Origin of the sequence: Allosediminivita pacifica (assembly GCF_003054175.1) — a bacterium.
GTDB classification, from domain to species: Bacteria; Pseudomonadota; Alphaproteobacteria; order Rhodobacterales; family Rhodobacteraceae; genus Allosediminivita; species Allosediminivita pacifica.
In genome coordinates, this window is the sequence record NZ_QBKN01000017.1 from 1 (window position 1) to 57671 (window position 57671).

48 protein-coding genes, 1 tRNA gene and 1 pseudogene (1 of these 50 running past the window's edge) are annotated in these 57671 nt (G+C 66.7%); 24 read left to right on the forward strand and 26 right to left on the reverse strand.

Going from position 1 to position 57671, the window contains the following annotated elements:
• Positions 1–95 precede the first annotated feature (95 nt).
• The 3 genes and pseudogenes from C8N44_RS13615 to C8N44_RS13625 all read right to left on the reverse strand — a co-directional run.
• Positions 96–530 (reverse strand): annotated as a pseudogene (locus C8N44_RS13615) (N-acetyltransferase family protein); the annotation flags it as partial.
• 207 nt (positions 531–737) lie between these two features.
• Positions 738–1106, reverse strand: coding sequence for a histidine triad nucleotide-binding protein (locus C8N44_RS13620; RefSeq protein WP_107977324.1), 369 nt, complete (start codon positions 1104–1106; stop codon positions 738–740).
• Positions 1107–1204: 98 nt separating this feature from the next.
• On the reverse strand, positions 1205–1798 hold the full coding sequence (locus C8N44_RS13625) for a DUF1285 domain-containing protein (RefSeq protein ID WP_107977325.1): 594 nt from the start codon (positions 1796–1798) through the stop codon (positions 1205–1207).
• Between the two features lie 69 nt (positions 1799–1867).
• Between C8N44_RS13625 and C8N44_RS13630 the strand changes: the two genes are divergently transcribed.
• From C8N44_RS13630 to C8N44_RS13645, 4 genes are read left to right on the forward strand one after another with little or no spacing between them, the layout of a single operon-like run.
• Positions 1868–2869: an AAA family ATPase gene (locus C8N44_RS13630; protein WP_107977326.1), complete on the forward strand. Its 1002-nt coding sequence runs from the start codon at positions 1868–1870 to the stop codon at positions 2867–2869.
• Positions 2866–3741, forward strand: a complete 876-nt coding sequence (locus C8N44_RS13635; protein WP_107977327.1) for a DUF58 domain-containing protein — start codon at positions 2866–2868, stop codon at positions 3739–3741. The genes C8N44_RS13630 and C8N44_RS13635 overlap by 4 nt, the downstream gene beginning before the upstream one ends.
• A complete protein-coding gene (locus C8N44_RS13640; protein ID WP_107977328.1) occupies positions 3741–6515 on the forward strand; it encodes a DUF4159 domain-containing protein in 2775 nt (924 codons plus the stop codon). The genes C8N44_RS13635 and C8N44_RS13640 overlap by 1 nt, the downstream gene beginning before the upstream one ends.
• Positions 6512–8548: a DUF7408 domain-containing protein gene (locus C8N44_RS13645; protein WP_107977329.1), complete on the forward strand. Its 2037-nt coding sequence runs from the start codon at positions 6512–6514 to the stop codon at positions 8546–8548. Before C8N44_RS13640 ends, C8N44_RS13645 begins: the two co-directional genes overlap by 4 nt.
• 133 nt (positions 8549–8681) lie before the next feature.
• On the opposite strand, the gene C8N44_RS13650 is transcribed toward C8N44_RS13645, so the two are convergent.
• Entirely contained in the window at positions 8682–9425 is a 744-nt protein-coding gene (locus C8N44_RS13650; RefSeq protein WP_107977330.1) for a DUF599 domain-containing protein, read from the reverse strand.
• A gap of 4 nt (positions 9426–9429) precedes the next feature.
• Positions 9430–9843, reverse strand: coding sequence for a CopD family protein (locus C8N44_RS13655; RefSeq protein WP_107977412.1), 414 nt, complete (start codon positions 9841–9843; stop codon positions 9430–9432).
• A 117-nt stretch (positions 9844–9960) separates the two neighbouring features.
• Between C8N44_RS13655 and C8N44_RS13660 the strand changes: the two genes are divergently transcribed.
• From C8N44_RS13660 to C8N44_RS13675, 4 genes are all read left to right on the forward strand, one after another.
• A complete protein-coding gene (locus tag C8N44_RS13660) occupies positions 9961–11409 on the forward strand; it encodes an FAD-linked oxidase C-terminal domain-containing protein (RefSeq protein WP_107977331.1) in 1449 nt (482 codons plus the stop codon).
• Positions 11410–11417: 8 nt separating this feature from the next.
• Complete coding sequence (glcE, locus tag C8N44_RS13665) at positions 11418–12548, forward strand: glycolate oxidase subunit GlcE (RefSeq protein ID WP_107977332.1); 1131 nt, start codon at positions 11418–11420, stop codon at positions 12546–12548.
• 18 nt (positions 12549–12566) lie between these two features.
• A complete protein-coding gene (gene glcF / locus C8N44_RS13670; RefSeq protein ID WP_107977333.1) occupies positions 12567–13892 on the forward strand; it encodes a glycolate oxidase subunit GlcF in 1326 nt (441 codons plus the stop codon).
• 199 nt (positions 13893–14091) lie between these two features.
• Complete coding sequence (locus C8N44_RS13675) at positions 14092–14565, forward strand: Hsp20 family protein (protein WP_107977334.1); 474 nt, start codon at positions 14092–14094, stop codon at positions 14563–14565.
• A 69-nt stretch (positions 14566–14634) separates the two neighbouring features.
• Here the strand turns inward: C8N44_RS13675 and C8N44_RS13680 are convergent, their stop codons facing one another.
• From C8N44_RS13680 to C8N44_RS13690, 3 genes are all read right to left on the reverse strand, one after another.
• Positions 14635–15189 (reverse strand): hypothetical protein, encoded by a 555-nt coding sequence (locus C8N44_RS13680; RefSeq protein WP_107977335.1) that lies wholly within the window; start codon positions 15187–15189, stop codon positions 14635–14637.
• 203 nt (positions 15190–15392) lie between these two features.
• Entirely contained in the window at positions 15393–17555 is a 2163-nt protein-coding gene (locus C8N44_RS13685) for an esterase-like activity of phytase family protein (protein ID WP_107977336.1), read from the reverse strand.
• Between the two features lie 94 nt (positions 17556–17649).
• Entirely contained in the window at positions 17650–18441 is a 792-nt protein-coding gene (locus C8N44_RS13690) for an alpha/beta hydrolase (RefSeq protein ID WP_107977337.1), read from the reverse strand.
• Positions 18442–18516: 75 nt separating this feature from the next.
• Here C8N44_RS13690 and C8N44_RS13695 point away from each other — a divergent pair, with 75 nt between their 5' ends.
• The 7 genes from C8N44_RS13695 (at position 18517) to epsE (ending at position 26170) form a co-directional block, all read left to right on the forward strand.
• Positions 18517–19992 (forward strand): NAD-dependent succinate-semialdehyde dehydrogenase, encoded by a 1476-nt coding sequence (locus C8N44_RS13695; RefSeq protein WP_107977338.1) that lies wholly within the window; start codon positions 18517–18519, stop codon positions 19990–19992.
• Between the two features lie 97 nt (positions 19993–20089).
• Positions 20090–21202, forward strand: a complete 1113-nt coding sequence (locus tag C8N44_RS13700; protein WP_107977339.1) for a 5-methyltetrahydropteroyltriglutamate--homocysteine S-methyltransferase — start codon at positions 20090–20092, stop codon at positions 21200–21202.
• 152 nt (positions 21203–21354) lie between these two features.
• Positions 21355–22560: an aminopeptidase P family protein gene (locus C8N44_RS13705; protein WP_107977340.1), complete on the forward strand. Its 1206-nt coding sequence runs from the start codon at positions 21355–21357 to the stop codon at positions 22558–22560.
• Positions 22561–22612: 52 nt separating this feature from the next.
• Complete coding sequence (locus C8N44_RS13710) at positions 22613–22942, forward strand: hypothetical protein (protein WP_107977341.1); 330 nt, start codon at positions 22613–22615, stop codon at positions 22940–22942.
• A gap of 85 nt (positions 22943–23027) precedes the next feature.
• Positions 23028–23996 (forward strand): zinc-binding metallopeptidase family protein, encoded by a 969-nt coding sequence (locus C8N44_RS13715; RefSeq protein ID WP_107977342.1) that lies wholly within the window; start codon positions 23028–23030, stop codon positions 23994–23996.
• A 126-nt stretch (positions 23997–24122) separates the two neighbouring features.
• The gene (locus C8N44_RS13720) at positions 24123–24692 is read left to right on the forward strand and encodes a DUF1523 family protein (RefSeq protein WP_107977343.1); all 570 of its coding nucleotides are present in this window, start codon (positions 24123–24125) and stop codon (positions 24690–24692) included.
• Between the two features lie 257 nt (positions 24693–24949).
• Positions 24950–26170, forward strand: a complete 1221-nt coding sequence (epsE, locus tag C8N44_RS13725) for an exopolysaccharide biosynthesis GT4 family glycosyltransferase EpsE (protein ID WP_107977413.1) — start codon at positions 24950–24952, stop codon at positions 26168–26170.
• Here epsE and C8N44_RS13730 read toward each other — a convergent pair.
• Complete coding sequence (locus C8N44_RS13730) at positions 26143–28122, reverse strand: hypothetical protein (RefSeq protein WP_107977344.1); 1980 nt, start codon at positions 28120–28122, stop codon at positions 26143–26145. The genes epsE and C8N44_RS13730 overlap by 28 nt on opposite strands.
• A gap of 438 nt (positions 28123–28560) precedes the next feature.
• On the opposite strand from C8N44_RS13730, the gene C8N44_RS13735 reads away from it, so the two are divergent.
• Positions 28561–30132, forward strand: coding sequence for a 2-isopropylmalate synthase (locus C8N44_RS13735; protein ID WP_107977345.1), 1572 nt, complete (start codon positions 28561–28563; stop codon positions 30130–30132).
• 42 nt (positions 30133–30174) lie between these two features.
• Here the strand turns inward: C8N44_RS13735 and C8N44_RS13740 are convergent, their stop codons facing one another.
• Positions 30175–31161, reverse strand: a complete 987-nt coding sequence (locus tag C8N44_RS13740) for a 2-hydroxyacid dehydrogenase (protein ID WP_107977346.1) — start codon at positions 31159–31161, stop codon at positions 30175–30177.
• 110 nt (positions 31162–31271) lie between these two features.
• Here C8N44_RS13740 and C8N44_RS13745 point away from each other — a divergent pair, with 110 nt between their 5' ends.
• Positions 31272–31769, forward strand: coding sequence for an SH3 domain-containing protein (locus C8N44_RS13745; RefSeq protein WP_107977347.1), 498 nt, complete (start codon positions 31272–31274; stop codon positions 31767–31769).
• A gap of 135 nt (positions 31770–31904) precedes the next feature.
• On the opposite strand, the gene C8N44_RS13750 is transcribed toward C8N44_RS13745, so the two are convergent.
• Positions 31905–33038: an alanine racemase gene (locus C8N44_RS13750; RefSeq protein WP_107977348.1), complete on the reverse strand. Its 1134-nt coding sequence runs from the start codon at positions 33036–33038 to the stop codon at positions 31905–31907.
• Positions 33039–33444: 406 nt separating this feature from the next.
• Between C8N44_RS13750 and C8N44_RS13755 the strand changes: the two genes are divergently transcribed.
• Positions 33445–34377: an N-carbamoyl-D-amino-acid hydrolase gene (locus tag C8N44_RS13755; protein WP_170121088.1), complete on the forward strand. Its 933-nt coding sequence runs from the start codon at positions 33445–33447 to the stop codon at positions 34375–34377.
• 33 nt (positions 34378–34410) lie between these two features.
• On the opposite strand, the gene C8N44_RS13760 is transcribed toward C8N44_RS13755, so the two are convergent.
• The 7 genes from C8N44_RS13760 to C8N44_RS13790 are packed head-to-tail and all read right to left on the reverse strand — an operon-like array spanning position 34411 to position 40357.
• Positions 34411–34908, reverse strand: coding sequence for an ureidoglycolate lyase (locus C8N44_RS13760; protein ID WP_107977350.1), 498 nt, complete (start codon positions 34906–34908; stop codon positions 34411–34413).
• Positions 34905–35804 (reverse strand): allantoinase PuuE, encoded by a 900-nt coding sequence (locus C8N44_RS13765; RefSeq protein ID WP_107977351.1) that lies wholly within the window; start codon positions 35802–35804, stop codon positions 34905–34907. Before C8N44_RS13765 ends, C8N44_RS13760 begins: the two co-directional genes overlap by 4 nt.
• On the reverse strand, positions 35801–36760 hold the full coding sequence (locus tag C8N44_RS13770) for an NAD-dependent epimerase/dehydratase family protein (RefSeq protein ID WP_158274053.1): 960 nt from the start codon (positions 36758–36760) through the stop codon (positions 35801–35803). The genes C8N44_RS13765 and C8N44_RS13770 overlap by 4 nt, the downstream gene beginning before the upstream one ends.
• Positions 36757–37404, reverse strand: coding sequence for a flavin reductase family protein (locus C8N44_RS13775; RefSeq protein ID WP_107977353.1), 648 nt, complete (start codon positions 37402–37404; stop codon positions 36757–36759). Before C8N44_RS13775 ends, C8N44_RS13770 begins: the two co-directional genes overlap by 4 nt.
• Positions 37404–38696: a TRAP transporter large permease gene (locus C8N44_RS13780; RefSeq protein ID WP_107977354.1), complete on the reverse strand. Its 1293-nt coding sequence runs from the start codon at positions 38694–38696 to the stop codon at positions 37404–37406. The genes C8N44_RS13775 and C8N44_RS13780 overlap by 1 nt, the downstream gene beginning before the upstream one ends.
• Positions 38696–39280, reverse strand: coding sequence for a TRAP transporter small permease subunit (locus C8N44_RS13785; protein WP_107977355.1), 585 nt, complete (start codon positions 39278–39280; stop codon positions 38696–38698). Before C8N44_RS13785 ends, C8N44_RS13780 begins: the two co-directional genes overlap by 1 nt.
• Before the next feature lie 24 nt (positions 39281–39304).
• Positions 39305–40357, reverse strand: coding sequence for a TRAP transporter substrate-binding protein (locus C8N44_RS13790; protein ID WP_107977356.1), 1053 nt, complete (start codon positions 40355–40357; stop codon positions 39305–39307).
• Positions 40358–40663: 306 nt separating this feature from the next.
• Between C8N44_RS13790 and C8N44_RS13795 the strand changes: the two genes are divergently transcribed.
• Positions 40664–41551 (forward strand): LysR family transcriptional regulator, encoded by an 888-nt coding sequence (locus tag C8N44_RS13795; protein WP_158274054.1) that lies wholly within the window; start codon positions 40664–40666, stop codon positions 41549–41551.
• A gap of 91 nt (positions 41552–41642) precedes the next feature.
• Positions 41643–42377: an SDR family NAD(P)-dependent oxidoreductase gene (locus C8N44_RS13800; protein WP_107977358.1), complete on the forward strand. Its 735-nt coding sequence runs from the start codon at positions 41643–41645 to the stop codon at positions 42375–42377.
• 86 nt (positions 42378–42463) lie between these two features.
• On the opposite strand, the gene mgrA is transcribed toward C8N44_RS13800, so the two are convergent.
• From mgrA to C8N44_RS13820, 4 genes are all read right to left on the reverse strand, one after another.
• Complete coding sequence (gene mgrA, locus C8N44_RS13805; RefSeq protein WP_107977359.1) at positions 42464–43492, reverse strand: L-glyceraldehyde 3-phosphate reductase; 1029 nt, start codon at positions 43490–43492, stop codon at positions 42464–42466.
• A 64-nt stretch (positions 43493–43556) separates the two neighbouring features.
• On the reverse strand, positions 43557–44933 hold the full coding sequence (locus C8N44_RS13810; RefSeq protein ID WP_107977360.1) for an NAD(P)/FAD-dependent oxidoreductase: 1377 nt from the start codon (positions 44931–44933) through the stop codon (positions 43557–43559).
• 276 nt (positions 44934–45209) lie between these two features.
• Positions 45210–46847: a hydantoinase B/oxoprolinase family protein gene (locus tag C8N44_RS13815; RefSeq protein ID WP_107977361.1), complete on the reverse strand. Its 1638-nt coding sequence runs from the start codon at positions 46845–46847 to the stop codon at positions 45210–45212.
• Complete coding sequence (locus C8N44_RS13820; RefSeq protein WP_107977362.1) at positions 46844–48898, reverse strand: hydantoinase/oxoprolinase family protein; 2055 nt, start codon at positions 48896–48898, stop codon at positions 46844–46846. The genes C8N44_RS13815 and C8N44_RS13820 overlap by 4 nt, the downstream gene beginning before the upstream one ends.
• Before the next feature lie 631 nt (positions 48899–49529).
• On the opposite strand from C8N44_RS13820, the gene C8N44_RS13825 reads away from it, so the two are divergent.
• From C8N44_RS13825 to C8N44_RS13840, 4 genes are all read left to right on the forward strand, one after another.
• Positions 49530–50546 (forward strand): TRAP transporter substrate-binding protein, encoded by a 1017-nt coding sequence (locus C8N44_RS13825; protein WP_107977363.1) that lies wholly within the window; start codon positions 49530–49532, stop codon positions 50544–50546.
• Positions 50547–50617: 71 nt separating this feature from the next.
• A complete protein-coding gene (locus tag C8N44_RS13830; protein ID WP_107977364.1) occupies positions 50618–51202 on the forward strand; it encodes a TRAP transporter small permease in 585 nt (194 codons plus the stop codon).
• 16 nt (positions 51203–51218) lie between these two features.
• Positions 51219–52523: a TRAP transporter large permease gene (locus C8N44_RS13835; RefSeq protein WP_107977365.1), complete on the forward strand. Its 1305-nt coding sequence runs from the start codon at positions 51219–51221 to the stop codon at positions 52521–52523.
• Between the two features lie 61 nt (positions 52524–52584).
• Positions 52585–53448, forward strand: a complete 864-nt coding sequence (locus C8N44_RS13840) for a DeoR/GlpR family DNA-binding transcription regulator (protein WP_244641088.1) — start codon at positions 52585–52587, stop codon at positions 53446–53448.
• A gap of 109 nt (positions 53449–53557) precedes the next feature.
• On the opposite strand, the gene C8N44_RS13845 is transcribed toward C8N44_RS13840, so the two are convergent.
• The 4 genes from C8N44_RS13845 to C8N44_RS13860 all read right to left on the reverse strand — a co-directional run.
• Positions 53558–53633, reverse strand: a tRNA-Thr gene (locus tag C8N44_RS13845).
• A 44-nt stretch (positions 53634–53677) separates the two neighbouring features.
• On the reverse strand, positions 53678–55252 hold the full coding sequence (locus C8N44_RS13850; RefSeq protein ID WP_107977367.1) for a heme biosynthesis protein HemY: 1575 nt from the start codon (positions 55250–55252) through the stop codon (positions 53678–53680).
• A 13-nt stretch (positions 55253–55265) separates the two neighbouring features.
• Positions 55266–56930 carry a mitofilin family membrane protein gene (locus C8N44_RS13855; RefSeq protein ID WP_107977368.1) on the reverse strand — a complete coding sequence of 555 codons (1665 nt, stop codon included), beginning with the start codon at positions 56928–56930 and terminating at the stop codon, positions 55266–55268.
• A 56-nt stretch (positions 56931–56986) separates the two neighbouring features.
• Positions 56987–57671, reverse strand: the 3' portion of a protein-coding gene (locus tag C8N44_RS13860; RefSeq protein ID WP_107977369.1) for a uroporphyrinogen-III synthase. It continues 53 nt past the right edge of the window; 685 of the gene's 738 nt are visible here — the last part of the coding sequence; its start codon lies beyond the right edge, outside the window; its stop codon occupies positions 56987–56989.

The window sequence follows — 57671 nt, forward strand, 5'->3', positions numbered from 1 at the left end:
TGGTAATCTTTGACATGACCGCCTCCCATTAAGGATTGTTGCGATCCCACCTTGGCACAGCGATGCCGTCGGGGGGCGGTTACAGCATCAAAGCCCTGGTACTTGATAAAGGGCGTCAGCACCCCGATCCGGTCATAGAGCTTGCGGGCCTGCGTGTTGAAATCCTGCGTCATCCAGTAGACCGAGGGCGTGCCCCGGGCGTCGGCCTCGGCATAGACCGCCTCGATCAGCGCGCGGCCCGCGCCGGTACCGCGCACCTCCGGATCGACATAAAGATCCTGCAGGTAGCAGATATCCTCGAGCTTCCAGTTGTGCGCATGCCAGACCACATGCACCAGCCCGACCAGCCGGCCAGCATCCTCGGCGACGAGTCCGGCCTGCTGGACCCGCGCCGGATCCAGCAGCCGCGCGAAGGTCGTGGCATAGACCTCTTCGGAGACCGCGCTCTCGTAGAAGGCGAGGTACCCGGCCCAGAGCCGGCGCCATTCCGCCTCGTCTTCCGCCCGCAGCGGGCGCACCATGACCGTCATCGTCGTCCTCCGTTCACCGCGCGATCCCGCGCTTCTTCTCGCACCAAATACCTCGGGGGAGGCCCGAAGGGACGGGGGCAGAGCCCCCTCTTTTCGGGAACCTCCCGCGGGACATTCCTAAAGAATGGTTAATCCAAAACCCTAAGCCATTGTTTTTCCTGCCCCACCAGGGTGTCCCGGCCCGGGACACCCCCGGCGACACCCGGATCAGGCCGGGTCCAGCATCCGCCCGAGGCTGCGTCCGGCAAGGATATGGACGTGCAGGTGGGGCACCTCCTGAAGGCCGTGCTCGCCCGCGTTGGCGATCATCCGAAAGCCCTTCTCCTCGACCCCCTCCATGCGGCAGACCTCGCCCACGGCGCGGACGTAATCCAGCACCTCGGCATCGCTGGCCTCCTGCGCGAAATGATCGAAGCAGACGTAGGCCCCCTTGGGGATCACCAGCACATGCACCGGCGCCTGCGCCCGGATATCCCGGAAGGCCAGCGAATACTCGGTCTCGAGAACGGTGTCGTTCGGGATCTCCCCCCGCAGGATCTTGGCGAAGATATTCTGATCGTCGTAGCTGTAGCTCATGGGCACCCTCCGTCGGCAAGCAGGGGATCGCAGAGCGCGACCCTGCCCAAGGTCTCGGGGATCGCGGCAGGTTCCGCAAGGCCCCCGATCCCCCGCGCTCAGTCCTCGGGCAGCTCCGCTGCGGGGATGATCGGGAAGAAGCGCCCCGAAGAGCGCACCCCGAACCACTCGGTCCCGTCCACCGCCTCGGTCTCGCCAAGCTCCACCAGCCGGTAAAAGCTCTTGCGGTCGATCAGCGCCTCCAGCTCGGCCCGGATCAGGATGTAGGGCGAAGGCTCGCCCGTTTCAGGGTCGCGGTCCACCCGGATCGGATGCTCCGGCCCCGCCACCGCCATGTCGCCCACGTGGGTGGTGAAGGTCAGGATCTGCCCCTCGCCTTCCCCCTCCACCTCGAAGTCGGTGGCCACGAAAGGCGCGTCATCGACGGTGATGCCGACCTTCTCCACGGGCGTGACAAGGAAATACTGATCCCCTTCCTTCTTCAGGATCGAAGAAAAGAGCTTCACCAGCCCCGGCCGCCCGATGGGCGTCCCGAGATAGAACCATGTCCCGTCCCGCGCGATCCGCATGTCGAGAGCGCCGCAGAAGGGCGGGTTCCACTTGTGAACGGGCGGCGGACCCTTCTGCGAAGCGGCGCGAACGGAGGCAGCCAGGCTGTCCGCCGAGGGCGTCACGGAATTTTGTGTGCTCATTGCTTTTGCCAATCCTCCGTCGCGGGATACAGTCGGTAGTAAGCAGGCATATTTCAAGGGAGAGCCGCCATGGCCGAAGATCTGGTCGCCGAGATCGAGGCGCTCGAGGACAAGCTGGCGCAAGCCAAGGCCTCCATCACGAGCCGCTTCATCGGACAGGAGCGGGTCGTCGACCTCACGCTCTCGGCCCTGCTCTGCGGCGGGCACGCCCTGCTGATCGGCCTGCCGGGCCTCGGCAAGACCCGCCTGGTCGAAACATTGTCCACAGTCATGGGCCTCGATGGCAGCCGTGTGCAGTTCACGCCGGACCTGATGCCTTCCGACATCCTCGGCTCCGAGGTTCTGGAAACCGGTGCCGACGGCTCGCGGGCGTTCAAGTTCATCGAGGGCCCCATTTTCTGCCAGCTTCTGATGGCGGACGAGATCAACCGCGCCAGCCCGCGCACCCAGTCCGCGCTGCTGCAGGCGATGCAGGAAAAGGTCGTCACCGTCGGCGGGGCAACCCGCAGGCTCGAGGCCCCATTCCACGTTCTGGCCACGCAGAACCCCATCGAGCAGGAGGGCACCTACCCCCTGCCCGAGGCGCAGCTCGACCGCTTCCTCGTCCAGATCGACGTCGCGTACCCGGACCGCGACACCGAAAAGGACATCCTTCTGGCCACCACCGGCACGGAAGAGGCCGAGGCGCACCAAGTCTTCGACGGCGCCTCGCTGATCGCGGCGCAAAGGCTCCTGCGGCGGATGCCCGTGGGCGACGCGGTGGTCGAGATGATTCTCGACCTCGTGCGTGCCTTCCGACCCGACGATCCGTCCGCCAGCGACCGTGTCCGTGACACCGTGGCCTGGGGCCCCGGGCCGCGCGCGGCGCAGGCGCTGATGATGACCGTGCGGGCCCGAGCGCTTCTGCAGGGCCGGCTGGCCCCCTCGCCCGAGGACGTGATCGACATGGCCAAGCCCGTGCTCGTCCACCGGATGGCGCTGACCTTCTCCGCACGTGCCCGGGGCGAGGATCTGGGTCGGATCATCGACGAAAACACCGGAGCGCTGCTGCGCACCGAGGCCGCGGCTTGACGCCCGATATCGCCCGCCTTCGCCAGCACGCGCAGGAAGAGGCGAGCCGATTTCCCGCGCTTCTCGCACGGGCCGACCAGCTTGCGGGCACCGTCCTGCTGGGCGACCATGGTCGGCGCCGCGCCGGGCTGGGCGACGACTTCTGGCAATACCGCGGCATGCGCCCCGGTGACAGCTACCGCAGCATCGACTGGCGGCGCTCGGCCCGGGGCGACGAACAGTTCGTGCGGGAACGCGAATGGCAGATTGCCCAAAGCGTCATGCTCTGGGTCGACGGGGGCGCCTCGATGCGCTTCAGCTCCTCGGACAAATTTCCCGAGAAATCCGATCGCGCGCGTCTCGTCGCGCTCGCCAGCGCGATTCTGCTTGTCCGGGGCGGCGAACGCGTCGGCCTGACTGGCTGGTCGCTGCCGCCACGGCGCGGAGATGTTCAGATCGCGCGGCTGGCCGAGGCCTTCACGCGCGAGGACGACGCCGACTATGCCCCGCCCGAAGCACGGGGCATGCTGCCCTTCGCCAAGGCGATCTTCGTGTCCGATTTCCTTGGCGATATCGCCCCGGTGGAGGCCGCCCTGACCAAGGCCGCCGACCGCGGTGTCAGGGGCGCGCTGCTGCAGATCCTCGACCCCGCGGAAGAGGCCTTTCCCTACCAGGGCCGGACCATCTTTCAGAGCATGGGCGGCACCATGGCCCACGAAACGCTCAAGGCGAGTGATCTCAAGGAAAGCTACCTCCGCCGCCTTGCGGAGCGGAAGGCTCACTTGGAACAACTCTGCCGCCTGACCGGCTGGCAATTCCACACGCACCACACGAACGACAGCGCGCAGGCCGCGCTGCTCTGGCTCTACCGCGCGATGGATGGAGGTCACTGATGACGCTCTTCGGTGCGCTTGGCTTCACGGCCCCCTGGCTTCTTTTGGGCCTTCTGGCCCTGCCGATTCTCTGGATCATCCTGCGTGCCATTCCACCGGCCCCGGTCCGCAGACGGTTTCCCGGTGTCGCCCTGCTTCTCGGCCTCAAGGATGAGGAGCAGGTCAGCGACAGGACCCCCTGGTGGCTCATGCTTCTCCGGGTGCTGGCCGTCGCCGCCGTAATCATCGGCCTCGCGGGCCCCATCCTGAACCCCGAAGATGACGGCGAGGTCGCGGGCAGCGGTCCGCTTTTGGTCGTGATGGATGCAAGCTGGGCAAGCGCCGCAGACTGGCGGTCGCGGGAAGCTGCTCTCGACGGCCTGATGAACCGCGCGGACAGGGAATCGCGCCCGGTGGCCATTCTGCGCCTGACGGCTCCCGAGCAATTCCAGTTTCAATCAGCCGACGTGGTTCGGACCCGTCTCAGCGCCGGTCTGCCCGAAGCATGGGAACCCGACGCGGCCCAAACCGACCGCGCCATCGACCTTCTCCCGGAAGGAGACTTCGACACCTACTGGCTCTCCGACGGGATCGCGCGCGATGCTCGCGAAGGCCTTCTCTCGGCCCTCGAACAGCATGGCGATGTGACCGTCTTCGAATCGCCAGCCCCGCTTTACGCCATCGCACCGGCCGCCTTCGTGGACGGCAACGTCGCGCTGTCACTGCAAAGGCTTCGCCCCGGGCCCGAAGCCGAGGTGACCGTCGCCGCCCACGGCCGCGATCCCGCCGGCAATCCGGCGGTCCTGATGCGGCAAGCGGTAACATTCGCCGCGGATGCGACCACCGCCGAGAGTGAGCTGTCCCTGCCCGCCGAGCTTCGGTCCCGCATCGAGCGCTTCGAGATCGAGGGCAACGAGAGCGCCGGAGCCGTCTCGCTGCCCGACGACAGCCTGCGTCGGCGCGAGGTGGCGCTGATCGCCGGACGAGAGGACCGAGAAGGGCTCGAGCTTCTCGACCCGCTTCACTACCTGCAACGCGCGCTCGAGCCGACGGCAGAGATCCTGAACGGCGCCCTGACGGATGTTCTCCCGGCGAATCCCGACGTGATCGCGCTTACCGATATCGCGACCCTGTCCGGCGCCGAGGAAGAGGCCCTTTCCGCGTGGATCGAAGAAGGCGGCCTCCTGCTGCGTTTCGCCGGTCCGCGCCTGGCCGCCTCGGATGTCAGCCGCGACGCCGAAGACCCCCTGATGCCGGTCCGCCTGCGGGCCGGCGGCCGGACCGTCGGTGGCGCGATGAGCTGGGGCGAGCCCAAGTCGCTGGCCCCGTTCCCCGAGGACAGCCCCTTCTACGGCCTTCAGATTCCGGACGATGTGACCGTCAACAGCCAGGTCATGGCACAGCCCGACCCGACGCTTGCGGACCGCGTGATCGCGCAGCTGAGCGATGGCACACCGCTGGTCACGCACAAGGAGCTCGGGCAGGGCCAGGTCGTCCTGTTCCACGTCACCGCCAATGCCGAGTGGTCCTCGCTGCCCCTTTCCGGCCTCTTCGTGCAGATGCTCGAACGCCTCGCGGTTTCGACCACGTCTTCCGCCCTCGATGCAGGCGAACTCGAAGGCACGATCTGGCAGCCTGTCTCTGTCCTCGACGCATTCGGACGTCTCGAAGACGCCGGGACATTGCCCGGCGTCGAGGGTCCTGCGCTGCTTGACGACCCGCTGGGCCCCGATCTGCGCCCGGGTCTCTATGAAGGCGAGGACCGAAGCCTCGCGCGCAATGTCGTCACGGAGGATCGCAGGATTTCCCCGACGGTCTGGCCCGACCGGATCACGGTCGAAGGCTTCTCGCAGCCCCGCGAAACACCGCTTGCGGGCTGGCTTCTGGCGCTCGCCATCGCGCTGCTTGCAGCCGACGTGATCGCCTCGCTTGCCCTTTCCGGCAGATTGCGCGGCGCGCGGGCCACCGCGGCGGTGCTGGCCGCCTTGGCCCTCCTTCCGGCCGAGGGTCGCAGCCAGGAAGCCGACCCGCTTGCGAACGAAGAATTCGCCCTGGCGGCCACGTCCGAAGTCGTCCTGGCCCATGTCCTGACGGGAAACGACCGCGTGGACGAGATTGCCCATGCAGGGCTTCGCGGGCTGAGTGACACCCTCTTCTTCCGAACCTCGGTCGAGCCTGCCGATCCGATGGGCGTCGACCTCGAAACCGACGAACTCGCCTTTTTCCCCCTGCTCTACTGGCCCGTCACCCCGGAACAGGAGATCCCCTCTCCCGAGGCCTACGTGAAGCTGAACGAATACCTGCGCTCCGGCGGCATGATCCTTTTCGACACGCGCGACGCGGATATCGCCAGTTTCGGCGCGGGCTCGCCCAACGGTCGCAAGCTGCAGGAACTCGCGCGGCCATTGGATGTCCCGGCCCTCGAACCCATTCCGCAGGACCACGTCCTGACGCGGACGTTCTACCTGCTTCAGGATTTCCCCGGTCGCTACAGCAGCCGCGACGTCTGGGTCGAGGCCGCGCCCGCGGACGCCCGGCTGATCGAGGGCATGCCCTTCCGCGATCTCAACGACAACGTGACGCCGGTGGTCATCGGCGGCAACGACTGGGCCTCGGCCTGGGCAAGCGACGAGCAGGGCAACCCGCTTGTGCCGATCGGCTCGGGATTTGCGGGCGAACGTCAGCGTGAGATCGCCTACCGCTTCGGCGTGAACCTCGTGATGCACGTGCTCACCGGCAACTACAAATCCGATCAGGTCCATGTGCCTGCGCTTCTCGACAGGCTGGGGCAATGATGGGACAGGTCATTTTCGATCCGCTGCTGCCCTGGGTTCTGATCGCGATCCTCGCGGCCATCGCCGCGACGGGGACAGCGCTCGCGCTCTGGCGCGGCCTTTCGGGATGGGCGCTGAGGGGCCTTGCCGCGCTGCTGCTTCTGGCAGCGCTGGCCCAGCCCTCCTACCAGGTCGAGGACCGCGCCCCGCTGTCCGACATCGTGCTGATGCTGGTGGACGAATCCGCATCCCAGCAGCTCGCCGATCGGGCCAATGTCACGGCAGAGGCCGCCTCCACGCTCGAGGCCGAGCTGGAAGCCCGCCCCAATACCGAGATCCGCAGGATCCCTGTCGGTGACGGCGACGGGGACACCGGCACCCAGCTCATGACCGCCCTTTCCGGCGCACTGGCCGAAGAGCCGCGCGGGCGTATCGCGGGGATCTTCCTGCTGTCGGACGGACGGCTACACGACCTCGAACGCGCGCCCGACCTGCCTGCCCCCATGCACCTCCTGCTCACCGGCAAGGAAGACGATTGGGATCGGCGCCTCGTTGTCGAAAACGCGCCCGCCTTCGCAATCCTCGGCGAACCGGTGGAGCTTACCCTGCGCGTCGAAGACGACGGCGCCGCGCCGGATGATGCCAATACCGAGCTGCTGATCTCGGTCGACGAGGAAGAGCCGCAGAGCTTCACCGTGCCCATCGGCCAAGACATGACCCTGCCCGTCACGCTTCCGCATGGCGGCCTGAACGTCATCCAGTTCACCGTCCCCGAGGCAGAAGGCGAGCTGACCGACCGCAACAACACCGCGCTGATCCAGATCAACGGCGTCCGCGACAGGCTTCGGGTGCTGCTGGTCTCTGGTGAACCCCACGCCGGTGGCCGGACATGGCGCAACCTGCTGAAGTCAGACAGCTCCGTCGATCTGGTGCATTTCACCATCCTGCGGCCGCCGGAAAAGCAGGACGGTGTGCCGGTGACGGAACTGTCGCTCATTGCCTTCCCGACCCGCGAGCTTTTCCTCGAGAAGATCGACGACTTCGACCTGATCATCTTCGATCGCTACAAGCGGCGCGGCATCCTGCCTTCGATCTACCTCGACAACGTCCGGAACTACGTCGAACAGGGCGGCGCGGTGCTCGTCGCGGCCGGGCCCGACTTTGCCAGCGCCGACTCCATCTACCGCTCGCCGCTTGCCGAGATATTGCCGGCCGAGCCCACGGCGCGTGTGGTGGAAGAGGCCTTTCGCCCCAAGATCACCGATCTGGGCGACAAGCACCCGGTGACGGCCGGGTTGCAGGGCGAAGACTCCTGGGGGCGCTGGCTGCGCCAGATCGAGGTAACTCCGACCGCCGGTGACGTGGTCATGACCGGCACCGAGGACCGGCCCCTGCTCGTGCTGGACCGCGTCGGTGAGGGCCGCGTTGCCCTGCTCGGCTCCGACCAGGCCTGGCTCTGGTCCCGCGGCTTCGACGGCGGCGGCCCGCAACTTGAACTGCTCCGCCGTCTGGCACACTGGATGATGAAGGAGCCGGAGCTCGAGGAAGAGGCGCTCTGGGCCGAACCGGACGGGCAGACCATGCGGATCATCCGCCGCACCCTGGACGACGAGGTCGGCGCCGTGACCGTGACGCGCCCTGACGGCGAGACCGAGGAAATCGAACTTCGCGAGGTCGATCCGGGACGGTTCGAGGCGATCTACGAAGGACCGACGATCGGCCTCTATCACCTGGAGGAAGGCGATCAGACCGCCGTTGTCGGCCTCGGACCCGCCGCCCCGCGCGAGTTCGAACAGACGATCGCCAGCGCAGAGCCTCTCAGCGATGTCATCAATGCCGTGCGCGGTGGTGTTCCGCGGCTGGAAGATGGCATGCCCTCCCTGCGCGACGTGCGCCCGGGGCGCCCGGCTGCCGGACGCGGCTGGGTCGGCCTCACGCCGCGTGACGCCTACGAGACGCTGAACGTCACCCAGACGCCGCTCCTGCCCGCGTGGCTGGTGCTCCTGCTTGCCTCGCTGCTCATCGTCGGCGGATGGGTGCGGGAAGGCCGCTGACCGCGGGGGACACGCCACCGGGGAAAGACCAGATCGGCATTCTGCGGCGGATGGTTGACCTCTGAAGGGACAGGGCGCCCAAGAGGCCGATTGCCGCCAGATCGGCACACCGGGCGCTCTGAGAAAGCGTAACCTAGACGCTGAGGGAGCGCCCTCCGCCCCGCCCCGGAGGCGGCGGTTCGTCCGTGTCTGCCAGAAGCACTGCGCGGGATTGCGAATAGAATTCCCGGCGCAGGACCACGGCGAGCGTGAAGAGCACCGCGATGGCAAGGGGGACCGCCCCGACAAGCCAGGCGGCAGAGGAAATCCCGAAATAGACCGACCGGAGGCCACGGTTGTAGCCGCGCGCCGCCGTCACGTTGATTTCGCCCGCTTTCTCGGCGCGCGGCAGCGCGATGGGGCTTGTCTCATCGTTCGGGACCGCCGCCATAATGACAGAGCAATAGCCGAAAAGCCGGTGCGACCAGACGAACTTGAGGAAGGCGTTCGTCGCGAAGAGCAGCAGGAGCAGCAGCTTGATCTCCCACACGATCACCGGATCGGAGGGAAGGGCGAGGTCCTCGGCGACGTTCTGCAGCCGCTCGGTGTTGCCAAGCAGGGCAAAGCCGCCCCCGATCGCGATCATGCTTGCCGAGGCGAAAAAGGCCGTCCCCTGCCGCAGGTTCGCGACGATCTGGGAATCGAAGATCCGGGGCTGCCGCGTGACGAACTCGTGCATCCAGGCCCGGCGGTAGCCGGCCATCAGGGTCGAGGTGGAGGGGCGGAATCTCGGTGGATGTTCGATCAGGTAGGTCGAGCCGAGCCACGCGATGAGCAGCAGCGCAATCGCCGCGTAGTCGAGAAGTCCGAACGATGTGATGATCCCGGTCCAGGTCATGCGCTCAGAACGGCTTGGCCACGACGGCCCAGAGAACCGCGATCACGACCAGCACGCTGATCTCGTTGAAGATCCGCAAGTAGGTGTCGGACCGACCGAACTGCCCCCGCCGCGCCCGGATGACGAGCATCCCGGTCCAGACGTAGTGGGCCAGCAGCAGCATCACGAGGGCGAGCTTGAAAAGCACCCAGGGCGCGAAATCCCAGATGCGCCAGCCCATCCAGAGCCCGGTGACAAGCGCGATCACGCCCAGCCCCGCCGAGAACCGGTAGAGCCGGATCGTCAGGTCGCCCAACGGCCCGAACTCGCCCAGCCGGTCCCACTCGCGCCGCCAGTAGATGAGGGCGCGCGGCACCGCGAAGATGGAGGTCATCCAGCCCATGACGCAGAGAATGTGTATGATCTTTACCCAAGCCATGGCCAAGCCGTGCCCCGACGCGACGAGGGGCGCAAGATGCCGCAGCAACCGCTGCGCTTTCGGACTCGGAAAACGCGCATTTTGGTTATATAACTTGACCAATTCAGGGAGGAGCCGATGGAAATGCCTGCCCCCGATCCCGCGATCCTGGCCCGCAAGGCCCAGATCGTGGATCGCCTGCGACACGTCCTTCCGCCCGATGCGGTAATCTCGGACGAAACCGAAACGCGCGCCTACGAATGCGACGCGCTGACCGCCTACCGCTGCCCGCCGCTCGCCGCGGTCCTTCCGGCCTCAACCGCCGAAGTCTCGGCCGTGCTTCGGGTCTGCCACGAGGAAGGCGTGCCCGTCGTGCCCCGCGGCTCCGGGACCTCGCTTGCCGGTGGGGCACTGCCCACCGCGGACAGCGTGATCCTCGGCGTGGCCCGCATGGCCGAGGTGCTTGAGACCGACTACCAGAACCGCTTCATCCGGGTGCAGACCGGCCGGACCAACCTCAGCGTGACCGGCGCCGTCGAGGAGGAGGATTTCTTCTACGCGCCCGACCCGTCAAGCCAGCTTGCCTGCGCCATTGCCGGCAACATCGCGATGAATTCCGGCGGGGCGCATTGCCTCAAGTACGGGGTGACGACCAACAACCTGCTCGGGGTCACCATGGTGACGATGGACGGCACGGTGGTCGAACTTGGCGGCGCCCACCTCGATGCCCCGGGCTACGACCTGCTGGGGATCATCTGCGGGTCCGAGGGGCAGCTTGGCATCGTCACCGAGGCCACGCTGCGCATCCTGCGCAAACCCGAAGGCGCCCGGCCCGTGCTCATGGCCTATGACAGTCTCGAAGTCGCCGGACAGGTGGTGTCGGACATCATCAAGGCGGGCCTGCTACCCGTCGCGATCGAATTCATGGACCGCCCCTGCATCCGCGCCTGCGAAGCCTTCGCCAAGGCGGGCTACCCCGATTGCGAGGCGCTCCTGATCGTCGAGGTCGAGGGATCGGAGGGAGAGATCGCGGAACAGCTCGACCTGATCCTGAATATCGCGCGCAGCCATGAGCCGGTGGAGCTTCGGGAGGCACAGGACGCAGACGAGGCCGGCCGCATCTGGCTGGGTCGCAAATCGGCATTCGGTGCGATGGGCCAGCTCAACGACTACATGTGCCTCGACGGGACGATCCCCGTCTCGGCCCTGCCCGAGGTGTTAGGCCGCATCGCCGAGATGAGCCGCGAGTTCGGGCTCGAGGTGGCAAACGTCTTTCACGCCGGCGACGGCAACATGCACCCGCTCATTCTCTTCAACGCGAACGAAGCCGGGCAGCTGGAACTATGCGAGGCCTTCGGAGCCGAGATCCTCAAGCTCTGCGTCGAGGTCGGCGGTTGCCTGACCGGCGAGCATGGCGTCGGGATCGAGAAACGGGATCTAATGACGCATCAGTATGCGCCGGCGGATCTCGACGCGCAAATGGCGGTGAAGGATGTCTTCGATCCGCAGTGGCTGCTGAACCCGGCCAAGGTCTTCCCGCTGGCCGCCTCGCAGCAGCGGCGCACGCCACTGGCGGCCGCGGAATGACCCTTTCGATGACCGAAGAGACACGCTTGCAACCCACCTCGGAAGCAGAGCTGGCCGATGCCGTCGCGGCGGACCCCGGGCCCCTGCGGATCAAGGGCGGCGGCACGCGCGCCATCGGCCGCGCCGCCGCTGGCAACACGCTCGACACATCCGGGATAAGCGGCGTCACGCTCTACGACCCGGGCGCGCTCACCCTTGTGGTCAAGGCCGGCACGCCCCTGGCGGAGGTCGAAACCCTGCTGGCCGAGAACCGGCAGCGGCTTGCCTTCGAGCCCATGGACCACCGCCCGCTTCTGCGAACCGAGGGCAGCCCCACCATCGGCGGCATGGTCGCGACAAACGCGAGCGGCCCGCGGCGCATCCAGGCCGGCGCCTGCCGGGATTGCCTTCTGGGCGTCCGCTTCGTCGACGGGACGGGCCGCGTGATCAAGAACGGCGGCCGGGTCATGAAGAACGTGACGGGATACGACCTCGTCAAGCTTCTGGCCGGCAGCCATGGCACCCTCGGCATCCTGACCGAGCTCAGCCTGAAGGTCCTTCCCGCCCCGCAGGCCAGTGCCACGCTCATCTTTGAGGGGCGTGGCATTCGCGATGCCGTGGCGCTGCTGTCGCAGGCGCTCACCTCGCCCTACGAGATCACGGGCGCCGCATACGACCCCCAAAGGCAAAAGGCGTTCCTGCGGATCGAGGGCTTCGCGGGCTCGGTCACCTACAGGGCCGGCAAGCTGATGGAGCTTTTCGGGTCCTTCGCGCCGGTTCTCGAGGAAGATCCCGAACGCATCGGTGCAATCTGGCGCGGGATACGCGATGTCGAGGCGCTTCACGATGACGACGGGGACATCTGGCGCATCTCGTGCAAGCCCGGCGATGCCCCGGCGATCGCGGACCGCATCGATGACGCGACGCTGCTCATGGACTGGGGCGGCGGGTTGATCTGGGCGAGGCTTCCCACAGGCACCGACGCGCGGCAGGCGCTGCAAGGACTGGGCGGGCACGCGACACTCATCCGGACGGCCGATCCCGCCAACACGACCCTGCCCGTCTTCCATCCCGAACCCGCCCCGGTGGCAAGAATCTCAGCAGGGCTGCGCTCCCGCTTCGATCCGCGCGGCATTCTCAATCCCGGGCTGATGGCCTGATACCCCGAGCGAGGCACGATGCAGACGAACTTCACGGAAACACAACTGAGGGATCCCGGCACCGCACGCGCGAACGAGATCCTGCGCGCCTGCGTCCATTGTGGCTTCTGCACGGCCACCTGCCCCACCTACCAGGTGCTGGGTGACGAACTCGACAGCCCCAGGGGTCGCATCTACCTGATCAAGGACATGCTCGAAAACGAGCGGACGCCCGACGAGAAAACGGTCAAGCATATCGACCGGTGCCTGTCCTGCCTTGCCTGCATGACCACCTGCCCCTCCGGCGTGCACTACATGCACCTCGTTGATCACGCGCGCGACTACATCGAACAGCACTACGACCGCCCCTGGCACGACAGGGCACTTCGCTGGACGCTCGCCCGCATCCTGCCCCACCCCCGCCGGTTCCGGCTTGCGCTGCTGGCTGCCAAGGCGGGCCGACCCTTCCGCGGCCTGATCCCGGACGCGCGTCTGCGGGCAATGCTCGACATGGCGCCGCGCAGGATCCCGGCGGTCAGCCGCAACGATGACCCGCAGAGCTTTGCCGCGAAGGGCGGACGCCGGATGCGCGTCGCCCTGATGACCGGCTGTGCGCAGCGCGCCCTCAACACCGACATCAACGACGCCACCATCCGCCTGCTCACACGGCTTGGCTGCGAGGTCGTCGTCGCGCAGGGCGCGGGCTGCTGCGGGGCGCTGACCCATCACATGGGCAAGACCGACGAAAGCCATGCCAGCGCTGCCGCCAACATCCGCGCCTGGACGCGCGAGATCGAGGGCGAGGGGCTTGATGCCATCGTCATCAACACCAGCGGCTGCGGCACCACCGTCAAGGACTACGGCCACATGTTCCGGCAAGACCCGCTTGCCGAAGATGCCGCCCGCGTGGCGGAGCGCGCCATGGATGTCAGTGAAGTGCTCATGCAGCTCGACATGCCCGAACAGGAAAGCCGCAACCTGCGCGTCGCCTATCACGCGGCCTGTTCGCTACAGCATGGCCAGAAGATCAAGACGCATCCGAAGACCCTGCTCAAGAGGGCCGGTTTCGAGGTGGTCGAACCCGCCGACCCGCATCTCTGCTGCGGCAGCGCAGGGACGTACAACCTGATGCAGCCCGAGATTTCCGCCAAGCTGAAGGACCGCAAGGTGCGCACGCTGGCGGCGAAATCCCCCGATATCGTGGCCGCCGGGAACATCGGCTGCATGATGCAGATCGGCTCGGCGGCGGGTGCGCCTATCGTGCACACGGTCGAGCTTCTGGACTGGGCGACGGGCGGCCCCCGGCCGCGCGCGCTCGACGAGGACGGAGAACTCCCCGTTCCCCGGCTTTCAACGCCGGCCTGAGCGAGGGCAAGCAGGCCGGCACCAGCGGTTCGGACTTCGGTCGTCACCGCTTGGCTCAAGCGTCGAAAAGGTCTTGAAACCGACCGCGGCCGTCCCATTTTTTTCCGTGTCGGACGCCTCTTCTGGGTCCGGCACGGAAAGACGCCCGTTCCCACGTGGGAGGGTGCCGCCAACTAGGTTTCGCTCAACGGAGGATTCCATGCGACACTACGATTTTGCCCCGCTCTACCGTGCGACCGTGGGCTTTGATCAGGTGGCTGACCTGATGGACCGCGTTCTGGCCGGTGAATCCAGCCAGCCCGGTTATCCGCCCTACAATATCGAAAAGACCGCCGAAGATGCCTATCGCATCTCAATCGCCGTCGCCGGATTTGCCGAGAACGACCTCACGGTCGAAGTGAAGGACCAGGCGCTCGTCGTGTCGGCCCGCAAGGCCGAAGAGGACCAGACCCGAACCTACCTGCACCGCGGTATCGCCACGCGCGCCTTCGAGCGCCGCTTCCACTTGGCCGACCATGTCCGCGTGAAGGGCGCCCTTCACGAGAACGGCATGCTGCACATCGACCTTGAGCGGGAAGTGCCCGAAGCGCTGAAACCGCGCCGGATCGCCATCGCCAAGTCGGACGGCAGCCCGGTCCGCCGCGATGTGCTGGACGCCGAAACCGTGAACTGAGGTCACGGCTTTTCCAGCCCTTAAGACGTCGCAAGGCCCCGGCATGTCCGGGGCCTTATTCGTTGAGGGTCAATGCTCCGGCGGATCCTGATAAGAGTTGACCCAGCCCGAGCGCGCCAGAAGCCGCTCTCGTGTCAGGGGAAACCCGGCCTCCAGGTGCAGCAGCGACAGCGCCATGTGATCGGCCCGCCACAGGGCCAGCACCAGCAGCCCGGCGCCCAGGGTCATCGACAGGGCAAAGCCCGCCGGCATGCCGTGCGCCACACCGGCCGCCGTGGCGGCGATCAGCGCCGCCCAGTGGCCCTGCACCTCGGCCCGCATGCGCGTGGCAAGAAGTGCCGGGCAGTCCCCGGCAGGATCACGGCCGGGGCGGCGCGAAAGGACATACCACGCCATCCGTTGCCGCCGTCGCGCCGTGTTCACGTAGCTCGCGGGCATGCGATCCCGGTCCAGAAGATCCTGCGAGATATTGTCCTCGAGCCAGCCGATACGGAGCAGGAGAAGCAGCCCGATCAGGGCGACAGCCGCTGGAGGCAGGCTTACCGCCACATGCGCGGCAGCGAAGACAATCAGCATCGAGGCCAGGAAGCAGGTCAGGATGGCTCTGCGTGGCAGGTCTTCCACGGGCAACACTCCTTCGGGAAACGCGCAGGCGTTCGTCGCATCGACCCTATCCGGAAGGAGGTTGAGGTTTCCTGTATCCGCAGCACCGAATGCTGACGCTCAACGCAACCCATGCGTGCACGTTCCCCGAGAGGTGACGCGACACAGGAAACGCCCCGCGGCACGGGCCACGGGGCGTCCAGCTTTCAATCAAAGTCTGCCGATCACTCGGCCGTGCCAATGCTCCAGAAGAAGGTCTCGCCCGAGCTGTCGTCCACGCCGTCATTGTCGGTCGAGACGTAGATCGTGCCGTCCTGCGTGATGGCCAGACCCTCGATCTTGTCGACCACGTAGCCGTTCCACTGCTTCAGATCGGGGATCAGGTCGCGCACTTCTTCCTTGCTGACCACGGGCAACTCGCCGCCCAGCGCAGCAGGCTGCATCTCAGCGGCGGGAATGCGGTAGACCTTCTTGGTCACGGCATCGGCGCCGATCTGGTTGTCGCGTTCGATCACGTAGACCCAGTCGCCATGGGCGGTGATCTCCGAAAGCCCGACCCAGCCGGTCTCGGGTTCGGCCTTCGGGTAGTGGACCGCGCCCCATTCGCCGGTTTCGGTGTTGTAGGAGACCAGCTTCACGTGGTTGGCGGGATCGTCGCCCCATTCGCGCTGGACGGCCATCCAGAGCGTATCGCCGATCATCGTGATGCCTTCGAAGCCGAACCGCTTTTCGACCGCCATCAGTTCGGCGGGCAGGCCCACTTCCTCGTCGATCTCGCCATCGGCGGTGACGTGGTAGATCGCGTGCGGGATGACCCGGTCGGTGCGCCCTTCGGAGGCAAGCCAGAAGCCGCCGTCGCCATCGGTCGTGATGCCCTCGAGATCAAGCTTCTGGGCGATGCGCCCGGCGCGCGTGATGTCGGTGGCCGACACGATGCGGGCCGGCGTCTCGCTCGCGTCGATCTTGGAGATGCGCGGCTGGAACCCGTAGAAGCTGTCGTTCACGGCGTAGACGTAGCCATCCTCACCCGCGACCATGCCCGAGATCGCCCCCCAGCCGATCAGCTCGTCGGCACCTTCGCTTGTCAGCGTCGGATAGGCGGGCTCGCCTTCGGCGTATTCGTAGATCATGACATGCGCGCGCACGCCGCCGTCTTCGATCAGGTCGGTTTCGTTCGCGGTGGCGAGCAGGTTGCGCGAGGGGATTGCCACGGCGCCTTCCGGCGAGATGCCCGAGGGCAGCAGCTGGACAAGCTCAGGCGCCGCCGGGTCGGACATGTCGTAGACGCCCACGACCGAGCCGCGCTCGGACAGCAGGAACATCATCGGCGTGCCGTCGAAGGTGGCGATTTCCATGCCCTCGGGCTCCACGCCCTTGGCGTCCGAGCGCTTGTCCGGATAGTGGCCGATCTGCGCCACGGCGTGTTCAAAGCTCGGGCCGCTCTCGTAGACCTCGGTGCCGTCCTTGTTGAAGACGGTAAAGCCGCGCGATCCGCCGTCCATGTCGCCCTCATTGGCGATCACGATGTGGTCGTCGTCGATCCACTGCACGGCATCGGGCTCGCGTTTGCGATCCTGCTGGCTCCCGTCGAAGGTGATGGCGCCGCGTTCGTCCTGCGTGTCGATGTTCTCGAGATCCACGGCACCCGCCGGGAAATCGGAAAGGACCGACCCGTCAGAGGCCAGGATCACGATGTGGTTGTTTTCCTGCAGCGTGACCGCGACCTCGCCCAGGCTGTTGATGTCGGTGAACTCGGGCTCGGGATCCTCAGACGCGATCTCGGCAAGCCCGGTCACATCGGCCTTGCGCAGCGTGTCGCAGTCGAACGTCCCATCGGCCACGTCCACCATGGCAACAAAGCCCGCGGGCAGCTGCGGCACGCGACCGTCGCCCAGATCCTCGTCACGTTCGTTTTCGATCGCGACGGCGACAAAGCTGCCATCCTTGGCCGCGGCGGTGCTGTCGGGCTGACCGCCAAGGTCACACTGGCCCAGCATCTCGCCCGTCGCGACGTCAATGGCGCCAAGGTAGCCGGACGGCTGCGTGTAGCTTTCCGAGGTGTTCACGCCGACATAGGCGGTCGAACCGATCACCGAGACGGCCGTGGGCTCGCCGCCAAGCTCGATGTTGCCCAGCGGCTGCGGGTTGGCGGGATCGGTGATGTCGATGCGGCCAAGAACGCTGAGCGGGCTGTCGGTATAGACCAGCGTCATGCCGTCTTCGGTGACCGAGATGATCTCGGCCGAGGTCTCGCGCGCCGTGTCCTCGCCCTCGGCCATATTCAGGGGCGTGGCGAAACTGGCGATGCGGTTGAAGACCATGTCGGCCGAGGCGGTCCCGGCGATGATCGCGAGGACCGACGTCAGGCAAAGCGTGCGGATGGGCATTATTTCCCCCTGTTGAGTTTGCCCGTGTCCACTGCGCCGCCTTCGTCACGCGCGCGTGACGAACGTGTAACGCCCAGATGACAAAAGCGCCCGCTCAGAGGGACAGAAGCGCCTTCGTCATGCGGCTGTCGGGGTCTGCCAGCCCTTCGACCACGTCGAAATGATGCCGATCGGGCTCCACGACGTGACCCGCGCCCCAAGCCTCGGCCAACCAGCGCGCCTGATCCAGAAAGGCGGGCCGTTCTTCCGCGCCAACCCAGACGGTCGTCTTGCAGGAGGGGGCAGGCTGCAGGACCGGGCTCTCGCTCTCGGCCATGGCTTCGTCCAGCCCGAGCTGCTGGTTCATGCTGGTCTTCAGAAGCGGCCGCAGGTCGGCCACCGGCGAAATCGGCATGACATGCCCCAGGCGGCTCGCGACATCCTCGGGCAGGACACCCGCCGCGCACATCCGAGCCACCTGCTGGCCGCCGGCAGAATGGCCGGTCAGGTGAATGGGGCCTTCCACCTCGCGCGCCGCCACCGAAATCGCCTGCGCCACCTGCCGCGTGATGTCCGGAATCGTCACGCGGGGGCACAGGTCGTAGGACGGCAGCGCCACCGCCCAACCGTGCAGGCGCGCGCCCTCGGCCAGATGGGACCAATCGGAACGGTCGAAGCGCATCCAGTATCCGCCATGCACGAAGACGACGAGCCCCTGTACCAGCCCGTCGGGCAGGAACAGGTCCAGCGCCTGCCGCGTTCCGTGCCCGTACATCAGCCCCAGCCTGGCCTTGCCGGATACCGCGAGACGCGTGCGATAGGCGTCAGCCTCCGTCTGCCACCGGGGCGGATAGTCCGCAGCTCCTGGGATGTAGGGTGCATTGGCGTAGGCGTCGTCCAGCTCCATCGCTTTCCTCTTTGTCAGACCGCGGCTATCCCTTCAGACAAGGACATATGCGCCCGGGGCGCAAGGAGGTGACACATGCTCGACCAGACCACGAACCTGCCAGCGTTGCTCAAGGATGCGACCCTGCTGGAATCCCGCGCCTACGTGAACGGCAGCTTCATCGAGTCGGCCAAGACCTTCGAGGTCACGAACCCGGCCCGCGGCGACGTGATCGCCAATGTGACCGACCTGTCGCGCGCGGATGTCGGCAAGGCCATCGACGCCGCGTTCGAGGCCCAGAAGGACTGGGCAAGCTGGACCGGCAAGGAACGCGCGAACGTCATGCGCAAGTGGTTCGACCTGATCATGGAGAACCAAGACGATCTCGGCACGATCATGACCGCCGAACAGGGCAAGCCGCTGGCCGAGGCCAAGGGCGAGGTCGCCTATGGCGCAAGCTTCATCGAGTTCAACGCCGAAGAGGCCAAGCGCGTCTACGGCGAAACCATCCCCGGCCATGCCCGCGACAAGCGCATCATGGTGCTGAAACAGCCCGTGGGCGTCGCGGCCTCGATCACGCCGTGGAACTTCCCCATCGCGATGATCACCCGCAAGGCCGCGCCCGCGCTGGCCGCCGGCTGCACCTTCGTCGCCCGCCCCGCCGCCGAAACGCCGCTGTCGGCGCTGGCGCTCGCGGTGCTTGCCGAACGCGCGGGCATCCCGGCAGGCGTCTTCAACGTGACGCCTTCCTCCAGCGCCTCCGAGGTCGGCAAGGAGTTCTGCGAGAACGAGAAGGTCCGCAAGATCACCTTCACCGGCAGCACCGAGGTCGGCCGCATCCTGCTGCGGCAGGCCGCCGACCAGGTCAAGAAATGCTCGATGGAGCTCGGTGGCAACGCGCCCTTCATCGTCTTCGACGACGCCGACATCGACGAGGCGGTCGAAGGTTGCATCGCGTCCAAGTTCCGCAACAATGGCCAGACCTGCGTCTGCGCCAACCGCATCTACGTGCAGTCCGCCGTCTACGACGAGTTCGCCGAGAAACTGAAGGCGCGCGTCAAGGACATGAAGGTCGGTGACGGCCTGTCGGACGAAGCACCCGACATGGGACCGCTCATCAGTTCCGATGCGCTGGAAAAGGTTCAAGCCCATATCCGGGACGCCCAGTCCAAGGGCGCCAAGGTCATCTGGGGGTCCCAGAATGACGAGATGGAAGGCAATTTCTTCGGCCCAACCATCGTGACAGGCGCCACGCAGGACATGGCCTTCGCAACCGAGGAAACCTTCGGGCCGCTCGCGCCGCTCTTCTCGTTCGAGAACGAGGACGACGTCATCGCCATGGCGAACGATACGATCTTCGGCCTCGCCTCCTACTTCTACGCCAAGGACATGAGCCGAGTGTGGAAAGTGGCCGAGGCGCTGGAATACGGAATCGTCGGCGTGAATACCGGCCTCATTTCCACCGAGGTCGCCCCCTTCGGCGGCGTGAAGCAATCGGGCCTCGGCCGCGAGGGCAGCCACCACGGCATCGAGGAATTCCTCGAGATGAAATACGTCTGCCTCTCGCTCTGAGCCGAGCCTCCCCCTCGTAGCTGGTAGTTGCGCGGGAGACATGCCATCCTCCGCGCGGGCCGGTGCTCCGGTCCGCGAAACATCCGAGGGAGTGAGCATGAAAGATGTTCAGAGCACCATGAAACCGCCGTTCCGTGCCGATCACGTCGGCAGCCTTCTGCGGCCCAAGGCCATTTCCGATGCGCGTGCCGCCGGCAAGACCGGGACCGAGTTGAAGGAGATCGAGGACCGCGAGATCCCGAAAATCGTCGCGATGCAGGAGGAAACCGGCATCAAGGCGGTGACCGATGGCGAGGCGCGCCGGGCCTTCTGGCACTACGACTTCATGGACATGCTCGACGGTCTGGACATCGAAGAGGACGATGGCCAAGGGTTCGTCTTCTCCGGCGTCAAGACGCCCGGCGTCTTTCCGGCGCTGAACGGCCCGCTCGATTTCCCGGCGGATCACCCGATGCTCGGCCACTTCCGCTTCTTGGCCGAGCATACGACACATTGCCCCAAGATCTCGATCCCAGGCCCCTCGGCGGTCCACTTTCGAGCCGACGCCAGCCGCATCCGGCACGAGCCCTACAAGGACACCGAGGTTCTGCTGGTTGATATCGCCAAGACCTACAAGAAAGCCGTGCAGGCCTTCTACGACGCAGGTTGCCGCTACCTTCAGCTCGACGACATCTTCTTCGCCTACCTTTGCGACCCCAAGCACCGCGCCGAGAAGGCCGAGGCAGGGCTCGACCCCGACTGGCTGATCGAACGCTACGCGTGGATGATGCGCGAAGCGATCAAGGACCGCCCCGAGGACATGATGATCGGAATGCACATGTGCCGGGGCAACTTCCGTTCGACCCACGCCGCCGAGGGTGCATATGATCTCGCCGCCGAGGCGATCTTCTCGACCGGTGTCGACATCTTCTTCATGGAGTACGACAGCGATCGCGCCGGTGGGCTGGAGCCCCTGCGCCTTCTGCCCAAGGGCAAGCAGCGCATCATGCCCGGCTTCATCACCACCAAGACGCCCGAGCTCGAGGATATCGACGCGCTGCGCCGCAAGTTCGACGAAGCCGCGAAATACGTCGACCTCGATCAGCTGGGTATCGCACCGCAATGCGGCTTCGCCTCGACCGAGCACGGCAACGCCGTCACCGAGGACGACCAGAAGCGCAAGCTGGAGCTTGTGGTCAAGACCGCCGAGGCGATCTGGGGCGAGGCCTGAGCCCTTGCCAAACCGCCCGGTCGGGCCCATTTTTGCGCAGGGCCCGGCGATGGCGTCGCCGGTCAGACGCCCGCCACCTGTCCTGAACGCCGGGACCTTGCTTTGCCGATGCCGCGGCAGGGGAAGGCCCCGCCCGGCGAAAGGAGGGTTTCATGGACCGCCCCGCATTCTACCGCTTTCACAACGGCCCCAAGGCGCCGCTTCCCTTCGCGCCCGAGGAATACGAGGCCCGGCTTTCCGGCCTGCGTGACCGAATGACGCGCATGGGTATCGAGGTCTGCGTGCTGACCTCGATGCACAACGTCGCCTACTACTCCGGCTTTCTCTACTGCGCCTTCGGGCGGCCCTACGCCGTCGTGGTCACGCCGACCGACAGCGTGACGATCAGCGCGGGCATCGACGCGGGCCAGCCCTGGCGCCGCTGCCACGGTGACAACATCACCTATACCGACTGGGCGCGCGACAATTTCTGGCGCGCGGTCGCCCATGTGGCCGGCACGGGCCGCGCCATCGGCTTCGAGGGGGATCACCTGACGCTGGCGCAGGTCGAAAAGCTCGACGCCTTCCTCTCCCCCGCCTCCCGCGCGGACGTGGCCCCGGCCACGATGGAGCAAAGGATGCGGAAGTCCCCCGCCGAAATCGACCTGATCCGCGCAGGTGCTGCCGTGGCGGACGCCGGCGGCTACGCGATCCGCCAGGCGATCCGACCGGGCATACGGGAAATCGACGTGGCCATGGCCGGTCGCGACGCGATGGAGCTGGAAATCGCCAGCCGCTTTCCCGAGGCCGAGTACCGGGATACCTGGGTCTGGTTCCAGTCCGGGCTCAACACCGATGGCGCGCACAACCCGGTGACGGCCCGCGCGATTGAGCCCGGCGATATCCTCAGCCTCAACGCCTTCCCGATGATCTCGGGCTACTACACGGCGCTCGAACGCACCCTGTTCGTCGGCCACGCGGACAAGGCATCGCTGAAGTTCTGGGAGGCCAATGTCGCCACGCACGAACTCGGCATTTCGCTCCTGAAACCCGGTGTCTCCTGCGCCGAGGTCACGGCAAAGCTCAACGACTTCCTCGCCGAGCGCGATCTGCTGCAGTACCGGACCTTCGGTTACGGCCACAGCTTCGGTTTGCTCAGCCACTACTACGGTCGCGAGGCCGGTCTGGAGCTGCGAGAGGACATCGACACGGTGCTTGAACCCGGTATGGTCATCAGCATGGAGCCCATGCTGACCATCCCGCGTGGCCAGCCCGGCGCCGGCGGCTACCGCGAGCACGACATCCTTGTCATCACGGAAGACGGAGCCGAGAACATCACCGGCTATCCCTACGGACCGGAGTTCAACATCGTCGGGTAACAAAGCCGACGGCGCGGGTTGATCCCCGCCTGCGAGGCCCGAGATCATGTGAATGCTTCTGGGCCTCGCCTTGCCGACGATCCTGCTGATGCTGGCCGCCGTTGTGGTGACGCGGGGGCTCGAATCCGTGCTGCCGGAAAGCCTTTTCGGGATGGCGCTGACCGCGCTCCTGTCATCTGTCGCGCTCTGTCTGCTCTCCTCGGCGGGCTTTACGCTCCTCTACATGGCCGAAGGCGCGCCTCTCGCGGCCCTTGGCGTAACCGAAAGGGGAACGATCACCCACTTGCTCTCGCTCGGCGCCCGCTCCTCCCTGATCTGGGCACCGATCGTCCTGCTCGTCGTCGTGACGGCCCCGCGCAGATGGAGGACTTCGCGCTGGTGAAGCCCAATAAAGCGTGCCATTCGGAACCTAGACCCGGGCGCCACGTTTCCGCCTGCCACGTACGTGACCCCTAGGACTCAAAACCATGCAGATCTTCCGATGCCCGTCCTGCGACAGACGGGTCTACTTTCACAATCTCAGTTGCGACTGCGGACAGCAGCTCACCTTCGATCCGACCGAACAGGTGATGCGCAAGGACCGTCCCGTCTGTGCGAACCGGGACGAGATCGGATGCAACTGGACCGGCGAATTCGACGGTCTTTGCCGGTCGTGCAACATGACCGAGGTGCTGCCCGACCTGCGCGAGGCAGATAACCTGCCGCTCTGGGCGCGGACCGAAGGGGCCAAACGCTGGGTGCTTGCCAACGTGGCCCGCTGGGGCTGGTTCCAGCCCTCCGACCCCGGTGACCGTCCCAAGTTTCGGTTGCTGTCCGAGCAGACCTTCACCGGGGAGGAAGCCGTCACGATGGGCCACGCCGACGGCGTCATCACCATCAACGTGACCGAAGCCAGCGATCCTGTGCTGGCCCAGCGGCAGGACGAACTGGGCGAGCTCTATCGCACGATGATCGGCCACTTCCGGCACGAGCTCTCGCACTTTCTGCAACTGCGGCTGAGCGCCGACGAGAAATTCCTCGCAGGTTTCCGCGAGCTCTTTGGCGACGAGCGCGAGGACTACGGCGCCGCCCTGCAGCGCCACTACCAGAACCCCAAACCCGGGGACGAGACCCACATCACGAGCTACGCGACCGCGCACCCCCACGAGGATTGGGCCGAAACGATCGCGCATCTGCTTCACCTCGTGGACATGCTCGACAGCGCGGCCTCTGCCCGCCTCGCGCTTCCCGAAGGCCCGCGCGAGGGCTACGACGCCTACGCAGACGCCGGTACCGAAGGGCTTGTGAGCCAGGCGGTGGCGATGTCGATGGCCGTGAACCACGTCAACCGGGCGCTTGACCTCCCGGACCTCTATCCGTTCGTCCTGACCAACGGGGTCCGCCACAAGATGGCCTTCGCACACGCCCATCTCCGCGAAGGGGCGGGGCGCGGCTGATCGTCTCCATGTCGCCGATGCGCGGCCCAGAGCAGCGAAAGCGGGCGCATGTCGTCCGCAACTGCTTGCCTGTCGCGCCCGTTCTGGCGATGCTCCCCGCGGCACGACCCGACTGAAAGGCAGCCAATGCGCTACGTCAAATGGACCCTCACGATCCTCTTCTGGACGCTGGTGCTTGCGGCGCTGCACTACACCCTGCCCCGCTGGGACGTGGCGCGCATCACGGACACCTACGAAACACGGGTCAATCCCGGCGAGAACCGCTGGTTCTGGACCGAGGCCAACACCGGTTCGCTGCCCGGCGCACAGCGCGACGTGTTCTTCATCCAGTCGCGGCTGGCTGGCGGCGACGTCATGGTTTACCGCAACGAGGATACTGGCTGGGGCTGGCCCCCCTTCTTCAAGTTCGACAGCGCGACCCTGCAGGCCGAGGCCGCCGACCTGCGCTCCACTTCGCAGGAGCCGCGCTGGATCGCGATCAAGCACTACGGCTGGCGCAACGAACTTATCTCGATCTACCCCAACGCGGTGCGGATCAAGACGGTCGACGGACCCGACGCCCGGGTGATCCCGTGGACGAGCATCGTGACGCTCATCATCCTGATCGCGGTCGTCTGGGCAATCTGGGTGCGCTGGCGGCGGTTCCGGGAAAACCGCATCGATCCCATGATCAAGCGGGCCGCGGACCGCTTCTGAGACGCCCCTTCCCCTGCTGGTGCAGCCTCGTGCCGGCAGCGGGAGATGCCGCGAAAGCCGCTGCCGTGACGCCGGACGATCAACCCGCGTCCCGCAGGCCGTTCCCGTCACGCCACACATTCGAAAATACCACCCGGTTACACTGGCCACGGACGAGTTAGCTGTGGCCAAAGCATGGGCGTGACAGGGATAGTCGTACTCATCCGGAAAGCTGCCCCGGATGACAAAGCCACAAAGGATCAATGGTGACGCACGCTTTGCGCATCGGGTATCTTGTGCCCAGGTTTCCAGGGCAGACCCATGGACCTATCCGGCGCGAAATCGAAGCGCTGGATGCCATGGGGCACGATGTCCTCGTCCTCTCGTCCCGGCCACCGCCCAAGGCGCTCATGCCCCATAGCTGGTCCGATGCCGCTGTGGCCTGCACGACGTATCTCGGGTCCATGAAGCTGCCCTGGCGAAAAAGATGCTGGGATATACCCCTTCTCTCCCGCCCGCCGTTTCGCGCGCTACGGGACGCCATCCAATTCGCCCGCGACATCCCGCTGTGCCTGCCCGCGTCGATCCGGCTATTGCGCGTGGCCAGAAAACGGAACCTCGACCACCTCCACGTGAGCGGTGGCGGGCGCTCCGCGCTGGCGGCGGCACTCGCCCGGAAGATGGGTGGCCCTCCGTATTCGCTGGCCCTGCGGATGCCCGAGGCGGCATGCCGCGCGGGCTACAGGTTCAAATGGCGCCACGCGGCCTTCGGCACCGTCACCACGAGAAACCTTCACGACAGGCTTCTCGAAACCGTGGGGGATGACCTGCCCGAGAGGGTGATCCTGAAGCCCGAGGGCGTCGATTTCGGGGCCATGCGGCGTCAGACGCCCTACGCGCCCCCGGAACGGGGCCGACCCGTCAGGATATTCTCCTGCGCCCGGCTCTCCCCCGAGAAGGGGCACCACGATTTGATGAGTGCCATCCGCCAGCTGCTCGACCAGGGCGTGGACGTGCGCCTCGAAATCGCAGGCGAAGACGACAATGCCGGCAAGGGTTTCCGATCCAAACTCGAGGCCCACCTGAAAAAGCTCCACCTCCAGGACCACGTGCGCCTTCTCGGGGCCATGGACGAGGACGCGGTGCGCGCCAAGCTCGAAGAGGCGCATCTCTTCGCGCTGTCGTCCCCCGGCAGCCCCGCGGGCGTCGCCTACATGGAAGCCATGGCAATGGGTGTGCCGACCATCGGGACCGAGGCTGGCGCACCTCGCGAACTCATCGAGGACGGGCGCACCGGGTGCCTGGTCCCGCCCCGGAACCCGGGCGCCATGGCCCGGGCGATCCGTGCACTGGTCCAGGATCCAGACGCCCTGATGAAACTGTCGACGAACGGGCGCGCACGGGTCGAGGCACACTATCGTGTCGAGTTCGGCGCAATGGCGCTGGCGGAAGAGATCGCGCGGCTGAAGTCCTACAGCCCCGAGGCCGCGACCGGCTGATCCGCTTCGGCGGAAAAAACCAGCTCCTCGATGCCAGCCATCTTAACGACACCCCCCGGCCCGGAGGCCACAAGACGCTGACCCTCCCGAGAAAAACGGTAAGCGTCGCGGCGCCCCGGAAGCACCGCGATGTCCCGACCGGCACCGCCGTTCATCCTGTCATCGCCGCCGGCCCCGACCAGCCGGTCATCCCCGGACCCTCCGACAAGAACATCCGCCCGCGGCGTGCCACGCAGCGTCGCACCCGCCTCGCCCGCCACGCGGATGGCCCCGTCCGCAAAGGCGGAGGGATCCCGTGACGCCCAATCGGAAGGGGCCTTTTCGTTATAGGCCATCAGGACCTCCCAACGCGGGTTCAAATCCTCGAGGTGGCGCAAGGCCCCCCAGCTCCCGTACTTCGAAGGGGCGGCCACGTCGGCAAAAGCGGTGAACAGCGTGCCCCCCGCGTCCACCCAACCGGACAGCAAGATATCGTAGAGCCAGGCCATCTCGGGCGAATAGTTGAACGCTGTCAGGAAGGCGGTCAGCTTCGCGTCGTCCACGCGCGCCCCGCGCCCGACGGCCCGTGTTCCGCCCTCGGACAGGATCAACCGCAACCCCGACGCCTCGGCAACGGCTGCATGGTAGGGGAACAGGTCTTCGACAAGTCTTCCGAGCGACCCTACTTTTACCGCCTCGGCCGCCTCGGAAAATGCCGCATCAAACCGCCTGTCGCGGACGAACTCGCGGAGCGCCACCCGCTGAAGGCCTTGTCGCTCCCCCGCCTCCCGGGCGGCCTGTTCCCCGCGGCTCAGCCAGCCCTCGACACGCGAGGCCATGGCATCTTCCCCCAGCTCCTCGCCGAAGTAGCCAGTGATGGCGTAGGCATCGAAGCTTTCCAGCGGGAACTGCCCGGTCTCAAGCAGGACCAGCGGAGCTTTCAGGATGTATTCCTCGATGCCCGGCTCTTCGGTTCGCGTCGCGGCGATCCGCACCAGGCGCTGATCAGCCTCCGCCCCGAAGACATCAGCCCAGATATCCATGACCTGAGCCGCACGCAGCCCGTAGAACTGCGCCCACCCGGTCTTGCTCGGGCCCCAGCGCATCTCGGCCTGCTGACGCATCCAATCCGATTGCGGGAAACCGGAATCCCAGACCGCGTTACTGTACTCCACATGTGCCTTCAGATCCGGATCGAGCCGCGCCTCCACGACCTCGGCAAAGCGGCGGACATAGGTATCGTCGGCAAGGTGGGGCATGTTGAACCACGGATCGGCACCGACGCGGTTCGCAAGCTCGATCATCACGGGCAACGGAACGCCCCAGGCCCTCCAGGTCGCATCTCCGATACGGGGCCGGTCCTCCCATCGTGACACCAGCGACCCGTTGGTCCCCATCCAGTCGGTGAAGCGCAGAACCCTCAGATCCGAGATCCTCTCGATCCAGTCCGGGTTGAAGACGGCCCCGGCCTCCCAAAGCGGCACCAGATCCTCCCGCACAACGCGGATGTTCCGAATGGGATCGTCCCGGTCGATCTCGCTCACCGAGATCGTGACCGACCCGGGTCCCGGCTCGTAGGCAAAGACGATACGGCCCGGCTCGAGCCGCAGACGGCGCGCACGACCACCAACCTCGATCTCGGCCTGCCCATCGTAGGACAGAACATAGTCCCCGCGGAGATGTCCGGCATCTGCCGGCTGATCGGTCAGGATCAGCGTCCGCAACCCTTCGAGTCCCTCCGGCACCTCAAGCGGCCACCCGTCGGCGCCCACGTACCCCGCCGCCCGCAGCGCCCTCCCGTCGAAATCGCCGCGGACAGCCGGATACCCGGACCAGTCCCGGGCCGACTTCATGAGGTCGAGAAAAGGATGCTGAGTGGACCAGTGCGCCAAGCCGCTGAGCCCCATGCCAAGCTTCGGGATACTGTCAGAACGCGCCGACCCGGGATTCTGCCCCTCCGCCGTACCAGGCATCGGACCTCTTTCGTGTCTCGGTGATTCGCTATCGAGCCGCAGGGCGCTCCCGACAGGCGACGGCACCTCCGGCGCCCCGCTCGGCTCCGCCGTCGCGCTGACCGAAAGTGACGCCATGACACATGCCACAAGCAGCCGTTTCATCTGGCCTCTCGATCCGTATCCCGTTGCCTGCCCGCCTGCCCCGGCACTCAGCGTCCGGTCAGCCCCCATTCAGAAAATCGCGGGGTTTTCATTAAGAGATTTACCCCTATACTCCGCCACATGACAGCGATCCGCCATATCCCCGGTGCCGTGCGCGATTCCGCGCCGCTTGCGGTCGCACTGCGTCTTCTCCTAATGCGCCTCTGAGCGCGGCCATTCGGCGCGACCGCTCAGGGGACATTTGCTTCGCGCCGAACGCCCTTTGCAATTTGAGAAGACGAAAAGAGACCTTCCATGACCGATACAGCCAAAGACCGCGTGCTCATCTTCGACACGACGCTCCGTGATGGCGAACAAAGCCCCGGCGCGACCATGACCCACGCCGAAAAGCTCGAGATCGCAGAGCTGCTCGACGACATGGGCGTCGACATCATCGAAGCCGGCTTTCCCATCGCCTCCGAAGGCGACTTCCGCGCCGTCTCCGAGATCGCGCAGCGCAGCAAGAACGCCGTGATCTGCGGGCTCGCCCGCGCCCAGCCCGCCGACATCGACCGCTGCTGGGAGGCCGTGAAGCACGCCAACCGCCCGCGCATCCACACCTTCATCGGCACCTCGCCGCTGCACCGCGCCATCCCCAACCTCGACCAGGACCAGATGGCCGAGCGGATCGAGCAGACGGTCAGCCACGCGCGCAACCTCTGCGACAACGTGCAGTGGTCGCCCATGGACGCCACCCGCACCGAATGGGACTACCTGCGCCGCGTGGTCGAGATCGCCATCAAGGCGGGTGCCACCACGATCAACATCCCCGACACCGTCGGCTACACGGCCCCGACCGAGAGCGCGGACCTCATCCGCCGCCTGATCGAAACCGTGCCCGGCGCCGACGAGATCATCTTTGCCACGCACTGCCACAACGACCTCGGCATGGCGACGGCCAACGCGCTGGCCGCGGTCGAGGGTGGCGCACGCCAGATCGAATGCACGATCAACGGCCTCGGCGAACGCGCCGGCAACACGGCGCTCGAAGAAGTGGTCATGGCGCTGCGCACGCGCAGCGACATCATGCCGTACGACACCGGCGTCGACACCAAGAAGATCATGCACATCTCGCGCCGCGTGGCGACGGTCTCGGGCTTCCCGGTGCAGTACAACAAGGCCATCGTCGGCAAGAACGCCTTCGCGCATGAAAGCGGCATCCACCAGGACGGCATGCTCAAGAATGCCGAAACCTTCGAGATCATGCGCCCCGAGGACGTGGGTCTCTCGGCCACCAACCTCGTGATGGGCAAGCACTCGGGCCGCGCCGCGCTCCGCGCCAAGCTCAAGGACCTCGGCGTCGACGTCGGGGACAACCAGCTCAAGGATCTCTTCGTCCGCTTCAAGGAGCTCGCCGACCGCAAGAAGGAAGTCTACGACGAGGACATCCTCGCGCTTGTGACGGCGACCACCACCGACGGCATGGCCGACCGCCTGCAGATCGTGAACCTCTCGGTCACTTGCGGCACCGGCGGACCTGCGAAGGCCGAGCTCGAGATGGAAATCGATGGTAAGGAAGTCAGCGCGACCTGTGAGGGCGATGGCCCCGTCGACGCGACCTTCAAGGCCGTGCGCGAGCTTCACCCTAACAAGGCGCATCTTCAACTCTACCAGGTCCACGCCGTGACCGAAGGCACCGATGCCCAAGCCACCGTTTCGGTCCGGCTGGAGGAAGATGGCATGTTCGCCACCGGCCAGTCGGCTGACACCGATACGGTCGTCGCCTCGGCCCGGGCCTACGTGAACGCACTCAATCGCCTGCTCGTCCGCCGCGACAAGTCCGCCGGCAAGGATGTGAAGGAAATCTCCTACAAGGACGTCAGCTGAAGCGAAGTGGCCCGGATCAAACGATCCGGGCCTTCTTTCGACTCACAGCATACCAGGCAGTACTTGGTCGGGCGGACGGTGCCCGTCGGCGAAGGTCTTCACGTTGATGATGACCTTCTCGCCCATCTCGATCCGTCCCTCGTGCGTGGCCGAGCCCATGTGGGGCAGAAGCACCGCGTTGGGAAGGCTGCGCAGATCGGGGTGCAACTCGGTGCCGTTCTCGTAGACATCAAGCCCCGCCCCGGCGAGATCGCCGGACTTGAGCATCCGCACCAGCGCGTTCTCGTCGATGACCTCCCCGCGGGAGGTGTTCACGATAACCGCCGTGGGCTTCATCAGCTTCAGCCGCCGAGCGTTCAGCAGATGATAGGTCGAGGGCGTGTGGGGGCAGTTGACCGAGATGACGTCCATCCGCGCCACCATCTGGTCGAGGCTTTCCCAATAGGTCGCCTCCAGCTCTTCCTCGAACTCGGGACGGAGCCTGCGGCGGTTGTGATAGTGGATCTGCATCCCGAAGGCCCGCGCGCGGCGCGCGGCGGCGCGTCCGATGCGGCCCATGCCGAGGATCCCGAGCCGTTTGCCGCCAAGACGACCACCGAGGAAGGCGGTGGGCGCCCAGCCCTCCCAGGCGGCTTCCTGCATGACCTTCTGGCCCTCGGGGATGCGCCGGGTGACGGCCAGCATGAGGGCCATGACCATGTCGGCTGTGTCCTCGGTCACCACGCCGGGCGTGTTCGACACGAGGATGCCGCGCTCGCGCGCGGTCGAGACGTCGATGTGATCGAAGCCCGCGCCGTAGTTGGCGATCAGCTTCAGGCGGGATCCCGCTTGCCCGATCAGGCCCGCGTCGATGACATCCGTGACCGTCGGAACAAGGACATCGGCCTCCTGCACGGCGGCAACCAGCTCCGCGCGGCTCATGGGGGCGTCGCTATGGCGCAGCCGGACGTCGAAAAGCTCGGAAAGCCGTGTCTCCACGGCATCGGGCAAGCGTCGCGTGACGACAACACTCAGACGTTTTGATGGCATCCGTCCCTCCCGCGCTTTGCTGTTCCGCGCCTGCGGCGGTAACCTGCGGCAAGACCGGTCGGGGCACAAGCACCTCGGCGGCAAAAACATAACCGATGAGCAGGACGGGCATGATCTGGAAAGCATGGGCGGGGGCGCTCGTGGCGCTCCTTGTTGCCGGGGCCGCCTGGGCCGCCGAGAACCGCGGGCCGGTGACGAACCTGCCGCTGCCGCGCTACGTCTCTCTCAAGACCGACCAGGGCAACGTGAGGCGGGGGCCGTCGCTGTCGCACCGGATCGACTGGGTCTACAAGCGCCGCGACATGCCGCTGGAGGTGACCGCCGAATACGGCCATTGGCGCCGCGTGCGGGACCGTGACGGCGCGGGCGGATGGGTCCACTACGCGCTGCTTTCGGGGGTCCGCACCGCCATCGTGGAGCAGGACATGCTCCAGATCCACACCCGCCCCGACAAGGAAAGCCCGGTGGCGGCCAAACTGGAACTGGGCGTGATCGCACGGCTCGAGGAATGCGGGCCGGACTGGTGCGAGTTGCGCGCCGGGGGCTTCCGCGGGTGGGCTCCGAAGACGGCGATCTGGGGCGTCGATCCGGACGAGATACTCGAGTAGCCGCGCGGGACATTAGGGTGTCCCGGGCCGGGACATCCTGTCGCCGACGCAAAATCAATGACTTACAGAGACGGTTTAACCACCCGTTAGGATTATCCCGGGCGTGGGAGTCCGCGTCCCGCGCCGCTCGCCGCCCTACCAACCCCGCTCGATCGGCCAGGTCTCGACGATTTCGTCCCCGCCGGCGATGACGGCAAACGAGGGGTGCATGGCGACCGTCGCGCAGGCGTGGTTGGGGTAGATGCGCAGCCGCGTGCCGACCGGCAGCTCCGGCAGGGGCGCGGCGCTGCCCTCACGCATGCCCAGAATGCCGTGCTCCTGGTTGGTCTTGAGGACGAGAAGGTCCCCGAAGGGCCGCCCGTCCAGATCCGCGACCAGCCCGAAGCCCTGATCGACCGGCATCTGCGCCGTGCCGCGATCGCGCGACAGCGCCATGAAGCCCGCGTCGGTGATGAGCCAGCCGCGGTCGGGCTGGTGGCCGATCACGGTGGCCACGACGCTCAGCGCCATGTCGTCGAGTCCGCCGACGCCGAGCCCCGCCATCACGAGATCCGACAGGGTGAAGACCCCGGCCCGCACCTCGGTCACGCCGGTCATGTCCGTGGCGAAATGCACGCTCGGGGTCGACCCGACGCTGACCACGGGACAGGTCAGCCCCGCCGCGCGCAGGGCCTCGGCCGCGCCGGTGGCGACATCGCGTTCCTTCGCGGCCAGCGCCTCCTGCTCGCTCAGCGTGAAGCAGCCGTAGCTTTCGCCCGCGTGGGTGAGCACGCCGCGCAGTTCCGCGCCGCCCTCGGCAAGCGCCCGGCCCAGCGCGACGATCTGCGGATCGCCGGGGCGCAGGCCGGAACGGTGGCCGTCGCTGTCTATTTCGAGCAGCGCGGGTATGGGGGTGCCGGCGTCGCGCGAGGCGGCGCAGACCGCGTCGACCTGCGCGGCGTTGTCGACCACCACGGCAAGGTCCACGCCGCGCTTTCGCAGCGCGATGACGCGGGGAAGCTTGGCGGGCGCGATGCCCACGGCGTAGATCATGTCGGTGCAGCCGGCCTCGGCGAAGGCCTCGGCCTCTTGCAGGGTGGAGACGGTGGCGGGATTGGCCATGTCGCCCAGGACGCGTTGCGCAGCGGGCACGGATTTCACCGTCTTGAGGTGCGGGCGCAGCGTGACGCCCAGCCGCTCCGCATGGCGCCGCATCCGCGCGAGGTTCGCGTCCATACGGTCGCGGTCGAGAACGAGAAAGGGCGTGTCGAGATCGGCGAGCGTGGACATGGCGTCTCCTTCTTGGCCGGGGTGCACCGGACCGGCGTCGGCGGCGGGGAGTTCGATTGTGGGGCCAAAGGCCCGGGCGGCACAGGCCCCATACGCGTCTTCGCCGGACGGATTGCAACCCGGTCCTTTCCCGTGGTCGGGGTCCTCTGGGGGGTGCCACATCTGACGCATGGGCGGAGGCGCCGCCTGGTTCATGGGGCAGCCCTTGGCGATGACAGAACCCCTCGCACAGCGGCCACGCGGCAGTTGGTGCGCCGGCGCACCGCCCAAATAGGAAACGTATTACCTGAGTGAATAGTAAGGGGCGATTACTGATAACCAAGATTATTGCCGGTCCCGGCTCCGCTGGCTAGCGTCGCGTCGATTTTCGGCCCGCGGGCCGCAGTGCCACGAGAGGAGTTCGAGCGTGTCCAGAATCATACGTATTGCCGGAGCGCAGATGGGTCCGAACCAGCGCCAGGACCGGCGCGAGGACATCCTTGCCCGCATGATCGCGCTGCTGGAGCAGGCCGCCGCCGAGGGCGCGCAGCTGGTGGTCTTTCCCGAGCTGGCCTTCACCACCTTCTTCCCGCGCTGGCTTCTCGATGAGGACGAGCTCGAGACGTATTTCGAGGCCGAGATGCCCAACCCCATGGTGCAGCCGCTGTTCGACCGGGCGCGGGAGCTGTCGGTGGGTTTCTACGTGGGCTACGCCGAGCGCACGCCCGAGGGGCAGCATTTCAACTCGGCGATCACGGTGGGGCCGGACGGCACGATCCTTGGCAAGTACCGCAAGGTGCACCTGCCCGGGTCGGTCGAGCCGCGCGAGGGCGAGACCTACCAGCAGCTCGAGAAGCGTTATTTCGAATACGGCGAGGACGGTTTCCCGGCCTTCGAGGGCGTCGAGGCCTGGGGCAAGCCGCGCATGGGCATGCTGATCTGCAACGACCGCCGCTGGCCCGAAGCCTGGCGCGCCTACGCGCTGCAGGGGGTGGAGCTCATGGTGATGGGCTACAACTCGGCCGCCTACGATCCCAACGGCGGCACGACCGAGAGCGAGGCGCTGCGGACCTACCATTCGCAGCTTGTCGCGCAGGCCAATGCCTACATGAACGCCACCTGGGCGGTGGCCGTGGCCAAGGCGGGCGTCGAGGACGGCGCCGGGCTGATCGGCGGGTCCTGCATCGTCGACCCGAACGGCGTGACCGTGGCCGAGGCCAAGGGGCTGGGCGACGAGGTGATCGTGGCGGACTGCGATCTCGACGCGACGCTGCAGGGCAAGACGAAGATGTTCAACTTCGCCGCCCACCGCCGGCCGCAGCATTACCGCCGCATCGTCGACCAGACCGGCAGCCTCTGAGCGCTGCGGGCCGCACCTGATCGATTCGGTATCTCAGCGGCGGGGGATATCCCCCGCCGGGAAGTCGATCCGTTCGGGCAGCACGAAAAGCTCGGTATCCTCGTCTGCACTCTTGCAGCCCATGAACACCGCGATATCGCAGGGTGCGTCGAGGCTGATGAGCCCGTGGTGCCACGTGCCGCGCCGATAGCTGATGCCCGTGCCCGGCGGCAGGATGAAGGCCTGCATGGCGGCAAGGTCAGGCCCGCCGTCCGGCAGGGTCGGGCAGACCGCCGCCAGCAGCGTAACCGCGCCGAGGGGCAGGAAGCTTTGCGCGCTGAGGGGGTGCCGCTCGAGCCCGGTGAGCGCCACGCCGCCCGGATCGGGGGCGCGGTGCACGGTCCAGAGCCGGGGCCGGGTTTCGGAGGCCATGTCGGCGGTGGCGAGGTCCGCGTAGCTGCGCCCCGCGCCACCCGCGTGCCGGATGAGCGCCCCGTAGGGGGCGAAGCCCTCGTCGGAGGCGATCAGGATCTCGGGCAGGGTCATGGTCATGCGGGCGGGTGCGTGGCGATCCAGTGCCGCGCGATGTCGGCCCGGCGGCAAAGCCAGACGCGGTCGTGCGCGCGGACGTGATCGAGGAAGCGGCGCAGCGCGATGGCGCGGCCCGGGTGCCCCATGAGCCGGCAATGCAGGCCCACGGTCATCATCTTCGGCTGGTCCGCGCCTTCCTCGTAAAGCAGGTCGAAGCTGTCGCGCAGGTAGGCGAAGAAGTGGTCGGCGGTGGCCATGTTGCCGCGCGCCATCTTCCCGTCGTTGAGCGCGAGGCTGTAGGGCAGCACGAGATGATCGCGCCCCGAGACGGTCGTCCAGTAGGGCAGTTCGTCGGCGTAGCTGTCGGAATCGTAGAGAAAGCCGCCGTGTTCGACCAGCAGCGCGCGGGTGCGTTCGGTGGGGCTGTAGCGGCAGTACCAGCCGACGGGCGGCGTGCCGCAGAGGTCCGAGATCACGTCATGGGCGCGGGCGATGGCGGCGCGTTCCTGCGCCTCGTCCAGGGTCTGGTGGCGCACCCAGCGGTCGCCGTGGGCGCAGACGTCCCAATCCTGTTCGACGATGGCGCGGGCGACTTCGGGATTGCGTTCGAGCGCTTGGGCGCAGGCAAAGACGGTGGCGGGGGCGCTGGCCTGTTGCAGGAGGCGGAACAGCCGCCAGACGCCGACGCGGCTGCCGTATTCGAACATGGATTCGGCGGCGAGGTCGCGGCCGGTGAAGGCGCCGCTGCCGCCCTCGGTCAGGCCGGTCTCGGTGAAGCCGTCGCCGTCGGGCACGCTTTCCTCGGAGCCTTCCTCGTAATTCACCACGATATTGACCGCGATGCGTGCGCCGCCGGGCCATTGCGGGTCCGGGGGTGTCGGGCCGTAGCCGATAAAATCGCGTTCGAGGTGCGTCATGGGGCGTATCCGGGTTGGGGCGCGGGCGCGGTGTCGCGCAGCCAATCGACGTAGTCGGCGCAGGCCTCTTCGGGCGTGCGGAAGGCGGCGCCGAAGTCCACGCGGTAGCGGTCGGAGAGGAGCGGCTGGCGCGGGGCGGCGGGATCATCGGGGAAGGTGAGGCCCGCGTGGGGTGTGGCCTGGTCCCAGCGCCAGCCGGGGCGCAGGTCCGCCAGCGCGCGGGCGAGGATCACGGGAGACCAGGCCTTGCCGAGGCCGAGGTTGTAAAGGTCGTGGCCCGGGTCCGGCGTGGTTGCGAGTTGCACCAGCGCCTCGGCCACGTCGCGGGCGGAGGTCCAGTCGCGGGCGTGGTCGTGCGGGAGGGTCACGGGCGTGTCCGAGAGCGCGGAGCGGGCGAGCTGGAACGGCAGGCTCATGAGATCGCGGGTGGCGGTTTCACGCTCGTGCGGGCCGAAGAGGGCGGTGATGCGGGCGCGGATGCAGGAGAGGCCGAAGCTGGCCGCCGTTTCGGCCACGAGCCGTTCGCTGGCGAGCTTGGTGTAGCCGTAGGTGCTGGTGGGTCGGGGCGGGGTGGCCTCGTCCACGGGGGCGTCGTCGTAGAGCGCCGCGCCGTAGACGGCGGTCGAGCTGGGGTAGACGAAGCGGGTGACGCCCGCGCGGCGGGCCTCTTCCAGCAGGATGGCGGTGGAGAGGGTGTTCACGTCGAAGGCCGTCTCGACATCGGTGAGCCGGCTCCCGGGGGCGAGGGTCACGGCGGCGGCGTGGATGATCGCGGTCACGCCGTGGCGGTCGAGGACGGAGGCGAGCGCGGCGCGGTCGCGGACGTCGGCGAGCTCGGTCGTGCCGCCGGTCAGGGGGCGGTCGTTGAGCGCGACGTGGGGCAGGCTCCGGGCGGTGAGCGCGTCGCGCAGATTCTGGCCGAGGAAGCCGCCGGCACCGGTGACGAGGATGGTCATCGGCGGGGGCCGCCCGGCGCGGGGGCCGGGTCGGGAAGCTCGGTGAAGATGTCGTTGAGGCGGACGTAGCTGGGCCCGCTCATCCGCCCGACGAGGTTCATGCGCTCCTGCCGGATGTAGCTCTTCTCGGCGTCGATCACGTCCTCGCGGTAGTGCATCCATGTCACGCGCCCCAGCACGATCTGGCGCGAGGCCGAGATCTCGAGCGTGACGTGGCGCTTGCACTCGAAGGCCGCGGGCGCCTCGGCGAGGCGGGGCGGCGCGATGGAGGTGGAGGGCACGGGCGTGAGGCCCGAAAGCGCGATCTCGTCGACCTCGGGGGCCTCGGGCTGGGCGCAGATGCGCATGGCCTCGAACATGGCCTCGCTGACCATGTTCACGCAGAATTCGCCGGCGAGGCGGATGTTGGTGCCCGTGTCCTTGATCGAGCCGTCATCGCGGGTCTCGACCCCGAGGGCGAGAATGCCGGGATCGGCGGAGAGGCAGTTGAAGAACGAGATCGGCGCCGCGTTCAGCGTGCCATCCTCGGCCACGGTGGTGACGAGCGCGATCGGCCGGGGCACGATCGCGCCGCTCATCATCTTGTAGCGGTCCCTGGGGTCGACCGCGTCATGCTCGAATGAGCGCCAGAGGGTGTCGTCCATCAGTCCATGCTCCGCGGCAGCCAAAGCACGATCTCGGGCAGGTAGATGATGATGGCCACGAAGGCGATGAAGGCCCCCACGAAGGGCGCGATGCCGATGAAAACATCGTTGATGTTGGACTCCTTGGGCCGGAGGTTCTGGATCACGTAGAGGTTCAGACCGACCGGCGGCGTGATGAGCGAGATCTCCATCAGGATCGTTAGGAAGACGCCGAACCAGAGCGGATCGAACCCGGCCGCGATGACGATGGGGACGACGATGCCCACGGTGGTCACCATCATGGCGACCGCCTCGAGGAAGCAGCCGAGCACCACGTAGAACAGCACCAGCAGCCAGATGAGCGCGTAGGGGCTGAGACCCGCCTCGGAGATCGCGCGCGAGGCGTCCTGCGGCAGGCCAAGGATCGAGATGATGAAGTTGAGGCAGAAGGCCGAGACGATGATGAGCATGATCATCGAGGTCGTCCGGAAGGCCGAGAGGAACGCCTCGTGCATCATGCGGACCGAGAGCTTGCGGTTGAGACCGGCCAGCACGATCGCCGACACGATGCCGAGCGCCGCCGCCTCGGTCGGGGTGGCGAGGCCCCCGTAGATGCTGCCCATGACGATGAAGAAGACCACCAAGATCGGCAGGACCTTTAGCAGCATCCGCAGCTTCTGGGCCAGCGGCACCGCTTCGCTGCGGACCTTGGGCGGCGCGATGAAGATGGAGATGAGGATGATCGTGAGCGACATCATCCCGGCGAGCAGCAGCCCGGGCACGATGGCGGCGATGAAGAGCCGGCTGACCGAAAGGTCCGCGAGCGTGCCGTAGACGATCATCAGGATGCTCGGCGGGATCAGCACGCCCAGCGTGCCCCCAGAGGCGAGCGAGCCGTAGATGAGCCGCCGGTTGTAGCCGCGCGCCTCGAGTTCCGGAATGGCGATGGTGCCGATGGTGGCCGCGGTGGCGACGCTGGAGCCGGACGTCGCGGCGAAGACGGTGCTGGCGTAGATGTTGGTGTGCAGCAGCCCGCCGGGCAGCCGGTTCATCCAGACCGAGAGCGCCGAATAGAGCTGGTCCGCGACGCCGCCGCGAATGAGGATCTCGCCCAGCATGACGAAAAGCGGGATCGCCACGAGGGTGAAGTCGTTCATCTTGTCCCAGGCGATGGACCCGATGGAGGCGACCATCATGCCGTTGCTGAGGAGCTGGTCCGCGCCGAAGGCGAGCAGGATCAGGGCGCTGGCCACGTGAAGGCCCAGCATGAGCAGGATGAGAAGCCCGGCTACGAAAAGGAATGCCGCTTCCATTATTCGACCCCCTGCCTTGTGGAGCCTTCGACCCCGTCGTCGGAGGTGCTTTCGCCGAGAAGATCGCCGAGCCGGTCACCGTCGCCGGACAGCAGGCTCTGGAAGATGTGCAGCAACCGAAGGACGATGGCGACGAAGAAGAGACAGAAGCCCGCCGCCCAGATGGCCTGGGGATAGACGATGGGCGTGCGCAGCGGCGTGTTGGAAAAGGCCATGAAGAGCTGGGATTCCTGTGCGAGCCGGATCGACTGAAGCCCCAGCAACCCGGCGACGACACCCAGCATCACGATGGCGAATATCGACAGCGCACGGCCCAGCGTGCGGGGCAGCCTGCGGGTGAGGAGGTCGATCCGTATGTGCGCGTGTTCGTAGAAGCAGTAGGCAAAGCCGAGGGAGGCGGTGATCGCCAGCGCGTAGCCGCCGTATTCGTCGACGCCCTGCAGGGATTCGTTGAACACCTTGCGCAGGAAGACCTCGATGCAGATGCCGACGGAGAGAAGGATCACGAACCATCCGCCAAGGATGCACGCGGTGTGAGAGAGGGCCTTGAGCCCTCTCTCTGCAGTCGGGATGATACGTTTCATCGTGTTTCCGCAGAACGTCCGTTATCAGCTGCCGTCGGAGCCGTTGATGACCTGGCCGATGGTTTCGTCGAAACGCTCGCCGCATTCCGGGAAGATCGGCGTGCAGCTTTCTTTCCAGTTCGGAATGGTGACCGTGTTAACGATCTCGGCCAGCACTTCTTTGTCGGCTTCGGAGACCTCGGTGAAGGTCATGTCGCCGGGTTCACCGCCGAGTTCGCAGGTGCCTTCGCCGGTGGCGCAGGCCACGCCCTGCTGGTGGACGCGGGGTGCCATTGCCCAGAGTTCATCCTCGGCCGCCGCCATCTTGGTGCGGATCATTTCCTGGTCCTCTTCCGAGAGGCTGTCCCAGAAGGTCTTGTTGGCGACCTGGACCACCTGGCTGTAGCTGCCGAGAGGGAAGTTGTAGAGGTGATTGGCGACCTCGTGCCACTTGGTGCGGTAGCCGTAGGTGCTGCCGGTGGAGCCGCAGTTCACCAGCCCGCGCTCGAGCGCCTGGTAGACCTCGCCGCCGGTGAGGTTGACGGCGGTCGCGCCGAGTTCGTCGAGCGTGTCGGCCGCCGGTGCGCCCGATACCCGGACCTTGCGGCCCTCGAGGTCGGTGATGCTGTCGACGGGTTCGTTGCACCAGACGATCTGCGGGTTGAAGGGCCAGTGGCTGAGCAGTACGCCGTCGAAGCGTTCGAGGCGCTCGGCCATGGTCGGGCGGTAGACGTCCGAGATCTCGCGCAGGGTCTCGTAGTCGTAGGCGAGGCCCGGCAGGTCGACCGCGACGAGCGAGGGTTCGTCACCGCTGACGTAGGACGGGTTGATCGTCATGATGTCGAACTGGCCGCGGCGCAGGAAGCGCAGCGCCTGCGAGCCGTTCAGGCCGGCCTCGTTGAGGGTCAGGTACTGGATCTCGATGCGGCCGTCGGTCTCTTCCTCGATGCTTTCCCACATCGGGCGGTCGACGTCGTCAATCTGCGGCTGGTTGCCCCAGAAGCCGAGGACCTTGATCGTGGTTTCGGCCTGCGCGAAGGCGGTGGCGGGCATGGCGAAGGCGAGCGCGAGAGCTGCGTGCTTGAGGGGGAGTCTCATCCTGTTGGGGTCCTTCTTGGGAGGTTTATCGGGCAACCCGAGGGGATCGGCATGGCCGCCACGCCGGCGCCCGTGATCGTGAGAAGGGGCAAGGCGCCGTGGACGCGGTCACCGGAACACGGGACGCAGGGCGTCGCCGCGCGGCGCGGATCTGATGCTGTCGGTGCGTTCATGGGGTCCGCTCGTTCCTGCCCGTCGGGCCTTGTTGATCCGCATCCAGCTCGGGATACCAGCGAATTCAATTCTTGGCCCCGGCCACATTTCCAATCAAATATGAGGCCGCACACATAACTCGGGATTATGAGATTGAACGTTCGCTACCTCGAGATCTTCAACGCCGTGATGCAGACGGGATCGACGCTGGCCGCCGCGGAGCTGCTGCGGATTTCCCAGCCAGCGGTGTCGAACCAGCTGCGCCAACTGGAATCCCAGGTCGGCCTGCAGCTTTTCGACAGGCGCAAACGGCGCCTTGTCCCGACCGAGGAGGCGCAGCTTCTCTACGAGCGGTCGCAGAATATTTTTTCGCAATTACAGCATCTTGACGCATTCTCGGAGCAACTTCGGCGGCGCGATACGGGGCGGCTGAACTTCGTCTGCAGCCCCAGCATGACCAGCGGCTGCGTGCCCCGCGCCATCCACCGGTTTCACGAGGACAAGCCCAAGGTGACGCTCAAGATCGACATGCCGTCGAACGAACGGATCGTGTCCATGATCGTCGGCGAGATGACCGAATTCGGCCTCACCATCACGCCGCTGGAGCATCCCTCGATCCAGTCCCGCGTGCTGGCGAAGTTGCCTCTATTCTGTGTCATGCCCAACAATGATGCGATGACGGCACAGACGAGCGTGCGGCCCTCGGATCTCGTCGGGTGCAAGCTGATCTCCTATCCCCGTCATTCCGAGGTCGGCCGCATCGTCGGCGCCGCCCTGCCCGAGGCAGAGCGCAACGCCGCCCCCTTCGCCGAGGTCCGCTACACCTCGATGGCACTGCGCATGGCCGAGGCAACGGGCGCCATTGCGCTGGTCGACGCCGACACCGCCCTGTCGGCCAATCCCGCGCTGGTCACGGTCCGCCCGTTCGAGACCGACCAGTTCCTGCCGCTGGTGGCCACTCACCTCAAGGACCGGAAGCTGTCGCTGATCGCTGAAAGTTTTATCGAAGACTACGTCCGGGCGGCCCACGCGGAGACCTAGCGCGGGGCCGGCCCCGGTTGCGGTTGTGATCGCCCGAAAGAGCGGCAAGTCACTACGGCAGAAATAACGAAAATCGAGAAAGGCCCCTATCATGTCCGAAAAACTGCGTGACCGCGTCGCCATTATCACCGGCGCCCGCGGCGACCTGGGGCAGGCGATCGCGAGGCATTTCATGGCGGAGGGGGCGAAGGTCTGCCTCGTGGACCTTCACGCGCCTGAGACGGAAGACACCAACGACATGATGGCGCTGTCCTGCGATGTCACCGACCCGGAGGCGGTCGAGGCCACGGTGGCGGCGACGGTCAAGCGCTTCGGGCGGCTCGATATCGTCGTCAACAATGCCGCCGCCGAAGCGCGCACGGGCAAGATTTGCGACCTGCCAGTCGACGCCTGGCTGCATACGCTGAACGTGAACCTGAACGGCGCCTACTTCGTCAGCCGCGCCGCCCTGCCCCACCTGCGCGAGACGAAGGGCGTGATCCTCAACATCGCCTCGCAGCTGGGCCACGTCACAGCAAAGGGGCACGCCGCCTATTCGGCCAGCAAGGCGGGGCTGCTGTCGCTGACGCGCACGCTCGCGCTTGACCACGCGAGCGAGGGCATCCGGGCGGTCAGCCTGTCGCCCGGCGCGGTGATGACCGACCGGCTGATCCGGCGGGCGGGCAGCGAGGAACAGGTGCTGGCGGACCACGGGCCGCGGCATCCGATCGGGCGCATCGGCACACCGGACGAGATCGGCGCGATGGCGGCCTTCCTCGTCAGCGACGACGCCGCCTTCATCACCGGGAGCGACCTGCTTGCCGACGGGGGATATACGCTGAAGTAGGCCCCCGGAACGCGAAACCCCTGCCCCTCGGATGCGAGGGACAGGGGCGTGATGGCGTGGTCCGGCGGTTTCGCCGGAGGGGCGGCTCAGGTCTGGGAGGATTTGGCCCAGAGGTTGATGTCGCCCTCGACCGCGTAGCGGTCGATTTCGGCCAGTTCGTCGTCGGAGAATTCGAGGTTCTCGAGCGCCCCGACGCAGTCGATGACCTGCTGCGCCTTGGACGCGCCGATCAGGGCCGAGGTGATCGCCCCGCCGCGCAGAACCCACGCGATGGCCATCTGCGCCAGCGTCTGGCCGCGGCTTTCGGCGATGCGGTTGAGCTGGCGGATGTTCTCGATGTTCTCTTCGGTCAGGAAGCCCTTGCTGAGCGTCGCGTCCTGCTGGGCGCGGCTGCCCTCGGGCACGCCCTTGAGATACTTGTTGGTCAGCATCCCCTGCGCCAGCGGCGTGAAGACGATCGACCCCATGCCGATTTCGGTCAGCGTGTCCTTGAGGCCATCACGTTCGATCCAGCGGTTCAGCATGTTGTAGCTGGGCTGGTGGATGAGACAGGGCGTGCCGAGGTCGTCGAGGATCTTGGCGGCCTTGCGCGTCATCTCGGAATTGTAGGACGAGATGCCGACGTAGAGCGCCTTGCCGGAGCGCACGATCTGGTCGAGCGCGCCCATGGTTTCTTCCAGCGGGGTCTCGGGGTCGAAGCGGTGCGAGTAGAAGATGTCGACGTAGTCGACGCCGAGGCGCTTGAGGCTCTGGTCGCAGGAGGCCATCAGGTACTTGCGGCTGCCGCCGTCGCCGTAGGGGCCTTCCCACATGTCCCAGCCGGCCTTGCTCGAGATGATCATCTCGTCGCGGTAGCCGGCGAAGTCGGTGCGCAGGATTTCCCCGAAGGCTTCCTCGGCCGAACCGGCGGGCGGGCCGTAGTTGTTGGCGAGGTCGAAGTGCGTGATGCCGAGGTCGAAGGCGGTCTGGCAGATGCTGCGCTTGGTGTCGTGGGGCGTGTCGTGGCCGAAGTTGTGCCACAGCCCGAGCGACACGGCGGGCAGTTTCAGCCCGCTGTTGCCGCAGAAATTGTACTTCATCTTCTGGTAGCGGGTTTCGCTGGGCGAATAGGGCATCGAGTGTCCTTTCAATCTTGGTCAGTGTCTGGGCCTGACGCAGGGCGCGGGGCCCTAGTGGATGTCAGGCGTAGGCTTGTGCGGGTTGCCAGGCTTCGAACCGGCGGGTGGAGCGGAACCTGTTGTACTTGAAGGGTTTCGGGTCGACGGTCGGGCGGTCGCCGGTGACGAGTTCGGCCATGAGCTGGCCCACTGCGGGGCCCGCGCCGAAACCGTGACCCGAGAGGCCCGAGGCGATGTAGAGACCGGGCACCTTCTCGACCCCGTCGATGACCGGCACGCCGTCGGCGGTCGCGTCGATGGCACCGCCCCAGGCATGGGTGACGCGGGCGTCCCTGAAGGCCGGAAGCGTTTCCTTGAGGCCCTTGAGCGACTTCTTCAGCATCCAGTCCGAGGGATCGGGGTTGAGGACGCGCACGGCCTCGAACGGGGTGACCTCGTCCATGTTCCAGCGGCGGCGCGACACAAGCTCCTCGAAGAAGTCCTTGCCGAAGCGCAGGCTGAGCTCCCGCCAGCTTTTCAGGAAGACGGGCAGGTAGTCGCCGAACAGGCGGAAGCTGTCGGGCGTGATCGGGGCGATGTTGATGTTGCGCGGGCCCACGGTGAAGCCGCCGTCCTGCCGCTTGCGCAGGCCGAAGGTCGCGCCGCCGATGGGGAAATCGGGGCCGACGTTGTTGCCGGTCGGGACGTTGTCGATCCTCGCGGCGGCCGCGATGATGTTGAGCTGGGGCAGCATGACGTCGTTGTTGCCGAGGAAGAGCCGCGTCCAGACGCCGCTTGCGACGACGACGGACGAACACTTGATGGTGCCCTTTTCGGTCACCACGCCCGAGACCGCGCCGCCCGACTTCTCGAGGCCCCGCACCGCGCATTGCGTCAGGATCGACGCGCCCATGCGGCGGGCCGCCTCGGCGAAGGCGGGCACGGCGAGGCCGGGTTCCGCGCGGCCGTCGGTCGAGGTGTGAAGCCCGTAGTTCTGGCCCGGCGCGATTCCGGGGACCATCTCGGAGATCTCACGCGCGGTCAGCTCGCGCAGCGACAGGCCATGTTCCTTGCCGGTCTCGGCCCAACCCTTCGCCTGCTCGATCTCCCAAGGCTTCTTGCAGATGTAGGTAATGCCGGTTTCCTTGTAGCCGGCCTCGATCCCGAAGCGGTCCTTCAGGTTGCGCCAGAGGTTGAGGCTCTGGATCGACAGCGGCATCTCGAGCGGGTCGCGGCCCATCTGGCGGGTCCAGCCCCAGTTGCGCGAAGACTGCTCGGCCGCGATCTCGCCCTTTTCGCAGACGCAGACGCGGACGCCCTTTTCGGCGAGGAACAGCGCCGTGGACACGCCCGCGGTGCCGCCGCCGATGACAACCACGTCCACTTCGCTGGGAATGTCCCGTTCACTGGTGACGGTGTTCAGCGAAGGGACGAACCCTCTACTCTCACTCTCGATCATGCTTGCCTCTGTGCTGAGGAGATTTGACATGACATGTCAGCCTGCGGCTTCATGCTCATTTTTGGAATTATCTGCTCGTTATTGGATGACAACAAGCGCTTCCCTTGGGAAATTACGTGACAATCTGCCGGATGTGGTAGAAATCGAGCAATCCTTGACGTTTTTCAGCCACCTCCGGCCAGAGAAGGCCATCCCACCGCCCGGCACACATCGGGCGGCGGGGGTGCGGCCGCCCCGGCCACGGCGCAGATGCCGGGCGGGACGGCCATGAGGCGCTCAGGCCTCCACGCCGTAGGCCGTGCGCGCGGCCTCGGGGCTGATGCGCCCCTCGGCCAGATCCCGCGCGACCGCGTCCTTCGTGCGGCCGGAGGGGTCACCGTAGCCACCGCCGCCAGGCGTGGTGATCGAGACGATCTGGCCCGGCTTCAGGTCGACCATGCCCGAGAAATCGGTGCGGTCGTCGCCGAAGTCGAGGATCGCGCCGCCAGCCTTGCCGCCGCCTTCGAGGCCCCAGGGCCGCGAGGCCACGCGCGAGCTTTCGACGGTGAAGCGGCACGCCTTCTCGGCGCGGTAGACCCGGCGGACGCCCATGCCGCCGCGGTATTCGCCCTGCCCGGCGCTGTCCTGCACCAGCTCGTAGCGCAGCAGGGTCAGCGGGTATTCGAGTTCCAGCGCCTCGACCGGGAGGTTGGAGGTGTTGGTGAGACCCACGTGGATGCCCGAGAGGCCGTCAGCCGAGGGACGCGCCCCGCCGCCACCGCCGATGGTTTCGAGGTAGACCCAGATGCCGCCGTCCTCGTCGGTGCCGTTGAAGGTGGCGCCGGTACAGCAGCCGTTGCCCGCGGCCATCACCTTGCCCGGGAGCGCCTTGGCCAGCGCGCCGTAGACGAGATCGGTCACGCGCTGGGAGGCGGCGATACGGCCCTCGACCGCGGCGGGATGCGCGCAGTTGAGGATCGAGCCCTTGGGCGCGGTGACGCTGAGCGGGCGTGCGAGACCCGCGTTCGGCAGGACCGAGGGGTCGAGCACGGATTTCACCGTGAAGTAGGCCGCCGCCAGCAGCGAGGTGTAGATCAGGTTCAGACCACCGCGCACCTGCGGGGGACCGTCGAAGGCCAGCAGCATCTCGTCACCGGTCACGGTGATGTCGACCTTGAGGGTCATGGCGTCGGGCCACTGGTTGCTGTCGAACTGGTCCTCGAAGCGGTAGGTCCCGTCGGGGATGGCGGCGATGGCCGCGCGCATCTTGCGTTCGGCGTAGTCCTGCAGCGCGTCGCCCGCGGCGAGAACCTTCTCGGTGCCGTATTTCTCGCAGAGGTCGGTCATCCGCTGGACGCAGAGGCGGTTCGCGGACATCTGGGCGCGCAGGTCCGAGATCCGTTCGCGTGGGACCTGGCAGTTGAGCAGGAACATCTCTTGCAGGTCGTTGTTTAGCACGCCCTCGCGGTAGAGGCGGACCGGAGGAATGCGCAGGCCTTCCTGGTAGATGTGCTGGTGGCCGCGGTCGGCGAAGTCGGAATGGTGCGCCGTGTTGACCGCCCAGGCGACAAGCTGGCCGCCGACGAAGATCGGCTCGGCGAGCACGATATCGGGAAGGTGCGTGGCCCCGCCCGCGTAGGCATCGTTGGCCATGAACACGTCACCGGCCTTGATGTCCTCCATGTCGAAGCGTTCGCGGATCGCGGGGATCACGCCCAGGAACGAGCCGAGGTGCATGGGGATGTGTTCGGCCTGGCAAAGCGTGTTGCCACGGTGATCGAACAGGGCGGTGGAGCAGTCGCGCCGCTCCTTGATGTTGGTCGAGTAGGAGGCCCGCACGAGCGCCTCGCCCATTTCCTCGACGATGCTCTGCAGCGCCGAGCCGATCACCTCGACGGTGATGGGATCAATCGGCTTCTTGTCCTGCGCACTCATGCCTTCACCTCCAGGATCAGGTTCAGATAGGGGTCCACGGTGCCCGTCATGTCCGGCAGGATGACGGTGGTCGTGTCCATTTGTTCGACGATGGCGGGGCCTTCGATCACGTTGCCGGGGCGCAGCTTTTCGCGTGCGTAGACACCGGCGGGGACGAAATCGCCCGCCTCGGCCATCCAGACGTCGCGGGTCGCGATTTGCGCGGCGGAGGCGTCGGGGCCTTCTTCCGGCTGCGGCTTGAACTCGGCCTTGTTGACGACGCCTGCCGCCTCGAGGCGCAGGGTGACGAGCTGGATCTGCTCACCCTCGGCGATGAAGCCGAAGCGCTGGCGGTGGGCGGCTTCGAAGCCTTCCTCGAGCTGGCGGAAGGTCTCGGCCGTGATCGGCCCGGCGGGCACGGCGACGGAGAGTTCGTAGTTCTGGCCCATGTAGCGCATGTCGGCGGTGCGGGTCAGGACGCGGCGGTCCTCGGCGATGCCCTCGTTGTCGAGCCAGGCCTCGGCCTGCCCCACGAGATCGGCAAAGCCGGATTCGATGGCATCACGCGCGCTGTCGTCGAGCGGCAGCAGGCGCGAGATGGCGAAGTCCGCACGCAGGTCGGTCAGCAGCAGGCCGAGCGCGCAGAGCGTGCCCGGCGTGAGCGGCACGATCACCTTGCCCATGTCGAGCTCCCGCGCGAGGCGCGCAGCGTGGAGCGGACCGGCACCGCCGAAGGCCATCAGCGCGTAGTCGCGCGGGTCGTGGCCGCGCTGGACCGAGATCACGCGAATCGCCTTGGCCATGTTGGCGGTGACGACCGAGATGATGCCCTGCGCGGCTTCCATCACGCCGAGGCCGAGGCTGTCGGCGAGGCGCTGGACCGATTCGACGGCAAGATCGCGGCGCACCTTCATGCGGCCGCCGAGGATCTCGACCGGGTTGAGAGTCTGGAGCACGATGTTGGCGTCGGTCACCGTCGGCTCGGTCGAGCCGAGACCGTAGCAGACGGGGCCGGGATGCGCGCCGGCCGAGCGCGGCCCGACCTTGAGCAGGCCGCCGGTGTCGACGTTGGCGATGGAACCGCCGCCCGCGCCCACGGTGTGGATGTCGAGCATCGGCGCCTTGATCGGATAGCCGTGCACGTCGGCTTCGCCGGTGAGCTGGCAGACGCCGTTCTGAAGCAGCGCCACGTCCGAGGAGGTGCCACCTACGTCGAAGGTGATGATGTTGTCGAAGCCCGACATCTTGCCGATGGCCTGCGCCGCGACGACGCCGGTCGAGGGGCCGGAGAGCACGGTGCGGACCGGCAGGTTGGCCGCCGTGTCGAAGCCGATGACGCCGCCGTTCGACTGGGTGAGCTGGGGCGCGATTTCCAGCCCGATCTCGTCGAGGTTTTCCTTCAGGCGGCGAATGTAGCGCTGCATGACCGGGCCGAGGTAGGCGTTGACCACGGTGGTGGAGAGGCGCTCGAATTCGCGGAACTCGGGCGCGACGTCGTGCGAGGTCGAGACGAAGACGTCCGGCAGTTCCTCGGCGATGACGCGCTTGGCGAGCTCTTCGTGCTCGGTGTTGAGGAAGCCGTAGAGGAAGCAGACGGCGAGCGACTTGATGTCCTCACCCGCCAGAAGCTGAAGCTCGGCGCGCAGGGCATCGACATCGAGGGGGACATCGACGGAGCCGTCGTATTTCATGCGCTCGGGCACCTCGCGGCGCAGGTCGCGCGAGACCAGCTGCTCGGGCTTCTCGGCCATCATATCGTAGAGGTTCGGGCGCTTCTGGCGGCCGATCTCGAGAAGGTCGCGGAAGCCGTCGGAAACGATCAGGCCGGTCTTCACGCCGCGCAGTTCGATCAGCGCGTTGGTGGCGACGGTCGTGCCGTGGCCGAGCAACGACAGGTCCTTGGCGGTCTTGCCGACCTGGTCCAGCCCCTCGACCACGCCGGTGGTGATCCCGCGGGAGGGATCGTCCGGGGTCGACGAGACCTTCCAGATCTCGACCTTGCCGCTGTCTTCGTCAAAGAGGCAAACGTCCGTGAACGTGCCACCGGAATCTACGCCAATTCTCCAGGCCATCTTCTTCTTCCCGTTTTGATCTTCAGGCCGCGCAGGCGGCCGCTACTGAGGGCGGGGTGCGCCGCCGTGCGGGGCGGTTACCCGCCGGGGCGACGGAGCGGTGAGAGCTTCGAGGGCAGTCTGCGCAAAGGCGAGCAAAAAACGTCACAGTCGCCCCAAGAGGCATCTGCCCTGCAGCGGATGGAAGACCTCGACCCGCTCGGGCCGGGCAACACTTGGACGCCTCGCCTATTGCGCGAACGCGGCCCACCCTGTGCAACCATACCCCTGAAAGGGCTCGACTTTGTACTTCTTTGCCGGTCACTCTTGCCTCGGCCTCCACGGATCGCGGCAGGACATGCCTTGCCCGCCAGCTCTTGCGCTTCTTGCTCGCTCACTTTTGGCCGTATGTGAATGAAAAACTCTCCCACAGGGGAAAAACCCACAAATATGCCTCATAAATGAGCAATTAACGGCATATACCGTGCCTCAAACCATCAGCTCAAGGGTATTTTTGGAAGAAGGTGAAGGTTTGTTGACAGATAGAGCAATTTTGTGCCTGCATACGTGCATCATTGCGCAACATGTAATGAGCGGGACGATCACACGGCCCGTTTGCGAAGCAATACAGTCAAACGCAGGGAGCTTCATCATGACTTTCACTCGCCGCACGTTCATGCGCTCGGCCGTCGCCACGGGTGCGCTTGTCGCTGCGACCCGCCCGGCCTTTGCCAACGTCCGCTGGGACTTTGCCGACGAATACGGCGCGCAGTCGCTGTCCGGCCAGGCGTGCAACTTCTTCGTCTCGGAGATGGAAGACCGCGTCGGCGACGCGCTGACCATCAACTACCAGGGCGGCGGTGCGCTCGGCTACAAGTCGACCGACCACTTCGACGCCGTGCAGGACGGCGCGGTGCAGGCGGCGGTCACGCTGGTGACGCAGCTTGGCGGGATCGACCCCTTCTTCAACCTGTCGTCGCTGCCCTTCATCGCCTCCAGCCTCGATGAGGCCTACCTCCTGTGGCAGGCCGCGCGCGAGGAATACGCCAAGATCTTCGAAGAGAACGGCATGGTGCTGCTCTGGGCGATGCCGAACCCGCCGTCGGGCATCCACGCGCCCGAGCCGATCACCTCGGTCGGCGCACTCGAGGGTCTGCGCATCCGCACCTACGACGTGAACGGCACCCGCACCCTGCGCGAAGCGGGCGCGGCGCCGCTGCAGGTGGCGTGGTCCGACCTCGTGCCGCAGCTGTCGACCGGCGGGCTCGACGCGGTTCTGACCTCGGCCGACGGCGCGATCCAGCTGTCGATCTGGGATTACGTGAGCGATTTTACCGAGATGAACTACGCCATGGGCCTGTTCATGTGCCACGTGAACAAGGACGAGTTCGACGCCCTGCCCGAAGACGTGAAGACCGCGATGATGGACTCGATCGACGCCTGCGACGAGTACAACTGGCAGATCATCCGCGACTCCATCGACACCGCATACGAGCGGATGGCCGAGAACGGCATGACCATCACCCGCGAAGGCGACGTCCCGGCCGAGGTCTTCGAGCACTTGCAAGAAGCCGGCGCGTCGGTTCGTGAAAGCTGGCTGGAAGAAACCGGCGAGCGCGGCCAGAACGTGCTGGCACGCTTCGAGGAACTCAAGGCGCAAGCCGGCTGATCCGAGCGATACCACACTGCCCGCGCCCCGGCCGGCGCGGGCAAGCCATATGACCGAAGCATGGAGCGGCCATGAGCGACCTGAACAAGCAGCAACTCCCCGAGATCGAGGAGTATCGCCATCCTGAAAAGACCGACGATCCGGTCTGGCTTGGCGCGATTGCTCGGGTGTCGACCCTTCTCAACAAGACGGCGGCGGTGATTTCCGCCACACTTCTGGTCGGAATGACGGCGCTGATCCTTCTCGAGATCTGCATGCGCTTCTTCTCGACCTCGACCTACATGGCGGACGTGCTTGTCGGCTACGGCGTGGCGGCGATCACCTTCCTGGCGGCGCCCTGGGCGCTGGAGGAAGGCGCCATGATCCGCGTGACGGCGCTGACCGACCGCCTGAACGGCTGGGCCCGCTGGCTGGCCGAGGCGTTTTCCGTGGTGACCGCGGGCAGCATCATGTGGTTCCTGATGACCCACCAGTGGGGATCGGTCACCAAGCTCTATTCGCGCGGATCGACGAGCGAGCACTTCATCCCGATCCCGCTCTGGATTCCCGAGAGCTTCTTCCTGATCGGGCTTGCCCTTCTTCTTGTGCAATTCGTCGTCCGCGGCCTGCGGCTGGTGGCCGTGGGTCATGCCGACGAACGCGCGCTGAACATCTGACCCCGGGAGAAATTCCATGTCCATCACGTTTTCCGCGGGGGTTCTCGTCGCCCTGCTGGCGCTTTTCCTCGGGGCCGGGGTCTGGATCTTTTCCGGCCTCATGCTGGTCGGCGCCTCGGCCATGTACTTCGTTCTCGACTTCAACCTCGTGCGGATCGGCGCGATCGCGACGCGGGTGATCTCGTCCTCGGCCATCTCGTGGGAGCTGGCGGCCATCCCGATCTTCATGTGGATGGGCGACATCATCTTCCGCACCGACATCTCGCAGCGGCTGTTCCGCGGGCTGGCCCCGCTGGTCGCACGCATCCCGGGCGGGCTGCTGCACACCAACGTCTTTGGCTGCACGGTCTTCGCGGCCATTTCGGGGTCGTCCACGGCGACCACCGCGACCGTCGGCAAGATCACCATCCCCGAACTTCAGAAGCGCGGCTACGACCTGCGCCTGTCGGCGGGGTCGTTGGCGGGCGCCGGGTCCTTCGGGCTTCTGATCCCGCCGTCGATCGCGATGATCGTCTACGGCGTGCTGGCCGAGGTCTCCATCGCGCAGCTCTTCGCGGCCGGCGTGATCCCCGGCCTGATGATGGCAGGGCTTTACGTAGGCTACATCGCGATCGTGTCGCTGATGGACCCGTCGCGCGCCCCGCGGTTCGACGGCGAGGTGACCGCCAGGGCGATGGGCCGCGGGCTGCTGGAACTGCTGCCCATCGTGCTGCTGATGTTCGTGGTGCTGGGCTCGATCTACTCGGGTCTCGCCACCCCGTCCGAGGCGGCGGCCGTGGGCGTCTTCGGCGCCATCCTCATCACCGTGGTGACAGGGCAGTTCTCGCTCCGGCTGATGCGGGACAGCCTTCTGGCGACGATCCGCGTGTCGGCGATGATCCTGATGCTGATCGCGGCGTCGTCCTTCCTGTCGGCGGCCATCGCCTACATGCAGCTTCCCACGCAGATCACCGAGGGAATCTCGGCGCTGCAACTGTCGCCCTACGGCGTGCTGCTGATCCTTGCCGCGCTCTATATCGTGCTGGGCATGTTCCTCGACGGGACGTCGATGACGGTGATGACCGTGCCGATCGCGGTGCCGCTGATCGTGCAGGCCGGGTTCGACCCTCTGTGGTTCGGCATCTACCTCGTCATCATGATCGAGATGAGCGCGCTGACGCCGCCGGTGGGGCTGAACCTCTTTGTCCTTCAGGGTCTGACACAGCGGACCATGGGCGAGACGGTGCGCGCGACGTTGCCCTTTTTCCTGCTGCTCTGCCTCGGTACGGTCATCCTGGCCGTCTTTCCCGAAATCGTCCTGTGGTTGCCTAGCCGACTGTGAGGCAACGCGATAGGACCGGACGGACGGGATAGCGGATCACATGCGAACAAGGAGAGCCCCCTTGCGCAAGCCAGAGGACGCAGCAAACGAAGAGATGCTGCCGGCCGAGCGTCGGCAGCACCTGATCGAATGGTTCAAGCAGAACCAGGCGGGGTCGGGACAGGACCTTGCGCGGATGTTCGGGATCTCGGTCTCGACCATCCGGCGGGATCTCGATCTGCTGGCGAGCGAGGGGCTTGTTCGGCGCACCCACGGCGGCGCGGTGGCGATCCGGTCGCGCGCCACCTACGAGCCCTCGACGGACCTGTCGGAACGCACGGCGGTCGAGGAAAAGCACGCAATCGTCGGCGAGGCGCTCAAACTGATCGAGCCGAACCTGTCGCTGCTGATCGATACCGGCGCGGTGATCTGCCACCGGCTCGCGGACAGGATCGCGGAACTGGAATACCCGCTGACCGTCATCACCAATGACCTCTACGTGGCGAAGCAGCTGACCTACCGGGACAACATCACGCTGATCGTGCCGGGCGGGGCCTGCCGCGTCGGATCGTTCAGCCTGCTGGGCGAACCAGGGCTGAGCTTCCTGCGGGACATCCACTGCGACATCTTCTTCATGTCGGCGGCGGCCATCGACGAGACCGGCGCATCCGAGACCAACCTCGAGCTGGGTCACATGAAGCGCGCCATGGCCGAGGCCGCGAGCGAGGTGGTCCTGCTGGCCGACAGCAGCCGGTTCATGTCCTGCGCGCTGCACCGAACGGTGCCCATCGGGTCCATCGACCGGGTCATCACCGACACCGGCCTGCTGGAAGAGGACCGCGCGAAGTTTCCGCCGCACAAGCCGGGCTTCAAGGTCGTGGACAGCAGCGGCGACACGCCCGAGGAATGGGCCCCGACACAGGGCCGCGAGCGCGCCACGTCCTGAGCCGCGGGCCGCGCCGGAGGGCAGGTTCCCGCAGCCGTTTCCCGGGTAACACGAACGAAGAAGGCCGCCCCGAGGGCGGCCTTTTTTCACTGCTATTCCAGCAGATTAGTGGTGCCGGTGATAGGACTCGAACCTACGACCCCATCATTACGAATGACGTGCTCTACCAGCTGAGCTACACCGGCCCGTGGGCCGCGCATTTAGCAGCCCTTCGACGGGAGGGGAAGCCCTATTTTGCGGCTTCCTTGCGCGTCGTTTCATCCCCTTCGGAGGCAGGGGTTTCACCGATCGCAACCTCCTCGGCGTCATCGACATCGCGGCGTTCGGCGGCGGCTTCGCGCTTCGACGCGGCTTCCATGACCTCGGCCTCGGGAGCGGGGGATTTGACCTCTTCGGCCTCTGGCACTGCGGGATTGGACCCGTCCTCGATGGCGCCAACGATCAGGGGCAGCATGTCGGCGCCTGCGGGCAGCACCACCTCAGCTTGCGGCGGGGTGGTCCAGCTCAGCGTGTCGAAGGCCTCGCAGTTGGAACAGATCGGCGTCCATTCTGCGTGGATGGTCTTGCACTTGTCGCAGACCCACTGCGGGCCACGCGGCGCGGTAAGCGCTTTGGCGAGCCAGCCGCGGACCACGGCGTCCGACGCGCCCTCGCCCTTTTCGACCGCCGCCATGATGGCCAGCACGCGGGCATCGGGCGCGGTTTCGGGAAGATCGGCCAGGGCACGGCGTGCCTCGGGGAAATCCTCCGCCGCGAGGCAGAGTTCGGCCTTGAGAAGACGCGTCTCGCGGTGCGACGGGTTGATCTGCGTGAGCGCGCGGAACCGCTTGAGCCGCTTCTCCGGGGTCTCTTCGGGCTCGATCTCGGCGAAGGCCGCGGCCAGGTCGGGGTGCGGGCGCACCTCCCAGGCCTTCTTGATCACGCGCATGGCCGGGCGCTTCTTGCCGTCTGCGATCAGGCCGCGCGCGGCCATGGCGGCGGCGGGGATCAGGTCGGGCGAGTTGCGGTTGGCCTTGATGGCGGCCTCGCGGGCCTCGATCGGGCGGTTCTCGTCAAGGATCTCGCGCGCCTCGGAGAGCGCCAGCACCGCGTCGCGGCGCTTGTACACGTCGCGCGGCAGGTCGCCGTGCTTGAGCTTGGCGTTGAGCGTCTTGCGCGCCCCGACCCAGTCGGCCTTCTGCGCCTGAAGCCGCAGCAGCGTGTCCTGCACCTCCACGTGCTTGGGCTTGAGCGCGAACGCCCGCTGCGCGAGCTGCAGCGCTGTCTCGGTATCCCCGCGCGAGAGCTTCTGTTTCATGAGGCCGCGAATGCCCACGAAGCGGGTATCGTCGCGCTGGACGAGCTTCTTGTAGGTTTCCTCGGCCTTGCGGGTGTCGCCCAGCTGTTCGGCCGCCTGCGCGGTGATGAGATCGGTGATCTCGGGGCGGTGCAGGTAGCGTTCGGCCTTGCTGGCCTTGGCCATGGCAAGGCGGCCCTCGCCGCTGGCGAGCGCCATCATGCCCTCGCTCAGCGCCTGGTAGCCCTTGCGTTCGCGGTTGCGGTCGAAGTGGCGGCTGAGCGCCGTTTCGTCACCGTTGATGAACTTGAGCGTCGCGATGAGCAGCCCGGCGAGCTTGAAGAGCACGTAGCCCGCGACGAGCAGCAGCAGCGCGGCCAGCACCGACTGGAGGGGCCCAAGCGTGTATTCCATGCCAGCCACGGTGATCATCAGACCCCCGTCGCTTTCCATGAGATAACCGGCGCCAAGGGTCAGCGCCGCGACCAGCGCGACGAAGATGACGATCTTGATGAGGGACCAAAGCATGTATCGACCCTTGTTATTGGTTCAGTTCGTCGGCCAGCGCCGAGGCGGCGGCAAGCGCGTCGCGGCGCGTTTCGGCGCGCGAGATCCAGCCGGACATGACCTCCGCCGCGGATTCGGGGAGGGCTTCGAGTTCGGTAAGCGCGGTGTCGAGGTTGCCCGCATCGAGCGCGGCCTCGGCCCGCGACAGCACGGCGTCGGCATCGTCGCCCTGACGCGGGGTGACGGATCGGGCGTTGAAGAGACTCTGCAGGGCGTCTCCGACCCCGGTGTTGCCCTGTTCCGCACGCACCTGCCGCAGCGCGTCGCGCGCGAGCGGCGGGAAATCGTCCTGCAAGTCACCCAGCGCGGCGACACCGTCGGCAGCAGGCGCGGCGAGGGGTTCGGGGACGCTCACATCGTTTTCTTCCAGCGCGCCGAGCTGTTCCGCATAGGGGGCGCCCTCCCGAAGATTGGTGGTGAGCTCGGCGAGGATGGCGCGGCTTTCGGCCAGCTGCGCCTGCGCCTCGGCGTTGGATTCCGAGGCGCGCGCCTCGTCGGCCATGGCGGCGATGCGGCTGCGCTCTTCCTCGAGCGCGGCGTTCAGTTCTTCCTGTTGCTGGCTGACCGAGTTGCGCAGCTCTTCGAACTCGCGCTCGTAGGCGGCCATGGCCTCGGGCGAGACCGATTCCTCGACCGGGCGGCGTTCCAGCGCGGTGAGGCGTTCGTCCAGATCCGCGGTCTGCGACGAGAGATCGGCAAGCGCGTTCTCGAGCGCCGAGGTGTCGATACCACCGACAATGTTGCGGATGTCCTCGACCTGGCCCGCGATCTCGTCCGAACGCGTGGACTGGCTGTCGAGCCGTCCCTGCATGTCACCGATCAGCGGGTTCGGCGGCGGCGCCATGAGGCCGGGCATGGACATGGCAACGAAGAATCCCACGGCCGCGGCGGCGACACCGCCGAGCAGCATTGGAAGGAAGCCGCCCTTGCGTTCGACCACGGTGTGCTCGACGACCTCGCGGGCGCGCTCGCCCCGATCGGACGGACCGTAGGTGGGACGCGGCGGGGTCGTGCCCGAGGCACCGCCCTCGCCGCTGCCGGTCGCAAAGGCCGGGGACTCGTCCGCGGGGGCAGTATCATCGCCCCCCGAAACGGTGTCCTGCCGGAGAGGTGTGGAGCCGGGTGCACCGCCTTCGCCGCTGCCCGTGGCAAAGGCCGGAGCCCCACCCCCACCGGTCAATGGATCGGCAGCCGCGGAGCCCGTGGTGTGATCGCCTCCGGCTGCAGGGGCCGCGGTATCCTCGTCCTCGCCGATATGGGCGTCCGAGGGGTGCCCCTCGGGGGTCAGGTCGCGGCCGGCGTCGAGCGTATTGGAGTTCTCGACCGTCACGGTGTCATCGCCGTTTTCGCCGGAAAGGGTATCTTCGCCGGTGCTGGTGCTGTCGGGTTCCCCGGGGATCACGTCGGCGCTGGCCTCGGGAACGCTGTCGTCGCCCGGGGTCTCGGTCGCACCGGATTTCGTCGTGTCGTCACCGATGCCGATGGCGTCGGCCGGGGCGTCATTCTCGGGGGTATCGTCTTCGGCGAAGATGTTCTCCTCACGCGGCACGGGCGTCTCGGTGGCCTTTTCCGCCTCGGGGCCGGTACCGTTCTGACCGCCGGTGCCGGAGGATGACTTGCTTTTTCTCGACCTGGCCACGTATCTCCACCCTTTCCAATCTTCCCGGCTTTCGCATTCGAAGCCCCGGTTTCGTCTTACAGCCCGTCCTGCCCCGTCTCAAGATGACCGGCCCGGACCAGTAAATCCAGCGTGCAGGTCAGCATGGCCGGCTGATCCGGTCGTGCCGCGACGGCAACGGCCCGACTATGGAGGGGGGCGAGGGACTTGGCCACAGCTTCGCTCAATGCCGCGACAAGAAGCGGCGCCCCTGCCCCATTCCGCGCCAGAATGTCCCCGGTGCGGGGCGAGAAGACCGGCGCCACGACCACGCGGTCGCCGGCGAGGGCGGCGCAGCCCTGGGGCGAAAGCGGGCGTTCCGGCTGGCGATAGATCACGGCCTCGGCGGTCTCCAGCCCGGCATGGGCCAGTCTTTCAACCACTGCGCCGCGTGCATGTTCCCCCCTCATGTGCAGGATTGGTCCACCGTGATGCGTGCCGGACACACGGGCCACAAGATTTTCGGCGTCGCGGCAGGTCGCGCGGACATCGAAGCCCGCCGCCTTTGCCGCGCGGGCCGTGGACGGCCCCACGCAATAGGCCGGCCCGCGGGCGCGGCCGCCGAGCGCCGTGAAGGCACCGACGGCACTGGCCGAGGTCAGGATCACGGCCGAGACGTCCGATAGATCCGGAAGCGGGCCCTCGGGCACGATCTCGATCAGCGGGCTGATGACAGGATCGAAATCCGCGGCACCGGCCGCCTGCAACGCTTCGACAAAGGCG

Excerpts from the sequence above, each read along its gene's own strand:
- C8N44_RS13620 (WP_107977324.1), bottom strand. The coding sequence starts at position 1,106 with ATGAGCTACAGCTACGACGATCAGAATATCTTCGCCAAGATCCTGCGG.
- C8N44_RS13625 (WP_107977325.1), bottom strand. The coding sequence starts at position 1,798 with ATGAGCACACAAAATTCCGTGACGCCCTCGGCGGACAGCCTGGCTGCC.
- C8N44_RS13630 (WP_107977326.1), top strand. The coding sequence starts at position 1,868 with ATGGCCGAAGATCTGGTCGCCGAGATCGAGGCGCTCGAGGACAAGCTG.
- C8N44_RS13640 (WP_107977328.1), top strand. The coding sequence starts at position 3,741 with ATGACGCTCTTCGGTGCGCTTGGCTTCACGGCCCCCTGGCTTCTTTTG.
- C8N44_RS13645 (WP_107977329.1), top strand. The coding sequence starts at position 6,512 with ATGATGGGACAGGTCATTTTCGATCCGCTGCTGCCCTGGGTTCTGATC.
- C8N44_RS13650 (WP_107977330.1), bottom strand. The coding sequence starts at position 9,425 with ATGACCTGGACCGGGATCATCACATCGTTCGGACTTCTCGACTACGCG.
- C8N44_RS13655 (WP_107977412.1), bottom strand. The coding sequence starts at position 9,843 with ATGGCTTGGGTAAAGATCATACACATTCTCTGCGTCATGGGCTGGATG.
- C8N44_RS13660 (WP_107977331.1), top strand. The coding sequence starts at position 9,961 with ATGGAAATGCCTGCCCCCGATCCCGCGATCCTGGCCCGCAAGGCCCAG.
- glcE (WP_107977332.1), top strand. The coding sequence starts at position 11,418 with ATGACCGAAGAGACACGCTTGCAACCCACCTCGGAAGCAGAGCTGGCC.
- glcF (WP_107977333.1), top strand. The coding sequence starts at position 12,567 with ATGCAGACGAACTTCACGGAAACACAACTGAGGGATCCCGGCACCGCA.
- C8N44_RS13675 (WP_107977334.1), top strand. The coding sequence starts at position 14,092 with ATGCGACACTACGATTTTGCCCCGCTCTACCGTGCGACCGTGGGCTTT.
- C8N44_RS13685 (WP_107977336.1), bottom strand. The coding sequence starts at position 17,555 with ATGCCCATCCGCACGCTTTGCCTGACGTCGGTCCTCGCGATCATCGCC.
- C8N44_RS13690 (WP_107977337.1), bottom strand. The coding sequence starts at position 18,441 with ATGGAGCTGGACGACGCCTACGCCAATGCACCCTACATCCCAGGAGCT.
- C8N44_RS13695 (WP_107977338.1), top strand. The coding sequence starts at position 18,517 with ATGCTCGACCAGACCACGAACCTGCCAGCGTTGCTCAAGGATGCGACC.
- C8N44_RS13700 (WP_107977339.1), top strand. The coding sequence starts at position 20,090 with ATGAAAGATGTTCAGAGCACCATGAAACCGCCGTTCCGTGCCGATCAC.
- C8N44_RS13705 (WP_107977340.1), top strand. The coding sequence starts at position 21,355 with ATGGACCGCCCCGCATTCTACCGCTTTCACAACGGCCCCAAGGCGCCG.
- C8N44_RS13710 (WP_107977341.1), top strand. The coding sequence starts at position 22,613 with ATGCTTCTGGGCCTCGCCTTGCCGACGATCCTGCTGATGCTGGCCGCC.
- C8N44_RS13715 (WP_107977342.1), top strand. The coding sequence starts at position 23,028 with ATGCAGATCTTCCGATGCCCGTCCTGCGACAGACGGGTCTACTTTCAC.
- C8N44_RS13720 (WP_107977343.1), top strand. The coding sequence starts at position 24,123 with ATGCGCTACGTCAAATGGACCCTCACGATCCTCTTCTGGACGCTGGTG.
- C8N44_RS13730 (WP_107977344.1), bottom strand. The coding sequence starts at position 28,122 with ATGCCTGGTACGGCGGAGGGGCAGAATCCCGGGTCGGCGCGTTCTGAC.
- C8N44_RS13735 (WP_107977345.1), top strand. The coding sequence starts at position 28,561 with ATGACCGATACAGCCAAAGACCGCGTGCTCATCTTCGACACGACGCTC.
- C8N44_RS13740 (WP_107977346.1), bottom strand. The coding sequence starts at position 31,161 with ATGCCATCAAAACGTCTGAGTGTTGTCGTCACGCGACGCTTGCCCGAT.
- C8N44_RS13745 (WP_107977347.1), top strand. The coding sequence starts at position 31,272 with ATGATCTGGAAAGCATGGGCGGGGGCGCTCGTGGCGCTCCTTGTTGCC.
- C8N44_RS13750 (WP_107977348.1), bottom strand. The coding sequence starts at position 33,038 with ATGTCCACGCTCGCCGATCTCGACACGCCCTTTCTCGTTCTCGACCGC.
- C8N44_RS13760 (WP_107977350.1), bottom strand. The coding sequence starts at position 34,908 with ATGACCATGACCCTGCCCGAGATCCTGATCGCCTCCGACGAGGGCTTC.
- C8N44_RS13765 (WP_107977351.1), bottom strand. The coding sequence starts at position 35,804 with ATGACGCACCTCGAACGCGATTTTATCGGCTACGGCCCGACACCCCCG.
- C8N44_RS13770 (WP_158274053.1), bottom strand. The coding sequence starts at position 36,760 with ATGACCATCCTCGTCACCGGTGCCGGCGGCTTCCTCGGCCAGAATCTG.
- C8N44_RS13775 (WP_107977353.1), bottom strand. The coding sequence starts at position 37,404 with ATGGACGACACCCTCTGGCGCTCATTCGAGCATGACGCGGTCGACCCC.
- C8N44_RS13780 (WP_107977354.1), bottom strand. The coding sequence starts at position 38,696 with ATGGAAGCGGCATTCCTTTTCGTAGCCGGGCTTCTCATCCTGCTCATG.
- C8N44_RS13785 (WP_107977355.1), bottom strand. The coding sequence starts at position 39,280 with ATGAAACGTATCATCCCGACTGCAGAGAGAGGGCTCAAGGCCCTCTCT.
- C8N44_RS13790 (WP_107977356.1), bottom strand. The coding sequence starts at position 40,357 with ATGAGACTCCCCCTCAAGCACGCAGCTCTCGCGCTCGCCTTCGCCATG.
- C8N44_RS13800 (WP_107977358.1), top strand. The coding sequence starts at position 41,643 with ATGTCCGAAAAACTGCGTGACCGCGTCGCCATTATCACCGGCGCCCGC.
- mgrA (WP_107977359.1), bottom strand. The coding sequence starts at position 43,492 with ATGCCCTATTCGCCCAGCGAAACCCGCTACCAGAAGATGAAGTACAAT.
- C8N44_RS13810 (WP_107977360.1), bottom strand. The coding sequence starts at position 44,933 with ATGATCGAGAGTGAGAGTAGAGGGTTCGTCCCTTCGCTGAACACCGTC.
- C8N44_RS13815 (WP_107977361.1), bottom strand. The coding sequence starts at position 46,847 with ATGAGTGCGCAGGACAAGAAGCCGATTGATCCCATCACCGTCGAGGTG.
- C8N44_RS13820 (WP_107977362.1), bottom strand. The coding sequence starts at position 48,898 with ATGGCCTGGAGAATTGGCGTAGATTCCGGTGGCACGTTCACGGACGTT.
- C8N44_RS13825 (WP_107977363.1), top strand. The coding sequence starts at position 49,530 with ATGACTTTCACTCGCCGCACGTTCATGCGCTCGGCCGTCGCCACGGGT.
- C8N44_RS13830 (WP_107977364.1), top strand. The coding sequence starts at position 50,618 with ATGAGCGACCTGAACAAGCAGCAACTCCCCGAGATCGAGGAGTATCGC.
- C8N44_RS13835 (WP_107977365.1), top strand. The coding sequence starts at position 51,219 with ATGTCCATCACGTTTTCCGCGGGGGTTCTCGTCGCCCTGCTGGCGCTT.
- C8N44_RS13850 (WP_107977367.1), bottom strand. The coding sequence starts at position 55,252 with ATGCTTTGGTCCCTCATCAAGATCGTCATCTTCGTCGCGCTGGTCGCG.